Origin of the sequence: Aquabacterium parvum (genome assembly GCF_001447195.1) — a bacterium.
Taxonomy (GTDB): domain Bacteria; phylum Pseudomonadota; class Gammaproteobacteria; order Burkholderiales; family Burkholderiaceae_C; genus Aquabacterium; species Aquabacterium parvum.
Genome location: NZ_LFRI01000144.1, coordinates 57,672 through 110,730, shown reverse-complemented (window position 1 = coordinate 110,730; position 53,059 = coordinate 57,672). Strand labels below are relative to the sequence as shown.

General features: G+C 66.4%; 62 protein-coding genes and 3 tRNA genes (2 of these 65 only partly in view). 30 read left to right on the top strand and 35 right to left on the bottom strand.

Annotation, left to right across the window (positions count from 1 at the left end):
* Nucleotides 1-2,076, top strand: partial view of a molybdopterin-dependent oxidoreductase gene (locus tag ABG80_RS05120; RefSeq protein WP_058086677.1) — the 3' portion only. It extends 156 nt beyond the left edge of the window; only the last 2,076 of its 2,232 coding nucleotides appear in the window; the start codon falls outside the window, past its left edge; its stop codon occupies nt 2,074-2,076.
* 60 nt (nt 2,077-2,136) lie between these two features.
* Here the strand turns inward: ABG80_RS05120 and ABG80_RS05115 are convergent, their stop codons facing one another.
* A complete protein-coding gene (locus ABG80_RS05115) occupies nt 2,137-2,838 on the bottom strand; it encodes a hypothetical protein (RefSeq protein ID WP_152987468.1) in 702 nt (233 codons plus the stop codon).
* Nucleotides 2,839-2,907: 69 nt separating this feature from the next.
* Nucleotides 2,908-4,602 carry a pectin acetylesterase-family hydrolase gene (locus tag ABG80_RS05110; protein WP_083505827.1) on the bottom strand — a complete coding sequence of 565 codons (1,695 nt, stop codon included), beginning with the start codon at nt 4,600-4,602 and terminating at the stop codon, nt 2,908-2,910.
* A gap of 232 nt (nt 4,603-4,834) precedes the next feature.
* On the opposite strand from ABG80_RS05110, the gene ABG80_RS05105 reads away from it, so the two are divergent.
* The 9 genes from ABG80_RS05105 to ABG80_RS05065 all read left to right on the top strand — a co-directional run bounded on the left by ABG80_RS05105 (nt 4,835) and on the right by ABG80_RS05065 (nt 13,250).
* Nucleotides 4,835-5,422, top strand: coding sequence for a hypothetical protein (locus tag ABG80_RS05105; protein WP_058086674.1), 588 nt, complete (start codon nt 4,835-4,837; stop codon nt 5,420-5,422).
* A 14-nt stretch (nt 5,423-5,436) separates the two neighbouring features.
* On the top strand, nt 5,437-6,102 hold the full coding sequence (locus tag ABG80_RS05100; protein WP_083505826.1) for a TlpA family protein disulfide reductase: 666 nt from the start codon (nt 5,437-5,439) through the stop codon (nt 6,100-6,102).
* 143 nt (nt 6,103-6,245) lie between these two features.
* Nucleotides 6,246-6,713: a type II 3-dehydroquinate dehydratase gene (gene aroQ / locus ABG80_RS05095; RefSeq protein WP_058086673.1), complete on the top strand. Its 468-nt coding sequence runs from the start codon at nt 6,246-6,248 to the stop codon at nt 6,711-6,713.
* Between the two features lie 76 nt (nt 6,714-6,789).
* On the top strand, nt 6,790-7,248 hold the full coding sequence (accB, locus tag ABG80_RS05090; RefSeq protein WP_058086672.1) for an acetyl-CoA carboxylase biotin carboxyl carrier protein: 459 nt from the start codon (nt 6,790-6,792) through the stop codon (nt 7,246-7,248).
* Between the two features lie 15 nt (nt 7,249-7,263).
* Nucleotides 7,264-8,613: an acetyl-CoA carboxylase biotin carboxylase subunit gene (accC, locus tag ABG80_RS05085; protein ID WP_058086671.1), complete on the top strand. Its 1,350-nt coding sequence runs from the start codon at nt 7,264-7,266 to the stop codon at nt 8,611-8,613.
* A gap of 21 nt (nt 8,614-8,634) precedes the next feature.
* Nucleotides 8,635-9,576 carry a 50S ribosomal protein L11 methyltransferase gene (gene prmA / locus ABG80_RS05080; protein ID WP_058086670.1) on the top strand — a complete coding sequence of 314 codons (942 nt, stop codon included), beginning with the start codon at nt 8,635-8,637 and terminating at the stop codon, nt 9,574-9,576.
* Between the two features lie 50 nt (nt 9,577-9,626).
* The gene (locus ABG80_RS05075) at nt 9,627-11,180 is read left to right on the top strand and encodes a zinc-ribbon and DUF3426 domain-containing protein (RefSeq protein WP_058086669.1); all 1,554 of its coding nucleotides are present in this window, start codon (nt 9,627-9,629) and stop codon (nt 11,178-11,180) included.
* A 24-nt stretch (nt 11,181-11,204) separates the two neighbouring features.
* Nucleotides 11,205-12,113 carry a carbohydrate kinase family protein gene (locus tag ABG80_RS05070; RefSeq protein ID WP_058086668.1) on the top strand — a complete coding sequence of 303 codons (909 nt, stop codon included), beginning with the start codon at nt 11,205-11,207 and terminating at the stop codon, nt 12,111-12,113.
* A gap of 60 nt (nt 12,114-12,173) precedes the next feature.
* Nucleotides 12,174-13,250, top strand: a complete 1,077-nt coding sequence (locus ABG80_RS05065; protein WP_058086667.1) for an endonuclease/exonuclease/phosphatase family protein — start codon at nt 12,174-12,176, stop codon at nt 13,248-13,250.
* Between the two features lie 57 nt (nt 13,251-13,307).
* Here the strand turns inward: ABG80_RS05065 and gpmA are convergent, their stop codons facing one another.
* On the bottom strand, nt 13,308-14,051 hold the full coding sequence (gene gpmA / locus ABG80_RS05060; RefSeq protein WP_058086666.1) for a 2,3-diphosphoglycerate-dependent phosphoglycerate mutase: 744 nt from the start codon (nt 14,049-14,051) through the stop codon (nt 13,308-13,310).
* Nucleotides 14,052-14,199: 148 nt separating this feature from the next.
* Here gpmA and ABG80_RS05055 point away from each other — a divergent pair, with 148 nt between their 5' ends.
* Together ABG80_RS05055 and grxC are read left to right on the top strand one after the other, a co-directional pair.
* Complete coding sequence (locus ABG80_RS05055; protein ID WP_058086665.1) at nt 14,200-14,622, top strand: rhodanese-like domain-containing protein; 423 nt, start codon at nt 14,200-14,202, stop codon at nt 14,620-14,622.
* Nucleotides 14,623-14,803: 181 nt separating this feature from the next.
* Nucleotides 14,804-15,067 carry a glutaredoxin 3 gene (gene grxC, locus ABG80_RS05050; RefSeq protein ID WP_058086731.1) on the top strand — a complete coding sequence of 88 codons (264 nt, stop codon included), beginning with the start codon at nt 14,804-14,806 and terminating at the stop codon, nt 15,065-15,067.
* An 83-nt stretch (nt 15,068-15,150) separates the two neighbouring features.
* On the opposite strand, the gene ABG80_RS05045 is transcribed toward grxC, so the two are convergent.
* Nucleotides 15,151-15,759, bottom strand: coding sequence for a TetR/AcrR family transcriptional regulator (locus ABG80_RS05045; protein ID WP_058086664.1), 609 nt, complete (start codon nt 15,757-15,759; stop codon nt 15,151-15,153).
* An 89-nt stretch (nt 15,760-15,848) separates the two neighbouring features.
* On the opposite strand from ABG80_RS05045, the gene ABG80_RS05040 reads away from it, so the two are divergent.
* From ABG80_RS05040 to ABG80_RS05025, 4 genes are all read left to right on the top strand, one after another.
* Nucleotides 15,849-16,220 carry a DUF1304 domain-containing protein gene (locus tag ABG80_RS05040; RefSeq protein WP_058086663.1) on the top strand — a complete coding sequence of 124 codons (372 nt, stop codon included), beginning with the start codon at nt 15,849-15,851 and terminating at the stop codon, nt 16,218-16,220.
* Between the two features lie 120 nt (nt 16,221-16,340).
* Nucleotides 16,341-18,440, top strand: coding sequence for an EAL domain-containing protein (locus ABG80_RS05035; RefSeq protein ID WP_058086662.1), 2,100 nt, complete (start codon nt 16,341-16,343; stop codon nt 18,438-18,440).
* A gap of 105 nt (nt 18,441-18,545) precedes the next feature.
* Complete coding sequence (gene secB, locus ABG80_RS05030) at nt 18,546-18,995, top strand: protein-export chaperone SecB (protein ID WP_058086661.1); 450 nt, start codon at nt 18,546-18,548, stop codon at nt 18,993-18,995.
* Between the two features lie 4 nt (nt 18,996-18,999).
* Nucleotides 19,000-19,995 carry an NAD(P)H-dependent glycerol-3-phosphate dehydrogenase gene (locus ABG80_RS05025; RefSeq protein WP_058086660.1) on the top strand — a complete coding sequence of 332 codons (996 nt, stop codon included), beginning with the start codon at nt 19,000-19,002 and terminating at the stop codon, nt 19,993-19,995.
* Between the two features lie 50 nt (nt 19,996-20,045).
* Here the strand turns inward: ABG80_RS05025 and trmL are convergent, their stop codons facing one another.
* Both trmL and ABG80_RS05015 read right to left on the bottom strand, forming a co-directional pair.
* Nucleotides 20,046-20,516, bottom strand: coding sequence for a tRNA (uridine(34)/cytosine(34)/5-carboxymethylaminomethyluridine(34)-2'-O)-methyltransferase TrmL (trmL, locus tag ABG80_RS05020; RefSeq protein WP_058086659.1), 471 nt, complete (start codon nt 20,514-20,516; stop codon nt 20,046-20,048).
* Between the two features lie 18 nt (nt 20,517-20,534).
* Nucleotides 20,535-22,151: an HDOD domain-containing protein gene (locus tag ABG80_RS05015; RefSeq protein WP_058086658.1), complete on the bottom strand. Its 1,617-nt coding sequence runs from the start codon at nt 22,149-22,151 to the stop codon at nt 20,535-20,537.
* Between the two features lie 235 nt (nt 22,152-22,386).
* On the opposite strand from ABG80_RS05015, the gene ABG80_RS05010 reads away from it, so the two are divergent.
* From ABG80_RS05010 to ABG80_RS04980, 7 genes are all read left to right on the top strand, one after another.
* On the top strand, nt 22,387-22,611 hold the full coding sequence (locus ABG80_RS05010; protein WP_058086657.1) for a hypothetical protein: 225 nt from the start codon (nt 22,387-22,389) through the stop codon (nt 22,609-22,611).
* A gap of 38 nt (nt 22,612-22,649) precedes the next feature.
* Nucleotides 22,650-23,435, top strand: a complete 786-nt coding sequence (locus tag ABG80_RS05005; RefSeq protein ID WP_083505825.1) for a DUF692 domain-containing protein — start codon at nt 22,650-22,652, stop codon at nt 23,433-23,435.
* On the top strand, nt 23,405-23,683 hold the full coding sequence (locus ABG80_RS05000) for an HvfC/BufC family peptide modification chaperone (RefSeq protein ID WP_058086656.1): 279 nt from the start codon (nt 23,405-23,407) through the stop codon (nt 23,681-23,683). Before ABG80_RS05005 ends, ABG80_RS05000 begins: the two co-directional genes overlap by 31 nt.
* Nucleotides 23,643-24,161, top strand: coding sequence for a DoxX family protein (locus ABG80_RS04995; protein ID WP_058086655.1), 519 nt, complete (start codon nt 23,643-23,645; stop codon nt 24,159-24,161). The genes ABG80_RS05000 and ABG80_RS04995 overlap by 41 nt, the downstream gene beginning before the upstream one ends.
* A gap of 97 nt (nt 24,162-24,258) precedes the next feature.
* Nucleotides 24,259-25,248, top strand: a complete 990-nt coding sequence (locus ABG80_RS04990) for an ABC transporter substrate-binding protein (protein ID WP_083505824.1) — start codon at nt 24,259-24,261, stop codon at nt 25,246-25,248.
* Nucleotides 25,249-25,276: 28 nt separating this feature from the next.
* Complete coding sequence (locus ABG80_RS04985; RefSeq protein WP_235513748.1) at nt 25,277-27,334, top strand: ATP-binding protein; 2,058 nt, start codon at nt 25,277-25,279, stop codon at nt 27,332-27,334.
* Entirely contained in the window at nt 27,331-29,502 is a 2,172-nt protein-coding gene (locus ABG80_RS04980) for a TonB-dependent receptor plug domain-containing protein (RefSeq protein ID WP_083505822.1), read from the top strand. The genes ABG80_RS04985 and ABG80_RS04980 overlap by 4 nt, the downstream gene beginning before the upstream one ends.
* Here the strand turns inward: ABG80_RS04980 and ABG80_RS04975 are convergent.
* Nucleotides 29,503-29,578: transfer RNA gene (locus ABG80_RS04975), tRNA-Arg, on the bottom strand.
* A 72-nt stretch (nt 29,579-29,650) separates the two neighbouring features.
* On the opposite strand from ABG80_RS04975, the gene ABG80_RS04970 reads away from it, so the two are divergent.
* Nucleotides 29,651-30,199, top strand: coding sequence for a c-type cytochrome (locus ABG80_RS04970; protein ID WP_058086651.1), 549 nt, complete (start codon nt 29,651-29,653; stop codon nt 30,197-30,199).
* 149 nt (nt 30,200-30,348) lie between these two features.
* Here the strand turns inward: ABG80_RS04970 and ABG80_RS04965 are convergent, their stop codons facing one another.
* Genes ABG80_RS04965 through purU form a run of 4 tightly spaced genes read right to left on the bottom strand, consistent with a single transcriptional unit; the run spans nt 30,349 to nt 33,341 of the window.
* The gene (locus tag ABG80_RS04965) at nt 30,349-30,930 is read right to left on the bottom strand and encodes a DUF2946 family protein (RefSeq protein ID WP_058086650.1); all 582 of its coding nucleotides are present in this window, start codon (nt 30,928-30,930) and stop codon (nt 30,349-30,351) included.
* Nucleotides 30,931-30,940: 10 nt separating this feature from the next.
* Nucleotides 30,941-31,960 carry a YheT family hydrolase gene (locus ABG80_RS04960; RefSeq protein ID WP_058086649.1) on the bottom strand — a complete coding sequence of 340 codons (1,020 nt, stop codon included), beginning with the start codon at nt 31,958-31,960 and terminating at the stop codon, nt 30,941-30,943.
* Between the two features lie 11 nt (nt 31,961-31,971).
* On the bottom strand, nt 31,972-32,427 hold the full coding sequence (locus ABG80_RS04955; RefSeq protein WP_058086648.1) for a YybH family protein: 456 nt from the start codon (nt 32,425-32,427) through the stop codon (nt 31,972-31,974).
* A 29-nt stretch (nt 32,428-32,456) separates the two neighbouring features.
* Complete coding sequence (gene purU, locus ABG80_RS04950; RefSeq protein ID WP_058086729.1) at nt 32,457-33,341, bottom strand: formyltetrahydrofolate deformylase; 885 nt, start codon at nt 33,339-33,341, stop codon at nt 32,457-32,459.
* Nucleotides 33,342-33,422: 81 nt separating this feature from the next.
* Here purU and ABG80_RS04945 point away from each other — a divergent pair, with 81 nt between their 5' ends.
* From ABG80_RS04945 to ABG80_RS04935, 3 genes are all read left to right on the top strand, one after another.
* Nucleotides 33,423-34,040, top strand: a complete 618-nt coding sequence (locus ABG80_RS04945) for a sigma-70 family RNA polymerase sigma factor (RefSeq protein WP_058086647.1) — start codon at nt 33,423-33,425, stop codon at nt 34,038-34,040.
* A 1-nt stretch (nt 34,041) separates the two neighbouring features.
* Nucleotides 34,042-34,770, top strand: coding sequence for an anti-sigma factor (locus ABG80_RS04940; protein WP_058086646.1), 729 nt, complete (start codon nt 34,042-34,044; stop codon nt 34,768-34,770).
* 82 nt (nt 34,771-34,852) lie between these two features.
* The gene (locus ABG80_RS04935; protein WP_058086645.1) at nt 34,853-35,407 is read left to right on the top strand and encodes a DUF3455 domain-containing protein; all 555 of its coding nucleotides are present in this window, start codon (nt 34,853-34,855) and stop codon (nt 35,405-35,407) included.
* 128 nt (nt 35,408-35,535) lie between these two features.
* On the opposite strand, the gene ABG80_RS04930 is transcribed toward ABG80_RS04935, so the two are convergent.
* From ABG80_RS04930 to ABG80_RS04915, 4 genes are all read right to left on the bottom strand, one after another.
* Nucleotides 35,536-35,754, bottom strand: coding sequence for a zinc-finger domain-containing protein (locus ABG80_RS04930; protein WP_058086644.1), 219 nt, complete (start codon nt 35,752-35,754; stop codon nt 35,536-35,538).
* Between the two features lie 45 nt (nt 35,755-35,799).
* Entirely contained in the window at nt 35,800-36,726 is a 927-nt protein-coding gene (locus ABG80_RS04925) for a branched-chain amino acid transaminase (RefSeq protein WP_058086643.1), read from the bottom strand.
* A 124-nt stretch (nt 36,727-36,850) separates the two neighbouring features.
* Nucleotides 36,851-38,050 carry an acetate/propionate family kinase gene (locus ABG80_RS04920; RefSeq protein WP_058086642.1) on the bottom strand — a complete coding sequence of 400 codons (1,200 nt, stop codon included), beginning with the start codon at nt 38,048-38,050 and terminating at the stop codon, nt 36,851-36,853.
* On the bottom strand, nt 38,047-39,462 hold the full coding sequence (locus tag ABG80_RS04915) for a bifunctional enoyl-CoA hydratase/phosphate acetyltransferase (RefSeq protein WP_058086641.1): 1,416 nt from the start codon (nt 39,460-39,462) through the stop codon (nt 38,047-38,049). Before ABG80_RS04915 ends, ABG80_RS04920 begins: the two co-directional genes overlap by 4 nt.
* Nucleotides 39,463-39,691: 229 nt before the next feature.
* Between ABG80_RS04915 and ABG80_RS04910 the strand changes: the two genes are divergently transcribed.
* The 3 genes from ABG80_RS04910 (at nt 39,692) to ABG80_RS04900 (ending at nt 42,344) form a co-directional block, all read left to right on the top strand.
* A complete protein-coding gene (locus ABG80_RS04910) occupies nt 39,692-40,333 on the top strand; it encodes a TetR/AcrR family transcriptional regulator (RefSeq protein ID WP_058086640.1) in 642 nt (213 codons plus the stop codon).
* A 76-nt stretch (nt 40,334-40,409) separates the two neighbouring features.
* Nucleotides 40,410-41,504, top strand: a complete 1,095-nt coding sequence (locus ABG80_RS04905) for an alkene reductase (protein WP_058086639.1) — start codon at nt 40,410-40,412, stop codon at nt 41,502-41,504.
* Nucleotides 41,505-41,603: 99 nt separating this feature from the next.
* Nucleotides 41,604-42,344, top strand: a complete 741-nt coding sequence (locus tag ABG80_RS04900) for a PEP-CTERM sorting domain-containing protein (RefSeq protein WP_058086638.1) — start codon at nt 41,604-41,606, stop codon at nt 42,342-42,344.
* A gap of 87 nt (nt 42,345-42,431) precedes the next feature.
* Here the strand turns inward: ABG80_RS04900 and ABG80_RS04895 are convergent.
* From ABG80_RS04895 to tldD, 20 genes are all read right to left on the bottom strand, one after another.
* A tRNA-Met gene (locus ABG80_RS04895) sits at nt 42,432-42,508 on the bottom strand.
* A 103-nt stretch (nt 42,509-42,611) separates the two neighbouring features.
* A tRNA-Met gene (locus tag ABG80_RS04890) sits at nt 42,612-42,688 on the bottom strand.
* A 164-nt stretch (nt 42,689-42,852) separates the two neighbouring features.
* Nucleotides 42,853-43,242, bottom strand: a complete 390-nt coding sequence (gene rplQ, locus ABG80_RS04885; protein WP_058086637.1) for a 50S ribosomal protein L17 — start codon at nt 43,240-43,242, stop codon at nt 42,853-42,855.
* A 97-nt stretch (nt 43,243-43,339) separates the two neighbouring features.
* Complete coding sequence (locus ABG80_RS04880; protein ID WP_058086636.1) at nt 43,340-44,326, bottom strand: DNA-directed RNA polymerase subunit alpha; 987 nt, start codon at nt 44,324-44,326, stop codon at nt 43,340-43,342.
* A 166-nt stretch (nt 44,327-44,492) separates the two neighbouring features.
* Nucleotides 44,493-45,116 carry a 30S ribosomal protein S4 gene (gene rpsD / locus ABG80_RS04875; RefSeq protein WP_058086635.1) on the bottom strand — a complete coding sequence of 208 codons (624 nt, stop codon included), beginning with the start codon at nt 45,114-45,116 and terminating at the stop codon, nt 44,493-44,495.
* Nucleotides 45,117-45,382: 266 nt separating this feature from the next.
* Nucleotides 45,383-45,787, bottom strand: a complete 405-nt coding sequence (gene rpsK / locus ABG80_RS04870) for a 30S ribosomal protein S11 (RefSeq protein WP_035036296.1) — start codon at nt 45,785-45,787, stop codon at nt 45,383-45,385.
* Between the two features lie 36 nt (nt 45,788-45,823).
* Nucleotides 45,824-46,186 (bottom strand): 30S ribosomal protein S13, encoded by a 363-nt coding sequence (rpsM, locus tag ABG80_RS04865; protein WP_058086634.1) that lies wholly within the window; start codon nt 46,184-46,186, stop codon nt 45,824-45,826.
* A gap of 44 nt (nt 46,187-46,230) precedes the next feature.
* Nucleotides 46,231-46,344 carry a 50S ribosomal protein L36 gene (rpmJ, locus tag ABG80_RS04860; RefSeq protein ID WP_058086633.1) on the bottom strand — a complete coding sequence of 38 codons (114 nt, stop codon included), beginning with the start codon at nt 46,342-46,344 and terminating at the stop codon, nt 46,231-46,233.
* Nucleotides 46,345-46,515: 171 nt separating this feature from the next.
* Nucleotides 46,516-47,826, bottom strand: a complete 1,311-nt coding sequence (gene secY / locus ABG80_RS04855; protein ID WP_058086632.1) for a preprotein translocase subunit SecY — start codon at nt 47,824-47,826, stop codon at nt 46,516-46,518.
* Between the two features lie 49 nt (nt 47,827-47,875).
* On the bottom strand, nt 47,876-48,310 hold the full coding sequence (gene rplO / locus ABG80_RS04850; RefSeq protein ID WP_058086631.1) for a 50S ribosomal protein L15: 435 nt from the start codon (nt 48,308-48,310) through the stop codon (nt 47,876-47,878).
* 25 nt (nt 48,311-48,335) lie between these two features.
* Nucleotides 48,336-48,518, bottom strand: coding sequence for a 50S ribosomal protein L30 (gene rpmD / locus ABG80_RS04845; protein ID WP_058086630.1), 183 nt, complete (start codon nt 48,516-48,518; stop codon nt 48,336-48,338).
* Nucleotides 48,519-48,534: 16 nt separating this feature from the next.
* Nucleotides 48,535-49,053 (bottom strand): 30S ribosomal protein S5, encoded by a 519-nt coding sequence (gene rpsE / locus ABG80_RS04840; protein WP_058086629.1) that lies wholly within the window; start codon nt 49,051-49,053, stop codon nt 48,535-48,537.
* Between the two features lie 29 nt (nt 49,054-49,082).
* Entirely contained in the window at nt 49,083-49,442 is a 360-nt protein-coding gene (gene rplR, locus ABG80_RS04835) for a 50S ribosomal protein L18 (protein ID WP_058086628.1), read from the bottom strand.
* A 14-nt stretch (nt 49,443-49,456) separates the two neighbouring features.
* On the bottom strand, nt 49,457-49,990 hold the full coding sequence (gene rplF / locus ABG80_RS04830; RefSeq protein ID WP_058086627.1) for a 50S ribosomal protein L6: 534 nt from the start codon (nt 49,988-49,990) through the stop codon (nt 49,457-49,459).
* 16 nt (nt 49,991-50,006) lie between these two features.
* Entirely contained in the window at nt 50,007-50,402 is a 396-nt protein-coding gene (rpsH, locus tag ABG80_RS04825) for a 30S ribosomal protein S8 (RefSeq protein ID WP_058086626.1), read from the bottom strand.
* A gap of 29 nt (nt 50,403-50,431) precedes the next feature.
* The gene (gene rpsN / locus ABG80_RS04820; protein WP_058086625.1) at nt 50,432-50,737 is read right to left on the bottom strand and encodes a 30S ribosomal protein S14; all 306 of its coding nucleotides are present in this window, start codon (nt 50,735-50,737) and stop codon (nt 50,432-50,434) included.
* Nucleotides 50,738-50,745: 8 nt separating this feature from the next.
* Nucleotides 50,746-51,297 carry a 50S ribosomal protein L5 gene (gene rplE, locus ABG80_RS04815; RefSeq protein WP_058086624.1) on the bottom strand — a complete coding sequence of 184 codons (552 nt, stop codon included), beginning with the start codon at nt 51,295-51,297 and terminating at the stop codon, nt 50,746-50,748.
* A gap of 8 nt (nt 51,298-51,305) precedes the next feature.
* Complete coding sequence (gene rplX, locus ABG80_RS04810) at nt 51,306-51,623, bottom strand: 50S ribosomal protein L24 (protein WP_058086623.1); 318 nt, start codon at nt 51,621-51,623, stop codon at nt 51,306-51,308.
* Between the two features lie 38 nt (nt 51,624-51,661).
* Nucleotides 51,662-52,030, bottom strand: a complete 369-nt coding sequence (gene rplN / locus ABG80_RS04805; RefSeq protein WP_058086622.1) for a 50S ribosomal protein L14 — start codon at nt 52,028-52,030, stop codon at nt 51,662-51,664.
* 315 nt (nt 52,031-52,345) lie between these two features.
* A protein-coding gene (tldD, locus tag ABG80_RS04800; protein ID WP_058086621.1) for a metalloprotease TldD crosses the window boundary here: on the bottom strand, nt 52,346-53,059 show its final stretch. Its footprint extends 747 nt past the window's final position; only the last 714 of its 1,461 coding nucleotides appear in the window; its start codon lies beyond the right edge, outside the window — the gene reads right to left on this strand; its stop codon occupies nt 52,346-52,348.

The following is a 53,059-nucleotide window of genomic DNA, read 5'->3' as shown; positions in this document are numbered from 1 at the left end:
CCACTCTCGCGCGGTCACATCTGCCCCAAAGCGGTTGCGCTCAAGGACCTGCACGAAGACCCCGACCGCCTGCGCCAGCCCGTGCGCCGCGTGGTCGAAGGTGGCGTCACCCGCTGGGAGCCCATCGGCTGGGAACAGGCCTTCGACATGGTCGTCGAGGGCCTGGCCACGGTGCGCGAGCAACACGGCGCCAACGCCGTGGCGGTCTACCAGGGCAACCCCAACGTGCACAACTGGGGCAACGTCACCCACGGCCACCTGTTCCTGAGCCAGCTGAAAACGCGCTCACGCTTTTCGGCCACTTCCGCCGACCAGTTGCCACACCACGTGGTGGCGCACTGGCTGTATGGCCACCAGCTCGCGATCCCCATCCCCGACATCGACCGCACCCTGTACATGCTGGTGCTGGGCGGCAACCCGCTGGCCTCCAACGGCAGCCTGATGACCGTGCCCGATGTGCGCGCGCGCTTCAAGGCCCTCAAGGCACGCGGCGGCAAGCTGGTGGTGGTCGACCCACGCCGCACCGAAACCGCGGCGATCGCCGACGAGCACCTGGCCATCGATCCGGGCAGCGACGCCGCCTTCCTGCTCAGCCTGATCCACACCCTGTTCGGCGAAGAGCTCACGCAGCCCGGCGCGCTCGAGCCCCTGCTCGACCAGGTCAAGGCCGTGCGGGATGCCGTCGCGCCCTTCAGCCCGGAAGCCACCGCCGCCCACACCGGCATCGACGCGGCCACCACCCGCCGCATCGCACGCGAGCTGGCTGCCGCCTCAAGCCAAGGCGGCGGCGTGGCCTACGGCCGCATGGGCGTGTCCACCCAGGCGCACGGCGTGGTCTGCCAATGGGCCATCCAGGTCATCAACCTGCTGACCGGCAACATCGACCGCGAAGGCGGTGCGCTGCTGACCAGCCCGGCCCTCAACCTCATCCAGATGAAGTTGATGGGCCCCGGTCACCTTGACGCCTGGCGCAGCCGCGTGCGTGGCGCACCCGAGTTCAGCGGCGAGCTGCCTGTCTCCGTCATGGCCGAAGAGATGCTCACACCCGGCAAGGGTCAGATCAAGGCCTTGGTCACGGCCGCGGGCAACCCGGTGCTGTCCACGCCCAACGGCCGCCAGCTCGACGAAGCGCTCGAGCAACTCGACTTCATGGTCTCCATCGACTTCTACGTCAACGAGACCACGCGCCACGCCGACATCATCCTGCCGCCGACCTGCTTCGTCGAGCACGACCACTACGACCTCGTCTTCCTGCACCTGGCCGTGCGCAACGTGGCCCGCTACAGCGAGGCCATCGTCGATCGCGCACCCGGCGCCCTGCACGACTGGGAGATCTACAGCGAGCTGGCTCAACGCTACGCGCGCCGCGCCTGGTCGCTCGAGTGCGGTGGTGTGCGCGCACGGCTGACCGGCCTTTTCTCGCGTGCACTGATGAAACGCCTGTCGCCCCAGCGCCTGCTGGCCATTGGCCTGAATCGATCGGGCGCGGCCAATCGCGGCGTGACGATGGACAAGCTGCGAGCCCACCCCGAAGGCATCGACCTGGGCCCGCTCCAGCCTTCGCTGGGCAAGGCCCTGCAGGCGCGCGGCAAGTGCATCGACCTGATGCCTGCGGCCATCCGCCGCGAGCTGCCGCAACTGATCGCGCCCTTCACCAACCCGCTGCCAGAGAACGACACCGGCCGCCCGACCCTCAAGCTCATCGGCCGGCGCGAGGTGCGCAGCAACAACTCCTGGATGCACAACAGCGAACGCCTGGTGTCGGGCAAGGCCCGCTGCACGCTGTGGATCCACCCCGAAGATGCCCAGCGCCACGCGATCAGCGAAGGCCAGACCGTGACGGTGGCCTCGCGCACCGGCCGCATCCAGGTGCCAGTGCACGTCACGCCCGACATCCGCTCGGGCGTGGTCAGCCTGCCCCACGGCTGGGGCCACGATCGCCAAGGCGTGCGGCTGCAGGTGGCGAGCGCCCACGCCGGCGCCAGCATCAACGACCTGACGGACGACCGCCAGACCGATCGCATCTCGGCCAACGCGGCGTTCAGCGCCGTGCCGGTCTGGATCGAAGCGGCCTGACGGGGGCCCGGCACGCCCAAGCTGCCACGCTGACAAGCTGCCCAGTGGCATCGAGCCGGTTCAGTCCGGGTAGTGGCGCGCGCGGATCCTCTCGCTCTCGCGGATGATGTACTGGTCACGTGTGAGGCCGTCCGGGAAGGCGGCCATGCGCCGCGCCTGCGCGATCATCGCGGACTCCTCGGCCTTGAAGGCCACGAAGGTCGGATCCTTGCTCGGGTCCGACTTCGCCACCAGCGCCGCGTGCTCGCGCTCGAACTGCTGCTGCATGGCAGCCAGCTTGCCATCGAGCTCTCCGCCCTGCCAGGCCATGCGCGCGATGGCCATCTTCAGCTGCAGCGCATGGGCCAGCGAGTAGTAGTCCTCGCGCTGAAAGGCATCGACCTCATCCATGACCTGCAGGGCTTCGGACTGGCTCAGCACACGGGCGCCGCCGCTGCCCAGCAGGGCCTGCATGCGGCCCATGAAACCTTCGTAGGCACGCGCCTGGTCCACCGCAGCCCGGTCTTCGGGCGACAGGCGCTCGTAAGCCTGCCTCAGGCGAGCGAACTCGGCCGCGTCCGGCGCGCCCGATGCGGGCAACTCCGTCCCCGGCAGACCAGCGGCCGGACCCGATGCGCCCCACCACGGCGACGGCGCCGCCACGGCATTGGCGCGCTCTGCCACCGCCGCACCACCAGCACCCTGGCGCCCCATCCACCACATCGCCCCAACCAGGAGGGCTGCCAGCAGACACAGCCCCCCGACCACAGCTCGTTTGTTCATGTCAGCAGGAAAAAAGCCCCGCACCCTCGGGGAGGACGCGGAGCAAGCACAACACAGGAGAGAAAGCGCTCAGTTCGACTGGCTGACCGGCGTGAACATGTCAGGCATCAGCAGCGACAGCAAAGAGCGGTTGACCGGGCCCAGCGGCTGGTACAGCCCCCAGTACGGGTCCGAAGCACGCTCGCGCAACACCGGCGGCGAACTCAGGTCCACCAGGTTGCGCAACGCCGAAACCACGTCGCGACCGGTGTCCGGGTTGGTCGTGTTCTCGTAGTTGATGACCGTCAGGCAGTGCGAGGCGTTGAGCGTGCGACCGCTCGGCGAGAAGTAGCCCGTGTTCGGCCCCATGCCATCGATCTGGGCCAGCATGCGACCGAGGTCGCGCAGGTGCAGGTCGGTGGTGAAGCGCCCTTGCTGCGACAGGAAGGCGCGGGCAGAGCCGGCCTTGCCGCCGTTCTCGGCAGCGGAGACCTCGAACATGCCCGGGTTGTCCTGGTACATGAAGCCGCTGAAGTTCAGGTCGGTGATGCTCTGCACATACAGGGTGCGGTCCTGCGGCCACTTGTTGGCATAAGCCGTGCGCACGCTCGAGAAATCACGCCAGTTGAACTCGGGCAGCGCCTGCTTGACCAGCAGCAGCGGCGTGCGCGCATCGGGCTTGCTCGCGTCGAAGTTGAACAGCTCCGAAGCCACCCGCTTGTACATGACCGAGCTGGGCATTTCCTGCGGCGATGCGCTCGTCCAGTCACCCGGGTACATCGAGCCCGAATCGTGCATGTTGAATTGACGGAAGCTGGGGTTGAGCACCGTGCGCACCGCCACCTTCTGCGCGTCCGAGCCCACCGAGCCCGCGCTCTGGCCATGCAGGAAGACCTGCGCCGGCCGTGGCAGGTTGGTGCGCGCCCAGCCCAGCGTGGCCATCACGTTCTGCACACCCGAGTAGTGCTGCACGCGCGTGGCCTGCCCATCGGCGCTGGTGTAGACCTTGGTGTTGTCGCCCAGGTGCACGTCGCCCGAGCAATAAGGCATGTAGATGGTCGTCCAGTCCTGCATCTTCAGGCGCTGGTTCGTGGTCAGCGGGATGCGCTGGTAGATCGGCGACTCCAGCGCCCCCGTGGTCGACACGTTGAGCTTGCCGTTCGTGTACGACAACAGGCTGGTGTAGTTGTCGGGCACGCCCTCGGGGTTGAAGGCACCCCAGGCCGTCTTGCCCGCGCACTGCTCGTAGTTGAAGCACACACCACCCGGCTCCATGAAGATCTGGATGTTGCGGGTGTTGGGGCTGAGGTTGACGAAGATCTTGTAGGGCGAGCCATTGCCGCAGCGGGCACCGGTGGAAGCCGGCAGGTTCACCTGCTGCCACTTGTAGAAGGCCCGCGGGTTGTAGCCGGACTTGGTGCCACCGCCCTGGGTGGCAATCAGGGGATAGGCGAAGCGCTGGTCGGTGGTCTGGTTGACCGGCACATCGGCCTTGGGGGGCGACACCAGGTTCCAGGTGCGCTGCCAGGCGTTGTAGTCACCCGGCTCGGGCGCCACGCCGGATTTGGCGAAACTCGCCGCCGCCTGCGCCGTGTTCGAAGCGATGTTGGCCAAGGCCCAGGCGGCACCTTCGATGCCCTGGCCGATCTGGGTCACGGTGACCTGTGGCGTGGCGCTGGCCTCGGCGGCCTGCGCGATCGGCGATGCGGCCAGGACGCAGGTCCCGAGCATCGCGCTGACAAACACCGCGCGGCGTGCACGGGATGGGGGCAGGGTCTTGTTCATGGGCTTCCTCGGTCGGCGACAGCGGGTGTAACAATTCTCACGATTCACCCCCGATCGACCTCGCTTTGGTTTTCCCTAGGAAGTCATCGAACCCCTGTGTTTCAATGCGCTCCAATCGTCAGCTGCCTGACACTTCGCGAAACCCTTCACACGTGGAAACCCGCCCTCGAGGGTCCTTTGGACACATCGCGACGCCAGCCAAGTCGCCCCACCGGACCCGACAGGCCCAACCATGAACCCGCTCACCCAGGAAATCGCCGCCACCGCAGCGCGCCTCGTTGTCGAAGAGGGCCTGGAGTACGGCCCGGCCAAGCGCCGCGCCATCAAGCAACTCGGCCTGGGCGCCCGCGCCGAGCTGCCTGGCAACGACGCCCTCGAAGAGGCGGTGTTCGAGTACCTCAGCGTCTTTTGCGCCGACACCCAACCCACCGAGTTGCGCGCGCTGCGCGAGCTCGCTGCCCTCTGGATGCAGCGCCTGGCCGACTTTCGCCCCCACCTGAGCGGCGCCGTCTGGCGCGGCACCGCCACCCGCCTCAATGACATCCACCTGCAGCTCTACTGTGACGACAGCAAGTCCGCCGAGATCCAGCTGCTCAGCAAGGGCGTGGACTACGATGTCTCCAGCGCACCCGGTCCGCGCGGCGGCACGGTGGATCGGCTGAGCCTGACCGTGGACAGCGAAGCCCTGGGCGAGCCCATCGGCCTGCACCTGACCATCCTCGACGCCGACGACTTGCGCGGCGCCCTCAAGCCCGACGCCCGCGGCCGCACCGAGCGCGGCGACCTCGCCGCCCTGCGCCGTTTGCTGGCCGACACCTGAAACGCCCCCAGAACATGCCACAACGTTTGACCCAACACCCCCTGTTTGCCGAACATGAGCGTCCGCTTGCCTCCCAGCGGGGCGTGAGCCGACGCGTGGCCCTCTTCGGCACCGCGGGCCTCGCCGCAGCAGGAGCGGGCGCCTGGTGGGGCTGGCAGCGCCACGCCAGCACCGAGGCTGGGGCCGGGGCTTCGCCCGCCCAGCCCCAAGGCGCCTCGCCGGCCCAAGACCCCAACGTCGCCACGGGCGAGCCGCTGCCCGCCGGCTTTTGGGACGTGCACTTCGACACCCCGCAAGGCACCCCTTTCAACTGGGTCGGCCTGCAAGGCAAGCCTCTGCTGCTGAACTTCTGGGCGACCTGGTGCCCGCCCTGCGTCAAGGAGATGCCCGAGCTCGACCGCTTTCACCGCGAGTTCTCACCTGCGGGCTGGCAGGTCGTGGGCCTGGCGATCGACGGCCCGACTCCGGTCAAGGAATTCCTGACCAAAGTACAGGTAGGATTCGGGGTCGCGCTGGCCGGCTTCGGCGGCACCGAGCTGGCCCAGACCCTGGGCAACACGGCAGGCGGTTTGCCCTTCACCGTGTTGATCGACGCCCAGGGCCGCATCCGCCACCGCAAGATGGGCGCCACCCACTTCGACGAGCTGGCCACCTGGGCCCGCGCCATGGCCCCCGCCTGAGGCGTCCGGATCAACCCGAAACATTTCCGGCAAAAAACCGAGAATTTCGGGCTATTGCAAGTAAAATCCAGCTACGTTCATTTTCTCGGGTGATCTTGCGTGCCTCGTTGTCAGGTGAGGCGCCCTGGCCCACCCGGTGACGCATGCACATCCTCGTCCTCCATGGCCCGAACCTGAACCTGCTGGGCACCCGTGAACCGCAGGTCTATGGGTCCACCACGCTGGAGCAGATCAATTCGGATCTGAGCGCCCACGCCGCCCGCCGCGGCGCGGCCCTGACGGCATTCCAGAGCAACCACGAAGGCGCCCTGATTGACCGGGTCCAGGCCGCCCGCACGGACGGCACCTCCTTCGTGATCATCAACCCGGGCGGGTTCACGCACACCAGCGTGGCCCTGCGCGACGCCTTTGCCGGCGTGGCGCTGCCCTTCATCGAGGTGCACCTCTCGAACATCCACCGGCGCGAAGCCTTCCGCCACCACTCCTATTTCTCGGACCTCGCCGAAGGCGTGATCCTGGGCTTGGGTGCGGCGGGCTACCGACTCGCGCTGGAAGCCGCCCTCGATCGCCTCGGCGCACCGCCGCCGACGGCCCCTGCATCCGGCAGCTGAGCTTTCCCACCCGGAACGCCCCACCTGCCGCTCACCCCGAGCGCCACCCGCTCGCCGACCTCGCTGGAGAACATCCATGGACCTGCGCAAACTCAAGACCCTGATCGACCTCGTTTCCGAGTCGAACGTGTCTGAACTCGAAATCACCGAAGCCGACGGCAAAGTCCGCATCGTCAAGGCCGGTGCCGCGCCCGTCGTCATGCAGACCGTGGCCGCCGCGCCCGCCATGGTCGCGCCCGCAGCCGCCGCCGCCCCCGCAGCGGCCGCCGCACCTGCCGCAGCCGAAGCCCCGGCCGAGACAGGTCACGTGGTCAAGTCGCCCATGGTCGGCACCTTCTACCGCGCCTCCAGCCCTGGCGCCAAGGCATTTGCCGAAGTCGGCGACCAAGTCAAGGCCGGCCAGGCCGTCTGCATCATCGAAGCCATGAAGATCATGAACGAGATCGAAGCAGACCAGGACGGCACCATCACCAAGATCCTGGTCGACAACGGCCAGCCCGTCGAGTACGGCCAGCCCCTGTTCGTCATCGAATAAGGCGAGGGCTTCGCCATGTTCAAGAAAATCCTCATCGCCAACCGAGGCGAGATCGCCCTGCGCATCCAGCGCGCTTGCCGCGAGATGGGCATCCAGTCGGTGGTCGTCTACTCCGAGGCCGACCGCGACGCCAAGTACGTCAAGCTCGCCGACGAGGCCGTGTGCATCGGCCCAGCCCCCTCGGCGCAGAGCTACCTGCACATGCCGGCCATCATCTCGGCAGCCGAAGTCACCGACGCCGAGGCCATCCACCCCGGCTACGGTTTCCTCTCCGAGAACGCCGACTTCGCTGAGCGCGTCGAGCAATCGGGCTTCACCTTCATTGGTCCCACGCCCGAGTCCATCCGCATCATGGGCGACAAGGTCTCGGCCAAGCAGGCCATGATCCGCTCCGGCGTGCCCTGCGTGCCCGGCTCCGAAGGCGCCCTGCCCGACGACCCGAAAGAAATCATCAAGATCGCCCGCAGCGTTGGTTACCCGGTCATCATCAAGGCCGCGGGCGGTGGCGGTGGTCGCGGCATGCGCGTCGTGCACACCGAGGCCGCGCTGATCCACGCCGTGCAGACAACCAAGAGCGAAGCAGGCGCCGCCTTCGGCAACCCGCAGGTCTACATGGAAAAATTCCTGGAGCACCCGCGCCACATCGAGATCCAGGTGCTGGCCGACCAGCACAAGAACGCGGTCTGGCTGGGCGAGCGCGACTGCTCCATGCAGCGCCGCCACCAGAAAATCATCGAAGAAGCGCCGGCACCCGGCATCCCCCGCCGCCTGATCGAGAAGGTGGGTGAGCGCTGCTCGGCCGCCTGCAAGAAGATCGGCTACCGCGGCGCAGGCACCTTCGAGTTCCTCTATGAAAACGGCGAGTTCTACTTCATCGAGATGAACACGCGCGTGCAGGTCGAACACCCGGTCACCGAGCTGGTCAGCGGCATCGACATCGTGCAGATGCAGATCCGCGTGGCCGCTGGCGAAAAGCTGCCCTTCACGCAACGCCAGATCGAGATGCGCGGCCATTCCATCGAGTGCCGCATCAACGCCGAAGACCCGGTCAAGTTCATCCCCTCGCCGGGCCGCATCACGACCTGGCACGCCCCCGGTGGACCTGGCGTGCGCGTGGACTCGCACATCTACACCAACTACTTCGTGCCGCCCAACTACGACTCCATGATCGGCAAGATCATCGTGCACGGCGACACGCGCGAGCAGGCCCTGGCCCGCATGCGCACCGCCCTGTCCGAGACCGTCGTCGAAGGCATCCAGACCAACATCCCGCTGCACCGCGAGCTGATGGTGGACGCCAAGTTCGTCGAAGGCGGCACCGACATCCACTACCTCGAGAGCTGGATGGCGGCGCGCAAGCGCTGAAGCCCCAAGGCGACACCTGACATGCCCCTTTACGAACTCACCCTGCTGGCCCAAGAAGCCGAAGTCGAGAACCTGAGCGACGCGCTCATGGAGATCGAGGCCCTGTCCGTGTCCGTCGAAGACGCCGATGCCGACACGGAGCACGAAGAAGCCCTGTGGGGTGAGCCGGGCATGCCGGTGCCGCGCGAAGCCTGGCAGCGCTCGACCATCAAGAGCCTGTTCGCCACCGAGTCGGAGGCGCTCGAAGCCGCCACGCTGATCCTGGCGCAGGACTGGGCCGAGGACATCCACGTTCAGGGCATCCAGCCCGTGGACGAACAAGACTGGGTGCGGCTGACGCAGTCGCAGTTCCAGCCTGTGCCCATCACCGACAGCTTCTTCATCGTGCCGACCTGGCACGAGGTGCCCGCCGCAGCCAAAACCGTCATGCGCCTGGACCCGGGCCTGGCCTTTGGCACCGGCACGCACCCGACCACGCGCATGTGCCTGAAGTGGATCGCGCAGAACGCCCCCGCCTTCGCCGGCCAGCGCGTGCTGGACTACGGCTGCGGCTCGGGCATCCTGGCCATTGGCGCAGCGCTGTTCGGCTCGGGCCTGATCGACGCGGTCGACATTGACCCTGCCGCCGTGGAGGCCACCGTGCTCAACGCCGAAGCCAACCTGACCCACCTCAAAGCGGCCGACGGCAGCCTGCCCGTGCGCGCCGGCCTGCCTGACCTGGTGGGCGAGGCCCGAGGCAACTACCCGCTGGTGCTGGCCAACATCCTGGCCACGCCCTTGCGGATGCTCTCGCCGCTGCTGTCGAGCCACGTCGCAGCAGGTGGCCACCTCGTGCTCGCGGGCATCCTGGCTCGCCAGGAGCAAGAGCTCAAAGACGCCTACGCCGAAGTGGGCCTGCAGTTGCAGGTCGCCAACGAGGAAGAGGGCTGGATCCTGATGACCGCCCAAAAGCGGGTGGGATGAACACGCACCCAGGCCGGTTTTCCCTTGAAAAAATGGCATAAAGGCGGGCTATGAGCCTGGCCACCCGTTGCACCCACTGCGGCACGATCTTCAAGGTCGTGCAAGACCAATTGAAGGTCTCCGAAGGCTGGGTGCGTTGTGGCCGCTGCCACGAGGTCTTCAACGCCCTGCCGGCGCTGTTCGACCTCGACACCGAAGCGCCACCGCCAAGGCAAGTGCCGCCACCGGGGCACCAGGCCACGCAGCCCGCTGCCCCACCCGCGCAGCCGCCGGCGACCACACCGCCACCCGTGCGGCCATCGACGCCGCCGCCTGCCGCACCCATGGCCCCATCGGGCTGGAGCCGCACGCAACCCGCCGGACTGGACCGCCCGCCGGCGCCGCTGCGCGCACCATCGCCGCCAGCCCCCACGCCCATCAGTGCCCACACGTCGCTGACCTCGGCCGACCTGTCCTTCGGCGCTGCGGCGGCCCCAGCACCGGCTGCGCTCCCGGCAGCCACCGATTTCGACCTCGACACCTCGGTCGACCTGTCTGACCAGCCTTCGCCCGCCGGCAACGACCGCCTGCGCATCGCTGACGAGCCCCGCCCCTGGCTGGAGGATCCGCCCGAGGACGTGCCGAGCACCGACGAGGCCGACGCCCTCGAATCGCGCTACCTGCTGCCCTCGGACACCCGGCAAGTGCGCCGCCGCGAACGTGGCCCCGAGTTCGCCGATGCCCAGTTCCCCAGCGACCTGGATGCCGAGGACGAGTGGGCGCGCTACCAGGACAGCGTGCCGGCCCCCCTGACCGAGCCACCGCCGATGTCCTCCTTGCCGGCGGCAGCCCTGGCGCGACCAGAGCCGCTGCAGCAGCCCCAGCCTCAAGGTGCGGCCGATGCGTCCGCCGACGCCCCCAAGGCCGGCCTGGCGTCCGCCACCACAGCCGAGCTGGGCGCAGAGGCCTCCCTGCTGCGTCAGTCCGACCCGGGTTACGTGCCCGAGCAGCCCGTGCAGCCCCCAAGCCAGCGCAAAGGCCGCTCTGGCACGCGCGGGCGCGACCCCGCTTCGCAGGCCCCCGAATTCGTGCGCAAAGCCCAGCGCCAGGCGTTCTGGCGCTTGCCCTGGGTGCAGGCCACGATGGGCCTGATCGCGCTGTTGCTGGTGCTCGGCCTGACCGTTCAGCTGGGCCACCATTTCCGAGACTGGGTGGCCGCACACCACCCATCGAGCCGCCCTTTGCTCAACGCCTGGTGCGCGCAGGTCGGCTGCCAGATCCGGCCACCCATGCGGCTGGACGCCCTGCAGGTGGACAACGCCACGCTGGTGCGCACCGCCTCCGAAGGCCCTGACCGCTACCGCCTGACCGTGGCCGTGAACAACCGCGCCACCGTGGAGCTGGCCTGGCCCCACATCGACCTGACCCTCACCGACGACCGTGGCGCCGTGATCGCCCGCCGGGCCTTTGCACCCACCGACGCCCAGATCGCCAAGGGAGAAGGCATGCCGCTGTTGTCCGTGCCCGAGGCCGTTCCGGCTGGCGAGAGCACCGTCCTGCAATGGTCGCTGCGCCTCAATGACCTGGCCCCAGCCGGCTACACCGCCGAACTTTTCTACCCCTGAGCGTCCATCGCTGAAAGCAACAACATGTCCGTGCTCATCTGCGGCTCCCTGGCCTTTGACACCATCACCACCTTCCCAGGCCGCTTTGCCCAGCAGATCCTGCCCGAGCAGGTGCACATCCTGAACGTGTCCTTCCTGGTGCCCTCGATGCGCAAGGAATTCGGCGGCTGCGCCGGCAACATCGCCTACAGCCTCAAGCAACTCGGTGGCGAACCCCTGATCATGGCCACGCTGGGCAAAGACGGCGCCCTCTACCGCAACCACCTCGAGCAGCAGGGCCTGAACCTCAAGCACGTGATGACGGTGGAAGACGACTACACCGCCCAGGCCATCATCATCACGGACCAGGACAACAACCAGATCACGGCCTTCCACCCCGGCGCCATGGGCCAGGCTCACCGCCTGCAGATCCAGGCCGATCCTGCCATCAAGCTGGCCATCGTTGCCCCGGACGGCCGCGACGCCATGATCCAGCACGCCGCCCAGCTGCAAGCCGCCAAGATCCCCTTCATCTTCGATCCGGGCCAGGGCCTGCCCATGTTCGACGGCGAAGACCTCAAGCGCTTTGTGTCGCAAGCCACCTGGGTGGCGGTCAACGACTACGAAGCCAAGCTGCTGGCCGACCGCACCGGTCAGAGCCTGGCCGAGATCTCGAAGGCCCCGCACCTCAAGGGCCTGATCGAGACCCTGGGCGCAGACGGCTGCAACGTCTACATCCAAGGCGAAAAAACCCACGTGCCCGGCGTGAAGGCCGCTGCGGTGGTCGACCCCACCGGCTGTGGCGACGCATTCCGTGGCGGTCTGCTGCACGGCCTGTCGCAAGGCTGGGACCTGGTCAAGTCGGTGGCCCTGGCGAACCGCATCGGCGCCATCAAGATCGCCGTGGCCGGCCCGCAGAACTACACGCTCGACCGCGTCGCGCTCGGCGCCTGAGGACGCGTGCGCCGCCTGCTGGCTGCTGTACGGGCCCTCTCTCCCCCCCTCCCAGCACCTGTGTCGCCACGGCCGCACAGGTCCCGCACCGACCGGCGGCATGCGCACGCGCGCGCTCACCCGCTCAAGCAGGCCTGCGCGGCCCTGGCGCTGCTGGCTGCCTCCACGGCCCACGCCGGATGGCTGCAGAAGCTGGGCTTGGGCACGACGTCGGCCGGTGTTGGCAGCGGCGTCACCCTCGCCACCTGGAACATGGAATGGCTGATGGTGCCCGCCGAGCACGAGCGGCTGGCCGCGCGCTGCACCAGCCAGCAACCGCGCAGCCAGGACCGCGCCCTGCCCTGCACACCCGGTCGCACGCCGCCGCCCTCGCGCACCCAGGCCGACCTGGACGCGCTGGCCCGCAGCGCCCAGTCGCTGCATGACACGCACCGAGTCGATGTCGTGGCGCTGCAGGAAGTCGATGGCCCCGAAGCCGCCAGACAGGTCTTTCGGCAAGGCTGGCAGCTGGGTTGCTTCACCCAACGGGCTCACCCGCAGAAGGTGGGCTTTGCCATCCGAGAGGGCGTGCCCTTTCGCTGCAACGGTGACCTGACCGCGCTCGACATCGATGGCGGCACGCGTGCCGGTGCCGACGTGACCCTGTGGCCCGGCACTTCGCGCGAGGTCCGACTGCTGGCCGTTCACCTCAAAAGCGGTTGCTTCACCGGCAAGCTCGACCGCAGCTTCGAGCCCTGCGCACGGCTGCGTCAGCAGGTGCCCGTGGTCGAAGCATGGGTCGATCAACGTGTGCGCGAGGGCACGGCATTCGCCCTGCTCGGCGACTTCAACCGCCACCTCGACAAAGACGCCCGCTACCCCGCCGGCCCCGACGAAGGCGCGCCCTTCAACCTGGTGCAAGCCTGGAGCGACGACGTGCCCCGAGGCGCGACCTTGCTGAGGGCCACCGAGGGCCAGCGCTACACGGGCTGCACCGCCGACGACAAGCACCGGCAGTACATCGACGACATCTTCATCGACCAGAAACTGGCGGCCCAAAACGGCAACAGGCGCTTTGCGCGCCTGTCGTTCGATGCCTCTGACCAAGGCCGTCAATTGTCAGATCACTGCCCGGTGATCTGGGCCCTCAAGCCCTGATCGCCAACCGCGACAGCGGGGCGGCCGCCGCGAGGTGGGCGAAGCACCCGGCCAGGGTCAGGCCTTGCCTTGCTTGGCCACGGCGGCAGCCGCTGCGGCAGCCGCTTCGGCGTCACCCAGGTAGTAGTGCTTGATGGGCTTGAGGTCGGCGTCGAGCTCGTACACCAGCGGGATGCCATTGGGGATGTTGAGGCTGACGATGTCGTTGTCGCTGATGTTGTCGAGGTACTTGATGAGGGCGCGGATCGAGTTGCCGTGCGCGGCGATGACGATGCGCTGGCCGCTCTTGATGGCCGGGGCCAGCACGTCGGTCCAGTAAGGCACCACGCGAGCGACGGTGTCCTTGAGGCACTCGGTCAGGGGCACTTGCTCGGGGTTGAGCTTGGCGTAGCGCAGGTCCTGGCGCTGGCCGCGCGGGTCGGTGGGCTCCAAGGCCGGCGGCGGGGTGTCGTAGCTGCGGCGCCAGATCAGCACTTGCTCGTCGCCGTACTGCTTGGCCATGTCGCCCTTGTTCAGGCCCTGCAGGCCGCCGTAGTGGCGCTCGTTGAGGCGCCAGTCCTTGACGACGGGCAGCCAGCTGCGATCCATCTCGTCGAGGGCGTAGTTCAGGGTGTGGATGGCGCGCTTGAGCACCGAGGTGTAGGCGACGTCGAACTCGTAGCCTTCGGCCTTGAGCAGCTTGCCGGCCGACATGGCCTGCGACACACCAGTGGGCGTGAGCTCCACGTCGGTCCAGCCGGTGAAGCGGTTTTCCAGGTTCCAGGTCGATTCGCCGTGGCGGATCAGCACGAGCTTGTACATGGTCGGGTCTCGGTGGTTTCTGATGAGGCTAGCCCTCGATTATAAAATCGCGGCCGATTCCTGGTGAACCTGTGCCCCCCGTGCATCGGGTCCCTGGCCGACGCCCTTCCCGGGCCCCTGACGTCTCTTCTCGCGAAAGCACCCCTGCATGACCTCCTCGAGCTTCCTTGCCGACAACTGGATCTGGATCCTGGCCGCAGCCTCTTCGGGCGGCATCCTGCTTTGGCAGCAGCTCCAGCAAGCCGGCAACGGCGGCATCACGCCAGCCCTGGCCGTGCAGCTGATGAACAAGGAGAAAGCCGTCGTCATCGACGTGTGCAGCGCCGAAGAGTTCGCTGCTGGCCACGTGGCGGGCGCCAAGCACATCCCGCTGGCCGACCTGGGCACCGCCAAGGGCCTGCCCGGCAACAAAAAGCTGCCCATCGTGGTGGTGTGCGCCAGCGGTCAGCGCTCTGCCAAGGCCGTGGTCGAGTTGAAAAAGATGGGGCACGAGAACGTGCAGTCGCTCGCAGGTGGCCTCAAGGCCTGGCGAGAAGCCAACCTGCCGATCGAGAAGGCCAGCAAGGCCTGATTCAGCGGCGCAGGCGTGCATCACGCCGCCAACGACGCCAACGGCGCCAGCCAGCGAGCTTTCGTGGCAGGCGCACGCTAGTCCCCACGCGCCAGGCGGGCATCGCTCTGGCGGGACAATGGCGTTGCCGCGCCTGCCTGGCGCTGCCCCCTCCACCGCACCACCCTGCACCTGCCGCACCATGCAAGCCGTCAAGATGTACACCACCCAGGTCTGCCCCTACTGCCAGCGGGCCAAGATGCTGCTCAAGCAGCGCGGGGTCGAGGCCATCGAAGAAGTCCGCATCGACCTGGACCCCAGCCAGCGCGACCACATGATGGCCATCACGGGCCGGCGCACCGTGCCCCAAATCTTCATCGGCGAGACCCATGTGGGCGGCTGCGATGACCTCATCGCGCTGGACCAACGTGGTGGCTTGCTGCCCATGCTGGCTGGTCAGGCCTGACACCAGGTCTCCAGGCCTTCAAGCCTTCAGGGACTGAGCGGGCAACAGGCCCCTCAGCCGTTCAGACGCTGGCCGGCATCACGTCACACAGGCCGCGCCAGGGCCAGCAACAGCGCCAGCTCCGCCTGAGCCCAGCGCAACAGTTCGGGCTCGGGCAAACCAGCGCGCGCCCTCAACGACAGCGAATGCATCAGCGCCGCGAACAGGCCCGCCAGCGCTGACGCCGGCAGCGCATCGCTCAACTCGCCTTCGCGTGCGGCACGCTCGAAGCGCGCCGCCAGCAAGGCCGACTGCCCCGCCAGCGCCTGCTGCATCAGCGCCCGCACGGCTTCGTCCTGCCAGGCCACCATCGGCGCGGTCGACACCATGAAACACCCCCGGGCACCTCGGTAAATGGCCACCGTCTGCGCCAGCAGCCGCTCGAGCGCCTGAGCCAAGGTCAGGCCTGGCGCGTCAAGCGCGGCAGCCATGCCGTCTCCCACCTGCTTGACATAGCTCTGCAGGGCCAGGCGGTAGAGCTGCGCCTTGTCACCCAGGCCCGCGTAGAGACTGGCCTTGTTGACGCCAGCGGCTTCGCACAGGTCGTCCAGCGAGGTGTCGGCATAGCCTTTGCCCCAGAAGGCCTGCTGGACCTGCTGGAGCACCGTTTGAGGATCGTAGGCACGGGGGCGGCCCCGAGGCTTGGCATTCATTCTTACCAGTCAGTCAAAAATTCATTGACGCATTGATTTTTGTACTCTACAGTAAAAAACTCAACTGCACGCCGACACAGCGCCACCGCATGGACACCCTCGCCTTCACCTCCACCCTGGCCCTGTGGCTGACCGCCTTCGTGGCTTTGCAACACCTGGGCTTCCTGGTTCTGGAGATGTTCCTGTGGACCCGGCCCGCTGGGCGCAAGGCTTTCGGCCTGACCCGAGAGTTCGCCGAATCCACCCGGGTGCTGGCGGCCAACCAGGGCCTGTACAACGGCTTTTTGGCGGCCGGCCTGGCCTGGGGCTGCTGGCTGGGCGCTGCGGGCGCCGACATCCGCACATTCTTCCTGGGCTGCGTGGTGATCGCCGGGGTGTTCGGCGGTGCCTCGGCGAGCTGGCGCATCCTGCCGATCCAGGCCCTGCCCGCCGGCATCGCGCTGGCGCTGATGCTGCTTTGAGCGGCCTGCCCTGACGCGTGGCGCGCGGTGCACACGTGCCGCGGCATGCGGGCTGCCCCGCCTTGTGTGCCAAGGCTCGCTCCACGATGATGGCCGCACACTGACCAGCGTGGAGACACCTTGGCCTGGCGTGACAAGCTGTCCCTGTGGGCGGAAGGCATCCGCAACGCGCTGATCCTGCTGCTGCCGCTGGCTTTGATCGGGGCGCTGGCCAACGCGGCCCTGTACCTTCCGCTGCCCATTTACCGGGAAGCGATGGCCAGTGTGTTCGGCGCAGACTGGACCGCCGCAGCGGCCACCCTGGTGCAGGCCACGAACGGCATCACGGGCATGACCAGCGCCATGATCGTGGCCTCGCGGATCTCGCTCTTGCTCGACGAAAAGGAGCGCCGCCACTTTCCTTCCATGGCCGGGACCTCGCTGGTCGCCGCCGCGACCTTCGTGCTGGGTGTCGCCCCCGAAGGCCAGGTGGTGCTCGAAGACCTGGGCTACGCCAGCCTGTTCAAGGGCCTGGTGCTGGGCGTTTTCACCGCCGAGGTGCTTCACCTGCTGGAGCGCACTTTCCCTGCGCCCCGGCACGCCATCGACTACCAGATCGGCGACACCCTTCAGTTCGGCATCCGCATGGCCTCGTTCGGCGCCGTGGTGATGGCTTGTGCGTGGGCCACCTCTTCTCTGGCTCATGCTGGCCTGCACACCCTGAACACCTCACTGGCGCCGATGCACGTGGCGCTCGGTCAGGTTCAGAGCCTGGGGACCTGGTTGCTCAACGCGGTGCTGGTCCTGGTCAACCAGCTGTTGTGGCTGGTGGGCGTGAACGGCGGTCAGATCATCCTGCACTGGAGCGAGCAGGATTCGGCCTGGATCGCCCCGCCTGGTGCCGACCTGTCTCACCCCCTGGGCAACCCGATGGTGGTCAACGCCTTTGCGCACCTGGGCGACGCTGGCGCCACCTGGGGCCTGATCCTGGCCATCTTGCTGCGCGGGCGCGACCCGGTCATGCGTCGCCTGGCCTGGGCCTCTGTGCTGCCAGCCATCATCAACGTCAACGAGCTGCTGCTCTTTGGCATCCCCCTGGTGTTCGGGCTGCGCTGGCTGGGGGCCTTCGTGGCCGCGCCGCTGCTCAACAGCCTGTTGGCCAGCGCGGTGCTGAGCTGGCTGCCCCCGTCGGGGCCGACCGAGGCGGTCAGCTGGTCCACGCCCATCCTGCTGTCCGGGCACCTGCTGACCGGCTCGTGGGTGGGCGTTGCCATCCAGCTGGGCGGGCTGCTGCTGTCGACCCTGATCTACCTGCCCTTCGTGCAAAGGCTCGAGCGCGACCGCAAGCAGGATTTCGGGGCCATGCTCAAGGACACGCTCAATTTCCTTTGCGCCCCTGTGCGCGGCAGCGAGGGCATGCTCGAGCGGACCGATCGCTACGGGCGCATCGCTCGGGCGCTGGTCAAGGAGTTCGAGAAGGACCTGGGCAGCGAGCGCGTGTACCTGGTCTACCAGCCCGTGCACGACATGCAGGGGCGCGTGGTCAGCGTCGAGGCTTTGATCCGTTGGGAGCATGCCGAGTACGGCCTCATCCCGGCACCGGCCATCATCAACCCGGCCGAAGAGTGCTTGCTGATCCACCGCATCGGCGCCTTCGCGATCGACCGCGCCTGCCGCGACCTGGCGACCTGGCAGAGGTCCGGGCATGAGGTGAAAGTGGCCGTCAACGTCTCGCCGGTTCAGCTTGAGAGCAGCTCGCTGCCGACCACCGTCGCTCAGGCGTTGAGACAGCACCAGGTCGCGCCTGGCCAGCTCAAGCTCGAAGTCACCGAGGGCCGGGCACTCAACATCACCGAGGCCTCAGACCGCACCCTGCACGCCCTGCAGGACCTGGGCGTGGCCCTGAGCATGGACGACTTCGGCATGGGCTACACCTCGCTGCTGTACCTGCAGCGCATCAAGTTGTCCGCCATCAAACTCGATGGTTGCATCACGCGGGGCATCGAGCACAACCTGGTCAACCAGGACATCGTGCGCACGGTGACTCGCCTGGGCTCTTCGCAAGGGGTGAACGTCATCGCCGAATACGTCGAGACACCCAGCCAGCAAGCTTTGTTGCAGGAGCTGGGCTGCGACCAGTTCCAGGGCTGGCTCTACAGCCCCGGGCTCAAGCTGCCCGACCTGCTGCGCTACCTGGGCGAGCGGGCAAACCCTGAGGCAACACCCCCCTCAGCCCTGTGACAGGCCTGTCACGGCGCTGCGCCATAATCCCCCGCACCGGAGACAGACCCGTCAGAGCGCGCAACCTGCGACGCCCGGGCCCACCGAACAAACCAAGGAACCGTCATGAGCGAACAAGCCCAGCCCAGCTTTGCCATCCAGCGCATCTACCTCAAGGACCTGTCCCTGGAGCTGCCCAACGCCCCGCAGATCCTGCTGGAGCAGGGCCAACCCCAGATCGACGTGCAACTGAACCTGCACGCCGAACCGGTGGTTGAAGGCATCTATGAAGTGGCCGTGACCGCCACCGTGACCGCCAAGGTCAACGACAAGGTGCTGTTCCTGATCGAAGCCAAGCAAGCCGGCCTGTTCGAGATCCGCAACATCCCGCAAGAGCAACTGCAGCCGATCATCGCCATCGCCTGCCCGCAGATCGTCTACCCCTACCTGCGCGCCACCGTGGCCGACACGCTCAACCGCACCGGCTTCCCCGCCGTGCACCTGACCGAAGTCAACTTCCAGGCCATGTACGAGTCGCAGCTGCAGCAAGCCGCTGCCCAGCAGGCCAACGCCTGAGCGGATGACCCCACCGATCACGGTCCTGGGGGCCGGCGCCTGGGGCACCGCGCTGGCCATCAGCGCGGCGCGACAAGGCGTGCCGGTGCACCTGTGGGCGCGCGACGCCGCCCAGGCGGCCGAGATGCAGCGAGCGCGCCGCAACGCGCGCTACCTGCCCGACGCCCCCTTCCCTGAGGCGCTGCAAGTCTCGGCCGACTTCGCTCAGGCCGTGGCGCACGCGCACGCACGACAAGGCCTGATCATCATCGGCACGCCCATGGCGGCGTTGGCCGAGGTGCTGCAACGCCTGCCGGCTGACGCCGCTGCGCTGTGGCTGTGCAAGGGCTTCGAAAAAGGCACCGGTCGGCTGGGGCATGAAATCGCGCGGGCCGTGAGCCCGCAGGCGCGCACCGGGGTGCTCTCCGGTCCGAGCTTCGCGCACGAAGTGGCCATCGGCCGACCGACCGCACTGGTCGCCGCCAGCCCCGACGCTTCGCTCGGCGAGCTGGCCGTGCGCACCTTCCACTCCGATTCGCTGCGCGTCTACACCTCGCCCGACCCGGTTGGTGTCGAAGTGGGCGGCGCGGTCAAGAACGTGCTGGCGATCGCCACCGGCATCGCCGACGGCCTGGAGCTGGGCCTGAACGCCCGCGCCGCCCTCATCACGCGCGGCCTGGCCGAGATGACCCGCCTGGGCGTGGCCCTGGGCGCACGCCCCGACACCTTCATGGGCCTGTCGGGCCTGGGCGACCTGGTGCTGACCGCCACCGGCAGCCTCTCGCGCAACCGCAACGTCGGGCTGCAACTGGCCACGGGCAAGCCGCTGCCGCAGATCCTGCACGAGCTGGGTCACGTGGCCGAAGGCGTTTACACCGCGCCCACCGTGTGGCAACGCGCGCAGGCCCTGGGCGTGAGCATGCCCATCACCGAAGCCGTGGTGGCCGTGCTGGAGGGTCGCATGGGCCCGGCACAAGCCGTGGGTGCGCTGATGCGCCGCGAGGCCAAGGCCGAAGGCTGACGCCAGGCCGATGAAAGCCCGAGACCACGCCCGGCGCCTGGTCGGGCAGATCAGCCCCCACCCGCGTAGCCGTTCTGGCGCCAGGCCTCGAACACCGCCACCGCCACCGCGTTGCTCAGGTTGAGGCTGCGCTGGTCGGCCCGCATGGGCAAGCGCACGCGCTGGGGCAGTGGGAAGGTCTCGCGCAACTCGGGCGGCAGGCCAGCCGTTTCGCACCCGAACACCAACCAGTCACCGCTGTGCCAGCTCACCTCGCCGAAGGGCCGGCTGCCGCGCGTGGTGAACGCAAACATCCGCGAGGCGTCAGGCTGCATCGCATCCACGAAGGCTTGCCAGCTGGCGTGGCGCCTCACCGGTGCGTACTCGTGGTAATCGAGCCCGGCCCGGCGCAGCAGCTTGTCGTCCATCGAAAAACCCAGCGGCTCGATGAGGTGCAGCTCGCAGCCGGTGTTGGCCGCCAGCCGGATGACGTTGCCGGTGTTGGGCGGGATCTCGGGGTGGACCAGGACGATGCGGAACATGGGGCGCGATGATAGCCCTCAGCCCGCCGTCTGCTTGAAGGCCATGATGACCTGGTTGCGCAGCGTGCGCAGCAAGGACAAGGTGCGCTCGTCCAGCACCAGGCCACCGGCCTCGGCCTGGTCGACGTAGATCATGCCCAGCACCACATCAGGCTGGTTGGGCCGCTTCATCCACAGCGGCAGCACCAAAAAGGTCGGCGCTTGCACGTGGGCCTGAAACCAGCCTGGCAGCAGGCGCACCACGGCGGCCACGCTGGCATCGGCGATCAGGGTGTCGACGTTGCGGTGGCACACGGCGGCGAACAGGTCGGGCTGCTGGCCGGGCTGCACGTTCAGGCCGATCTGAAATGCCGCCTTGAGCACGTCGGCGCCCTCACCCAGGCCCAGGCGACCCACCAGGGTGTTGGTCTTGGCGTCGCGCAGGCAGAAGACGACGCGGCGGGCACCCAGGCCGCGCCAGATCGTCTCGAGCACCATGTGCAGCACCGTCTGCAGCTTGAACGACTCGACCAGGGTGTTGGTGATGTCCTGGATGCCGTGGGTGAGGATGGCCTCGCGGTCCAGGACCTGGTCAACGGGCTCCTGGCTCAGGGCGCTGAGCTCCACCTCGTCGGCCAGCTCACCAGGGGTGGCGTCCGCGCCCTGCCCCTCGTTGGGCGCGTCGACGTAGTACAGGTCCAGCAGGCGCTCGGCGGGTGAGGACGCTGGCACCGACAGGTTCAGCGCGCGGGTGAGGTCGGTCAGGCGTTGGCGCGAGCGACCAGCGGCTTCCTGCAGCACGTCCCCTTCCAACCCCAGCGACGCCTGGTAGCGGCGCTGCAGCTTTCGCAAGGCGTCGCCCAGTTGCGCTGGCTCGGTGTGCAACATGGCGTCCGAGGCCGACTGCGCCAGGCTGGCCAGCCAGTGCACGCGGCTGGGGTGACCTGCGAGCGAATGCGTGGGCACCGCCTCACCTGGGGAACGCATGCTGGCCAGCAGGTCGGCGGGCAGGCCCCATTCGCGCCCCACGTGATCGGCCAGTGCCTCCAGGCCCACGCCCAGCACCTGCTGGACGATGCGCGCGCTGTCGGCGGTCGAGGCCAGGCCAGGCTCGCCACCACGCTGGCGGATCTGATCGGCATCGTCGGGCAGGTAGAAGGCCACCAGCAACCATCCCAGTCGCCTGAACAGCGCCCCGACGAACACCTCTTCGGCCTCGCGCGGGTTGACGGCGAGTTCGCTGGCCAAGGTACCCGCCATCACCGTGTGCAGGAAGGCTTGTTTGAGTTGGTGGGCGTGCCCCTGGTCCTGCATGTGGTCCAGCAGCATCAGCGACAGCGCCAGGTTGCGCACGCCGCCCACGCCGATGAGGCTGACCGCGCGCGAGATGGTGCTGATGGGGTCGCTGCCTGCACGGCGGTAGTGGGCCGTGTTGACCACGCGCAGCAGCTTTTGCGTCAGGGCCACGTCCTTGAGGATCTCGTCGCACAGGGACTGCAGGCTGTCGGTTTCCGATTCGGACAGCACCTGCACGCGAGCCACGGACGCGGACAGGGCCGGAAAATCGCTCTTGCTGCGCATGCGGCGCAGGAGGTAGGCCAGGGTGACGTCGGCCTCGGCGGTTATGCCGTCCTGCTCAGCTGGGATGGTGCTCATGCGCAGAGGGTTTCAGGGGTGGGATTTCATTGTCCGCTTTCCCTGGTCCTGGCAGCAAGCGAGCGAAAGCCGCATCAACGCCGATCAATGGTGTCAATTCACCTTGCAGCATCCCCGCTGCCCAAGCAAGTTCGTGTTGTTACACATTCTTGTGTCAGGTTTGCCATTTCGGTGCGACACATGCATCGTGCACACCCGTGCCACACCTCCACGTCAATCAACCAAGGACCTGACCATGAACATCAAGACCATCGCCGCCATCGCCGCTTCCGTCATCGCCACCACCGCCTGGGCCGGTGAGAAGGACGCCAAGTGCGGCGCCGGCTCCTGCGGCAAAAAGGAAACCAGCGGCAAGGAACACAGCTGCGGCAAGAAGGACGAAGCTGGCAAGAAGGAAGCCTCCTGCTCCAAGAAAGACGGCGGCTGCGCCAAGAAGGACGCCTCCTGCTCCAAGAAGTGAACACGGCCCGTCACTGAGCACTGAAAGGACACGCCACCATGGTGGGACTGGGTTACCGACGCGAGATGTCCGACTGGGACATGTCGGCCATCGAGGCCGACTTCTTCGAGGTCGTCTCCGAGAACTGGATCCGGCGCGACCGTGCGCCGCTGAAGGCGCTCATCGCGTCGGGCCGCCCGGTGCACCTGCACGGCGTGTCCATGAACCTGGGCGGCCCCGCGCCCATCGACCGTGGCTTCCTGCTGAGCCTGCGCGAGCTGGCCGATGACCTCGGCGCCTTGCACGTGTCCGACCACCTGGCGGCCAGTGGCGACGCCCACCAGCTCTACGACCTCTTTCCCATCCCGTTCACGGTGGCCGAGGTGGCCCGTGTGTCCGACCGCATCCGCCACGTTCAGGACGTGCTCGGGCGGCGCATCGCCATCGAGAACAGCACCTGGTACACCAACCGCTGCGACATGCCCGAGGCGGACTTCCTGGCCGCCGTCGCCGAGCGGGCCGACTGCCAGATCCTGCTCGACCTCAACAACATCACCGTCAACCACAAGAACCATGGCGGCCTGGACCTGGCCGCCTTCGTCTCGCGGGTGGACACCCGGCGCGTGAGCTACCTGCACGTCGCCGGCCACGAGTTCGACGCTCGCTTCGGCCTGCACATCGACACCCACAGCGAACCGGTCGAGCCCGACACCGCCGCCCTGGCCCGCCAACTGCAAGCCTCGCACGGCCTGGCCATCCTGCTCGAATGGGACAACGACGTGCCCGCCCCCGACCGCATCAACCAGGAACTGCGATGCCTGAAGCCGACTTCTACGACTACGTGAGGGGCCGCAGCGAGGTGGTGCCCGAGGGCCACACCGAGGCCGGCATGCGCGTCTACCGCCACCTCGTTCAACTCGGTGCCAGCCAGATGATCGAGGCCCACCACCCCGAATTGCGCACGGCCCTGGGCGACGAAGCGTGGCAAGCCCTGATCGCCGACTTCGTGCGCCAGTCTGCCTGGACCTCACATTTCTACGGAGACCTCCACGATGAATTCCTCACTTACCTCGATCGCGTCCAGCGCACGTGAACGCGTCGATGGGCTGGGCCTGCTCGCGCTGCGGCTGTTCGTCGCCCAGGAGTTTTTCCAGGCCGGACTCATGAAGGTCTCGGCCGGCTTGACCGCGCCCGAGTGGTTCGCCGGCCTCGACTTCCCGCCCATGCTGGCCTGGCTGGGCCCTGACCTGAACTGGGTCGCCGCCGGCCTGGGCGAGGTCGTCCTGGGTGCTGCCATCGGTCTGGGCCTGTTGAGCCGCCTGGCCGCGCTGGGCCTGATGTTCATCACCTGGGTGGCCGTGTACACGGTGCACTTCGACCTGGGCTGGGCGGGCTGGAACCAGATCGAGACCGAAGGCGGGCTGGGCTTCAAAGTGCCCTTGATGCTGGGGCTGATGTGCCTGGCCATCCTCACGCAGGGGGCGGGCCGCTTCTCGTTGGATGCCTGGCTGTGTGGACGCCAGGTGAGGCGTCATCACGACACACCGGGTGCCATCCAGACACACCCTTGACCCGGACCTGAACAGCATCCGTTAACATCCCCGCCAGCTCCCGGGTGTGCATGGGAGCTGAACGGGCAAGCCTGGGCCCGCCACATGGGGGTGAGACTTGTCTGGTACATGTCCGATTCGCTCCAGGCTGACACGTCGGGAGCTGATCCAGCTGGTGCGCAGCGGCGTGCTGGGGGTGGCAGCCGCCCCCTTGTCGAGCTGGGCTGCTGACGACGACGGCCGCAGCACCATCGCGGTCGTCTACCCTCAGATCGGCGAGCCTTTTCGCAGCGCTTTTGCCGCCATCGTGCGCGGCATCGACGAGCGCACAGCGGGGCGCATCCTGCGCCTGCCCCTGGCGGGTGAGTCCGCACCGGAGTCCCTCGCGCAAGAGCTGCGCAGCCGCCATGTGCGCGCCCTGATCGCGCTGGGGCGCAGCGGCCTCAAAGCCGCCACCACGCTCGACCTCAAGCTGCCTTTCATCGCTGCAGGCGTGTTGTCCGTGCCAGAGGCCGATGGCCAGTCGGGCACCGTGGTCAGCCTGGCGCCCGACCCCCACCTGCTGTTCACCCGCCTCAAGGCCTTCGTGCCACAAGCGCGTCGCGTGATCGTCGTGCACAACCCACGTCAGAACGACTGGCTGATCCGCCTGGCGCGCGAGGCCGCAAGGCAAAACGGCCTGGAGCTGCTCGCCTTCGAAAGCGAGGACCTCAAGGGCTCGCTCAAGCGCTACCAGGAACTCATCGGGCAACTCAACGTGCGCCGAGACGCGCTGTGGCTGCCCCAGGACACCAGCGCCGTCGACGACTCGGTGGTGCTGCCCTGGCTGCTGCGCACCGCCTGGGACGAGGGCCTGCCCGTGTTCTCCAGCAACGTGGCGCACGTGCGCCGCGGTGCGCTGTTCGCGCTGTACCCCGACAACCTCGAGCTCGGCCGACACCTGGGCAGCACCGCGATGGCAGCCCTGTCCGGCGGCTCGCTGCCCCCGCGAGGCATGCAGGCCCTGCGGCAGGTGCTCACCGCCGTCAACGTGCGCACCGCTCGCCACCTGGGTCTCGACCTCGATGAGTCGGCCCAACCCATTCACCTTGTTTTACCGGAGCAATGAGATGACGACTGCTCGCATCCCCTTGCTCATGAGACCCATCACGCGATGGGCCGAGCGCCTGACTTTCCAGCAGCAGCTGTCCGCGGTGGTTGCCGTCGGCGTGCTCAGCATGACGCTGCTTTCTTCGCTGGCCAGCGCCTGGCAGGCCAGCCGCCAGGTCCGCAGCCAGCAGCTTGACCAGAGCCTGCAGGTCGCCAGCAGCCTGGCCGCACAAAGCCGACTGGCCTTGCTGTCGGGCTCACCCGACAACGTGCGCGAAGCCATGACGGCCACGCTGGCCTTCCCCGACGTGCTGCGCATCGAGGTGCGCACCGCCGACCACCAGCTGCTGGCCTCGCAAGGCAGCACCCATTTCCAGCGCACGGACGTGCCACCGGCTCCTCTGGATGCCGACCGATCCCCCCTGCTCGCAGCCGAAGACGAGCACGCCTGGTACGTGGTGGCACCGGTCTGGTCAGAGCCCAACAGCACCCCATTTGACGTCGACCCCCCGGTGGCCGAGCGCCTGGGGCAGGTCACCGTGGTGCTCAGCAAGGCCACGCTGGCGCACACGGTCGCCAACATCTTCCTGGTCAACGTCGGCACCTCGCTGGTCATCTCGGTGCTCTTCCTGGGCATGCTGCGTTGGTTGAGCCAGCGGCTGAGCCGCCCGCTGCAATCGCTGTCGCAAGCCATGTCGCGCGCCGAACAAGGCGAATCACGGGTGCGCACGGTGGTGCAGGGCCCGCAGGACGTGCAGCGCATGGCCACCGCCTTCAACCGCATGATCTCGGCCCTGCAGGAGCGGGGCGATGAGCTGCAGCGCCACCAGCTCAACCTCTCGGCCCTGGTGCGCGAGCGCACCCTCGAGCTGCAAGAGGCCAAGGAGCGCGCCGAAGTGGCCAGCCAGGCCAAGACCGACTTCCTGGCCCGCATGAGCCACGAGCTGCGCACGCCGCTCAACGCCATCCTGGGCTATGCGCAGATCCTGCAAATGGACCGCACGCTCACCGAACGCCAGCGCCACATCGTGCAAACGGTGCACGACAGCGGTGGGCTGCTGCTGCGCCTGATCATCGACATCCTTGACCTCTCGCGCATCGAGTCCGGTCACACGGCGCTGGCCCCGGTGCCCGTGCAGCCGCGCCAGCTGGCTCAGCAGCTGCACAACGTGCTGGGCATCAAGGCCCAACAAAAGGGCCTGACGCTGCGCATGCACTGCGCCGACACGGTGCCCCAAGGCGTGCTGGTCGATGACCAACGCCTGCGCCAGGTCCTCATCAACCTGCTGGGCAACGCGCTGAAGTTCACGCAAGCCGGCGAGGTCAGTCTCGACATCGAACCGGTGCCGGGAACCCTGGCTGGCGAACAGGTCACGTTGCGCTTCTCGGTTCGCGACAGCGGCCCGGGCGTGCGCGACGCCGACCGCGAGCGCATCTTCGAGCCTTTCGAACAAGCCGGTGACTCGCACAGCCGCGCACAGGGCACCGGCCTGGGCCTGGCCATCAGCCGCCAGCTGGTGCGCCTGATGGGTGGCGACATCCACCTCGACAGCCGCGAAGGCGCGGGCAGCTGCTTCTGGTTCGACCTGGCCTTGCCCGTGGTCCACGCCGAGGCGATCACGGCCGCTCAGGCCCGCCACATCATCGGCTACGACGGCCCGCGCAAGCTGGTGCTGGTGGTCGATGACGTCACCACCAACCGCCAGCTGCTGCTGGAAATGCTGCGTCCACTGGGCTTTGACACCCTCGAAGCCGCCGATGGCCAGGAGGCCGTTCAGCTGGCCCAACGCTGCCCACCCGACCTCGTCCTCATGGACCTGGCGATGCCCGTGCTGGACGGCCTGTCTGCCACCCGGATGCTGCGCGCCACGCAGGGCACGCAGGACATCGCCGTCATCGCCCTGACTGCCAACGCCTCGGACCAACACCGCCAGGACGCCCAGCAATCCGGTGCCAACGCCTTCCTGGCCAAACCCTTTGACCGTCAGGAGCTGCTTGACCTGATCGGTCAGACGCTGGGCTTGAGCTGGCAGCGCGAGGTCGAAGCCCACTCGGACACTTCGCCAGACGCCAGCGCCAGGCCGCCCAACGAAGGGCCCACATGAACCACCGCCCCCAACGCTCACTCGAGCCCTTGAAGCTGCGGCCGCTCGCATCCTGCGCGCAAGCCGTCGCGCGACTCGGCGTCCCCCTGACCTGCCTGCTGCTCAGCGCACACGCCGGGGCACAGGTCAGCCGTGACGAAGAGGAGCTGGCCGCAGCGTTCGGTGACCGCGTCGTCATGCAAAGCCCCGAGGTCAGCATCGCCACCGGGCGTTCGCAGTCGCTTCGCAGGGCGCCCGCCGTGGCCAGCGTCGTCTCCGCCGAAGACATCTCGCGCATCGGCGCCACCGACCTCGACGAGGTGATGGAGACCGTGCCTGGCGTGCACGTCAGCCGCAACATTCAGGGCTACAACCCGCTCTACCTGATCCGCGGCATCCATGGCCAGTTCAACCCGCAAACGCTGGTCCTGCTCGATGGCATGCCGCTGACCATGCAATTCATCGGCAACCGAGGCAACGGCTGGGCCGGCATGCCGCTGGAGAACATCGCCCGCGTCGAGGTGATCCGGGGGCCTGGCTCGGCCATGTTCGGCGCCGACGCCTACGCCGGGGTCATCAACCTGGTCACCAAGGGCACAGCCGACATCCCCGGCACCGAATTCGGCGCTCGGGTGGGCAGCTTCGAGTCGCACAGCGCCTGGGCCCTGCACGCAGGCCAATGGGGCCCGTGGGAAGTGGCCGCCTACCTGCAACACGCCCAGACCGACGGCGACAAGCCGCTCATCCGCTCTGACGCCCAGACCCAGATCGACCAGCTCTACGGCAGCCAGGCCAGCCTGGCGCCCGGGCCGGCCCAGTTGGGCCACCGCATGCTCGATGGCCAACTCAGCCTGAAGTGGGGCCACGCCCAGGTTCGCATCGGCCACATGGGGCGCGACCAGATCGGCCTGGGCGGGGGCGCCGCCAGCTCGCTCGACCCATCCAGCAAAGGCCGCGCCAACCGCAGCTACCTCAGCCTGGCCCTCGACGACGTGCCGCTGAGCACCGACTGGCGCCTGCAGGCCCACCTCAGCGGCATGCACCTCAACGCCCAGTACGACCCGCTGCTGCTCTACCCGGCCGGGGCCTGGGGCGGCAACTTTCCCAACGGCATGCGCGGCTCACCCAACACCTGGGAGCGCCAGTGGCGAGCCACCGTCATGGCCCATTACAGCGGCTGGTTCGACCACCGGCTGAGCTTCGGCATGGGCCATGAAGACCTGCACCTCTACCGCGCGCGCGAGCACAAAAATTTCGTGCTATCTGAGGGTCAACCGCCCGTGCTGCTGGGCGACGGCTCGGTCGTCGAGGTCCCCGTCGAAGACGCCTTCATCAAGCCGCACCGCCGCAAGGTCGACCACCTCATCCTGCAGGACGAGTGGAACCTCGCCCGCGACTGGACGCTGACCACCGGCGTGCGCCACGACCGCTACTCCGACGTCGGCTCGACCACCAACCCGCGCGTGGCCCTGGTCTGGGACACCAGCCTGGACCTGACCACCAAACTCCTGCACGGCCGCGCCTTCCGGGCCCCGGCCTTCATGGAGCTCTACAGCATCAACAACCCGGTGCTGCGCGGCAACCCCGACCTCAAGCCCGAAACCATCCAGACGACGGAGCTCGCGTTCTCGTGGCAGGCCCGCTCCGACACCCTGCTGCAACTGAGCCTGTTTCGACATGGCATGCGCGACATCATCTCGCCCACCGGCAGCCCGCAGGTGTTCCAGAACACCGGCAAACAGACCGGCCAAGGCTTCGAGTTGGAAGCGCGCCACGAACTGAGCCACGCGGTGAGCCTGTCGGGCAACTACGCCTGGCAGCGCTCCACCGACGAGACCAGTGGCCAGGACGCCGGCTACGCCCCTCGCCACCACCTGTACGGCCGTGCCGACTGGCGCTGGGACAGCGGCTGGCAGTGGAGCAGCCAGGTCAACCACGTGGCCGGGCGCAGCCGCCCGCCTGGCGACGCGCGCAAGCCAGTGCACGACCAGGCCACGATGGACCTGACCTTGCGCTCGCCGCGCTCTGCTTCGGGGTGGGAGTTCCGCGCCTCGGTGCGCAACCTGTTCGACGCCAAACTGGAGGAGCCCAGCCTGTATTCGCCGGGGGACGCGATCCCGGTGCTGGTGCCGGGTGACCTGCCGCTGGCAGGGCGATCGCTGTTCGTGCAGTTGAGCCTGCGGATGTGATGGCGCGCCCGGCTGGGATCGAACCAGCAACCCCTGCCTTCGGAGGGCAGTACTCTATCCATTGAGCTACGGGCGCTGCGCGTGCCGCATTCTAGCAGTGTGACCCCATATAATTCGGGGTCCATTCCACCCAAGCCCACAACACCCCATGAGCCAAGCGCCTCAATCCCAAGAGTCTGGCCACCAAGGCCCGATCAGCACCCCTCAGCAACTGATCGCGGCCGTCCTCGCCGCCTTCGTGGTGCCGGTGGTCGTCATCGCCCTGCTGGTCAACTACGTCTCTTCGGCCAACAAGGGGGCCGCTGGCAGCGACGCCCTGAGCCCGCAAGCCGTGTCGCAGCGCATCATGCCCGTGGGCTCGGTCGAGATCAAACTGGCCTCGGCCAACACCGGCCCGCGCTCGGGTGAAGAGGTCTACAAGGGCTCGTGCGTGAACTGCCACGGCGCCGGCATGCTGGGTGCGCCCAAGTTCGGCGACGCAGGCGCTTGGTCCGGTCGCATCGGCCAGGGCGACGCCAAGCTGCTCGAGCATGCGCTCAAGGGCCTCAACGCCATGCCCCCGCAAGGTGGTGGCGACTTCTCCGACCTCGAAGTCCACCGCGCCATGGTCTACATGGTCAACAACTCGGGTGGCAAGCTGGCCGAGCCGGCAGCCCCTGCAGTGTCGGCCTCGGCTGACGCCGCGTCGGCTCCCTGATCAGGCCTTCGCCTGAAACGACAAACCGGCCTGCAGGGCCGGTTTTTCTTTGCGTGCTCAATTCCTTGCCTGCTCGACACAGGCAGTGCCTGGCAGCGCCGGCCACGGCTGGGCGTGCGCCATGGGCTCGGGGCGATGCGCGCGGTGCCTCAGCCCGGCGGCTGCGGCCTCAGCACAAAACCAAAACGCCTCGGCAACTCGTCCGCCGCGATCTCTTCAGGCTCCCAGCCAGCGGCCTCGATGGCATCGGCCGCTGCGTCCATGTCGAGCGAGCGCACCACGCCCAGGCCGTGTTCGGTGTCCAGGTAGAGGTGGCCGTGTTCATCGAGCCAGCTGCTGCGCACCTGCTGCACGAGCTGCCCGGTGTGGGTTTCGACCACGAAACCCGCGCCTCCCGCTGACGCGACCGCAATGCCCGCCCCCGCCGCACCTTCGTGGGCATGACGCCGCACACCGATCACCATGGGCGCCAACTCCAGCGCCACGTACACGCGCTGCGGCCCGTTCTGAAAGAACCACGCCCCCTGTGCATCGGGCTCGTAGTTGCGCTGGATGAACTCGCGCAGCTTGTCGTGCGTGACGCGGCTGCCCTTCGAGAGAGGAAACGGCCCAACGGCCTGCGTGGCCGCATCGCGCAGGTACCAGTCACCTCGCGCGTCCAGGCCCAGCCAGTCAAAGCAGTTGGGCACGTTGGGCCATTTCTGGATGGCCGCCTTGACGATGTCGTCCATGAACAGGTCCTCAGAGGTGTTGCTGCAACCAGGCGCCCACGGCCTGCGGCAAGTCGGCAACGTGCCCAGGGAAACGCCCTGCCGGAAAGCCCACGTGCCCGCCTTCGTGCGGCTGCCACAGGGTCACCGCAGGGCCGACCTCGCCGCGCGTGGGCAGGCACCAGGCCGGTATGAACGGATCGTTGCGGGCGTTGAGCACCAGGGCCGGCACGTCGCGCATGTGCCGCAGGTGCGGCTTGGCGGCGCAGCGGGCCCAGTAGTCGTGCGCATCGGCAAAGCCGTGGATGCGGGCCGTGAACGCATTGTCGTAGGCCAGGAAATCCTCGGATCGGCGAATGGCCTCTGCATCGGCCAGACCGGGGAACTGCTGCAACTTGGCCAGCGCCTTGGGCTTGAGCGACTTCAGGAACATGCGGGTGTAGACCTGCTTGTTGAAGCCGCGGTTGATGTTCTCGCTGACCGCGGTCAGGTCCACCGGCGAGGACACCGCCACCACCGCTCGCACCACGCGCGAGGCTTCGCCGCCCGCCTCCTGGGCCCAGCGCAGCAGCATGTTGCCGCCCAGCGAGACGCCGACAGCCAGCATGGGCCCGGGTTTGCGCAGCGCCAGCCGGCGCAGGATCCAGTCAATCTCGGCGTGGTCTCCCGAGAAATAGGTGCGGGGCGCGCGGTTCAACTCGCCCGAGCAGCCCCGGAAATGCGGCACGACGAAATCCCAACCCCTGGCGTGGGCCCACAGCGCAAACGCCCGCGAGTAATGGCTCTGAGACGATCCTTCCAGACCATGGAACAGCACCAGCGAGGGCGCCGGCACCGGCCGGTGAGCGCCTTTGGCCACCGCGTCGGCCGGGAAAAAATCCAGGTCGATGAAGTCGCCATCGGGCGTGTCCCAGCGCTCGCGCAGGTAGGCCACCGGGCCCACGCGGCGGTCAGGGTGCACGCGGCTGCAAAGCGCCGGCCAGATCGTCTGCGCATTGCCTGCCACCAGACCGGAGCCAGCCAGCCATCGGGGGGCGCGATATGCCTGCATGCCGCCTGGCCTCAGTGCAACACGCCGCGCGGCTCGGTGATGTCGGGCAGGTCTTCGGTCATGCCGGGGCTGGCGTGGTGCGCCACCATGCGCCAGCCCTGCGGCGTGCGCAAAAACACGTTGGTGGCCATCACGAAGGCCGTGCGCGGGCCGTCCGGACCGGTGGCGGTGACGCGTTCGGTGACATGGTGCACCGCGCACACGGCCGACTCCATGCGCCGCACGTGCTCGATCGACACGTGCACCGGGCCGCTGGCGAACACGGCCTCGAATCCAGCGCGAACGGCCACGGTGCCCACCATGCGCGGGCCGCCCGGGTGCACGCAGGCGATGTCTTCTTCGTCGGCCCACACCAGCATCATGCGGTCGACGTCGCCCGCCTGCATGGCTTCGTAGAACGAGACCTCGGTTTCATCGGCCGTGGTCATGAGCACGGCGGCGGTCTGCTTGGCGCGGGGGTCGGACATGGTTCAACTCCGATCGAAGCTCGCGGGGTTCAGCGAAAGACCACGGTCTTGTGGCCGTTCATGAGCACGCGGTGCTCGGTGTGCCACTTCACGGCGCGGGCAAGCACGATGCATTCCACGTCGCGCCCCACGGCGGTGAAGTCTTCCGGGCTCAGGGTGTGGTCCACGCGTTCGACGTCCTGCTCGATGATCGGGCCTTCGTCCAGGTCGGCGGTGACGTAGTGCGCCGTGGCGCCGATCAGCTTCACACCCCGGTCGTGCGCCTGGTAGTAGGGCTTGGCGCCCTTGAAGCTGGGCAAGAAGCTGTGGTGGATGTTGATGGCGCGGCCCTGCAGGAACTGACAGAACTCGGGGCTGAGGATCTGCATGTAGCGCGCCAGCACGACCAAGTCGATGCCCTGCTCGGCAACCAGCGCCTCGACCTGCTGCTCCTGCGCGCGCTTGACCTCGGCGGGCGAGCCCGTGGGCAGCGGCAGGTGGTGAAAGGGGATGCCGTAGCTGGCGGCCAACTCGGCGTAGTCTGGGTGGTTCGAGACGATGGCCGGGATGTCCACGTTGAGCCATCCCGAGCGCCAGCGGAACAACAGGTCGTTGAAGCAGTGACCGTGCTTGCTGACCATCAGCAGCAGGCGGGGCTTGCGCGCCATGGCGTGGATCTGGGCGGTCATGCCGAACTGCTCGCGCACGTGGCCGAACAGCTTGCCCAGTGTGCCGGCATCCGCCAGGTGAGGCGGCGCAGCAAAGTGCACGCGCATGAAGAACAGCCCTGTGCTGTCTTCGCTCTGCACGTCACCGAACTGCTGTGAGTCGATGATGTTGCAGCCCGCCTGGTACAGCAGGCCCGAGACAGCATGGACGATGCCGGTGGTGTCCCGGCACGAGAGGGTCAGGACGAATTCGTTCGCGGTCTTCATGATGCAAGCCATTGTAGGTGGCCCCGCAGGGGCTCTCATCGTCCCTAGAATGCGCTGAAACTCCACGCCGCCACACGCGACATGCCCTCGTCAAATTCACCAACGCCTCGCCAGCAAGCCCTGGCCGAATTGCTTTCGCGCGTTGCGCTGGGCGATCGGGCCGCATTCGAGCGGCTGTACCGTGACACAAGTCCGCATCTGTTGGGCGTCGTGCTGCGTATACAGACAGACAGGGCCCTCGCAGAAGACGTGCTGCAGGAGGTCTACGTCAACGTCTGGCGCTCGGCGCAGGGCTTCAACCCGGCCATGAGCCAGCCAACGACGTGGCTGGGCAGCATCGCGCGCAACCGGGCCATCGACAGCCTGCGCCGAGGCCAAGCCGCACCACAGACGGTCAGCAGCCGTTCGGGGGGCCCTGAAGAAGAGGACACCGACATGCTGGACGACATCGCATCCGAGGCCCCAGGGCCGCTTGACCTCCTGGCCCAGGCCAGCACGGCCAAGGCCTTGTCGACCTGCATGGACACGCTCAGCGGCGACCAGCGGCACAGCCTGGCCCTGGCCTACTACCAGGGGCTGAGCCACTCCGAGGTCGCCGATCACCTCGGACAGCCACTGGGCACCGTCAAGAGCTGGGTGCGGCGCGGGCTGCAAGGTCTGAAAAATTGCCTGGAGCGGGCCTCGCTGGCCTTGAGCTGAGATGGATTACAGCCGCCCTGATCTGGCCGATCGACTGGCCGCCGAATACGCGCTGGGCACCCTGCGTGGGGGCGCCCGCCGTCGCTTTGAATCCCTGCTGCCCGCCCACCCCACCCTGCGGCAAGCCTCGCTGGACTGGGAGCGCCGCCTGGCGCAACTGGCGGTTTCAACCGAGCCCGTCACCCCACCGGCCAAGGTGTGGGATGGCATCCAGAAGCGCTTGTTCCCCACTGCACAAGCCGTCCAAGCTGTCCACGAGCACGCCAGCATCGTCGTGCGCTGGTGGCAAAAGCTGGTGCTGTGGCAGTCGCTCACGGCGGGCGCCACGGTGGCAGCCATCGCACTGGGCGTGGCCTTGACCCAGCCCGCGCCTTCGCAGCCGCCCATCGTCGTGGTGATGCAGGCGGCGCCCGATCTACCCGAGGGCAACGCGGTGCGCCCGCTGTCCTTCGTGGCCAGCGTCAGTGGCGACGGACGCAGCCTGGTCGTCAAACCTCTGAGCGAGGGGCAGACGATCGCCGTCAACCGAGCGCTGGAGCTGTGGGCGGTGCCACCCCAGGGAGCGCCCCGCTCGCTGGGCCTGCTCTCGCCTGACAAGCCCACCACCGTGCTGCGCACCGAGTTGCTGCGCGACACGGCGGCCTTCGCCGTCACCCTCGAGCCACCGGGTGGCGCGCCGGGTGGCAAGGCCACCGGCCCGATCGTCTCGGTGGGCAAGCTGCAGATCTGACTGCATCCAAACGGGCTGCGCGAACCGTAGTGCGAGGTGTGGGGCCTGAGCGCCCCCCCGCCTCAACCAACCGGAGCCCGCCATGTCCCAGTTTTCCTTCGCCGCCGCCAGCCTGTCCGCCATCGCCCTGAGCGCCCTCACCGGCTGTGCCGGCATGGCGCCCACCGAGCCCCGCGTGGACAACGCTGCCCTGCCCGACGCCGTGCGCGTGCCCGCAGGCCAGGCCCAGTCCCTCTACACGACGGGCACCGGCGAGATCACCTACGAATGCCGCGAGAAGAAGGCCGGCGGCGGCCACGAATGGGCCTTCGTGGCCCCGGTGGCCACGCTGACGAACGCCAAGGGCCAGGTCGTGGGCAAGTATTACGCAGGCCCCACCTGGGAGGCCAACGACGGCTCCAAGGTCACGGGCAAGCAGCTGGCCGTGAGCCCCGCACCGGCCGGCAACATCCCGCTGCAGTTGGTGCAGGCCAACCCGGCCACGGGCGAAGGCGCGATGAAGGGCGTGAGCTTCATCCAGCGCCTCAAGACGGTCGGCGGTGTGGCCCCTGCCCTGCCTTGCGGCGCCGAGCAGCTCGGCCAGAAGCAGGTCGTGCCCTACCGCGCCGACTACGCCTTCTACAAGCCCGCCATGTGATGCCCCCGCCCGCTGTGACAGGCGGCGGGCGGACATGAAAAAAGCCCGGCCAAGAGCCGGGCTTCCTTGTTTTGATCCGGCCCCATCGGGCGCCGATGGGCCGGGTGCGAACCTGGGCCGTGCTGCCTTCAGTGGCCGTGGTGCACGTGCTCGCCGTCCTTGAGCTTGTAGACCGTGCCGCAATACGGGCAGCGGCCTTCGCCTTCGGAGACCACGTCGATGAAGACCTTGGGGTGGTGGCTCCAAACCGGCATCTTCGGGTTCGGGCAGAAGACGACGCCTGGGCCTTGCAGGTCAGCGGCGCCGACTTCGATCACACTCTTGGGCGCTTGGGTGCTGGTGCTCATGATGTTGCTTTCGTGGGGGTCAGCAGATCAGGTCGTTTGAGCGCTTCAGCGCACCGGCGTCAGCCACTCGGCGTACTTGGCGTTGCGGCCGTTGACGATGTCGAAGAAGGCGGTCTGGATTTTCTCGGTGATCGGGCCACGCGAGCCGATGCCGATCTCGATGCGGTCGAGCTCGCGGATCGGGGTCACTTCGGCAGCGGTGCCGGTGAAGAAGGCCTCGTCGGCGATGTAGATCTCGTCGCGGGTGATGCGCTTTTGCACGATCTCCAGGCCCAGGTCCTTGGCGATCGCGAAAATGGTGTTGCGGGTGATGCCGTTGAGCGCACCGGCCGACAGGTCGGGTGTGTAGATCACGCCGGACTTGATCACGAAGATGTTCTCGCCCGCGCCTTCGGACACGAAACCGGCGCTGTCGAGCAGCAGGGCTTCGTCGTAGCCGTCGTCCGTGGCTTCCATGTTGGCCAGGATCGAGTTGGTGTAGTTGCTCACCGCCTTGGCCTGCGTCATCGTGATGTTGACGTGGTGACGGGTGTAGCTCGAGGTCTTGACGCGGATGCCGCGCTTCATGCCCTCTTCACCCAGGTAAGCGCCCCAGGTCCAGGCGGCGACCATGGCGTGCACCTTGGCGCCCTTGGGGCTCACGCCCAGCTTCTCGGAACCCAGCCAGATCAGCGGGCGGATGTAGCCGCTTTCCAGGTTGTTGGCCTTGACCACGTCGATCTGGGCCTGCTCCAGCTGCTCCAGCGTGTAAGGCATGGGCATGCGCAGGATCTTGGCGCTGTTGAACAGGCGCTCCGTGTGCTCGCGCAGGCGGAAGATGGCCGGGCCGTTGACGGTGTTGTAGGCGCGAACGCCCTCGAAGGCGCCGCAGCCATAGTGCAGCGTGTGGGTCAGCACGTGGACCTTGGCGTCGCGCCATTCCACCAGCTTGCCGTCCATCCAGATCTTGCCGTCGCGGTCGTCCATCGACATGGGGAGTCCTTTCCGGTGCCGCCCTCAAATGGCAGCACGTTGAAACCTGTGTAGAACCCGAGATTGTAGACCTCTGGCGAGCCCGGCGACCGCACCCGCCGCCCAGGCGCCCCTCGGTGGCCGCCTAGCAGCCCAGCACGAGCCGCCGCGTGTGCCGCGCAATCATCCGCTCCTCGTCGGTCGGCACGAGCCAGGCCGACACGGCACTGCCTGCGGTGCTGATGCACCAGTGCTGCCCGTCCTGCAAAAAGGGCGCGTCGCGGTTGGCAGGCTCATCCAGCATCAGGCCCAGCCAGGCCGCCTGCCGGCACACCGCCTCGCGGATCGGGGCGGCGCGCTCGCCAATGCCTGCCGTGAACACCACCGCGTCCAGCCCACCCAGCACGGCGGCCATGGCGCCGAGCTCGCGGGTGATGCGGTGCACGTAAAGATCGACGGCCTCGCGTGCCTCGGCGCGTTCGCTGGCCAGCAGCGTGCGCATGTCCGACGACTCGCCCGACACCCCCAACAAACCCGACTCGCTGTAGAGCAAGCGCTCGATGGCGCGCGCGTCCATGCCGCGCTCGTCCATCAGCCACAGCAACACGCCGGCGTCCAGGCTGCCGCAGCGCGTGCCCATCATCAAACCATCGAGCGCGGTGAAGCCCATGCTGCTGGCCACGCTGCGCCCTCCTTGCATGGCGCACATGCTCGCGCCATTGCCCAGGTGCAAGACCACGGTGCGCCCCTTCGCCGCGCGTGCGTCCACCTCGGGCAAGCGGCCGGCGATGTACTCGTACGACAAGCCATGGAAGCCGTAGCGCCGCACGCCCGCCTCGTGCAGCTCGCGCGGCAAGGCAAAGCGCTGGTGCAAAGGCGGACAGCTGGCATGGAACGCGGTGTCAAAGCATCCCACCTGCGGCAGGCCCGGCGCCACACGCTGCAGCGCCCGCACAGGCGACAGGTTGTGCGGCTGGTGCAGTGGGGCCAAAGGCACCAGGGCATCCAGCTCGGCCAACACCGAGTCGTCGAGCTTGACCGGCTCGCTGAACCGGCTGCCCCCGTGAACAATGCGGTGCCCCACGGCGCACAGCGTGTGCCCCTTGAGGAAGGGCTGCAGTGCCTGCAGCAAAAAAGCCAGGGCCTCGTCGTGCGTCAGCGCCTGCCCTGGCGGCCACGCATGCTGCAGCACCTCCTCACCGTCGGGTGCATGCGCCTTCAGCCGAGGCTTGCTCTGCAGGCCATCGATCTGCCCATGCAACCAGGGCTCGCTCAGGTCCACCGGGAACAGCGAGAACTTCAGGCTCGACGAGCCTGCGTTGAACACCACGATGGCCTGGCTCATGGCTGACCTGCCTGAGCCGCCAGTTCAGCCTGCCGCCGCTCGGCCTGCTCCTGCTGCGCGCGAGCCAGCAGTTTGAGCACCGCCGCAGACGCCAGCCGGGTGCGCACGCTGTCGGCCCGGCTGGTCAGGATGATGGGCACACGCGCCCCCAGCACGATGCCCGCGCTGTCCGCACCCGCCAGGTACTGCAGCTGTTTGGCGACCATGTTGCCCGCCTCGAGGTTGGGCACCATGAGGATGTCGGCCCGTCCTGCCACATCGGAGACGATGTGCTTGGTCTTCGCAGCTTCCACGCTCACGGCGTTGTCGAAGGCCAGTGGCCCATCCACCAAACCACCGGTGATCTGCCCCCGATCCGCCATCTTGCACAACATGGCCGCATCGATGGTGGCCACCATCTCGGGGTTGACGGTCTCGACCGCCGCGAGGATGGCCACCCTGGGTTCGGCCACACCCAGCACGTGCGCCAGGTCGATGGCGTTTTGCACGATGTCGACTTTGTCCCGGATGCTGGGCGCGATGTTGATGGCCGCATCGGTCACGAGCAGCATGCGCGGGTAAGCCGGCACGTCCATCACGAACACGTGGCTGACACGCCGACCGGTTCGCAAGCCAGTGCCCGAGGCCACCACCGCCGCCATGAGCTCGTCGGTGTGCAAGCTGCCCTTCATCAGCGCCTGCACCTCACCCGCTTTGGCCAAGGCCACTGCGGCTTCGGCCGCCGCGTGGCTGTGCTCGGTCGGCACCACGCGGTGAGCAGACAGGTCCCAGCCTCCGGCTTTGGCCACCGCATGGATCTTGGCCTGGGGCCCCACCAGCACCGGCTCGATCAGGCCATGCCGGGCGGCCTCCAGCGCACCACTCAGCGAGGCCGCATCGCAGGGGTGAACCACCGCGCACTTCACCGCTGGCTGGCCTTCGCACTCACGGAACAGGCGCCCGAACACATCATGGCGACGCAGCACCACGTCGGGCGCCTCGCGCCCATCGACCACCTGGCTGGTCAACGGCGCCCTCACCGTGACGGTGCCAGCCAGCAACACATCGTCTCCGCGACGCACCTGGCAATCGAACAGCACCCGGTCGGGAGCCTGCTTTTCCAGCACGGTGACCGAAGCCACCAGCTCGTCGCCCGCACAGGCTCGGCCCGTGTAGCTGAGCTGGTGCGCCATGATGACCGTGCCGGGCCCGGGCAGCTGGCGCTTGAGCATGCCGTGCACCAGCGCTTCGGCGCTGACGCCCTCGCAAGCCGGCCCACAGCGTGCTGCCTCGTCGCCATCGGCAGCGAACGGGTCGGCCTCGCCAGAGACCAGTGCCATCAGCTCAACTTCCTGGCTGGTGACCGTGTGGTGCACAACCAGGCCAGCGCCTGGCTCGATCTGATCGAAGGTGTGGTTGCGGTAGGCGGTCATGGCGCTCCATGTTTTGCTTGCCCCGGAGCGGACGCCGCCCGGGTTTGGCTCAAGCATAGGGCCAGAGTGTGAAAGCGGCGCTCGCAGGCGCACGTGAGCACGCGCAAGCACACGCGCCGTTGATCCAGGTTCAAGCCGCGCAACACCCTGGCGCGACAAAAACCACCTGCTTTGCACGGGCATTCAGGGACCCTCGACATTTCAAGACGACTGGTCATATTCTTTGCCCATGCCCCGCACCGCCGACCCCACCGACATCCCCCGGCGCCTGACCGACGCCGGATACCTGCTGTTCAACCGGCACGGCTACAACGCCACCGGCATCCAGCAGATCACCGACCAGGCGGGCGTGCCCAAGGGCTCCTTCTACAACCACTTCGGCAGCAAGGAAGCCTTTGCCGCTCAGATCATCCGGCACTACGCCGACTGGGTGGACCAAGCCTGGGCGCAATGCCTGAGCGACGCACCTTCGGACGCACTGGGCACCATCCGCCACACCTTCGCGCGCTTCGTCGAGCACCACGCCCGCACCGAATGCCAAGGCTGTCTGGTGGGCAATTTCGCGGCCGAAGTCGCCGAATCCAGCGCCCCCTGCCGCGAAGTGCTGCAAACCAGCCTCGACGCATGGCGGGTCCGCCTGGCCGACCTGATCGAGCGCGCCCAAGCCGAAGGCAGCATGCGCCGAGACCTGCCCGCCCGCACCCTGTCGCTGCTGTTCTGGGACGCCTGGGAAGGGGCCCTGCTGCGCATGAAGATCGAGCGCCACACCGGGCCGCTGAGCGACACCGTCGCGCTGCTGCTCGACCACCTGCTGGCGCCCCCTGCATCACCTTCAGTCCACCCTCCCCGTGGACCGAAGCCATCAGGCTGAAGCGACATCGTCCCGCCCCTTCAACCCATGTGCGTCCACCCGACGCATCCTTCGCCCCTGTTCACCGGAGCCCCTCATGACCGAAACCGTTCGCGACCTGTTCCAACCCTTCCAGCTGGGCGACATCCAGCTGGCCAACCGCATGGTGATGGCCCCCCTGACCCGCAACCGCGCCGAAGCCGGCAACGTGCCGGGCCCCATGACCATCGAGTACTACGCTCAGCGCGCCAGCCTGGGCCTGATCATCGCGGAGGCCACCCAGGTCTCGGCCCAGGCCCAGGGCTACGTGTCCACACCCGGCGTGCACACCCCCGAGCAGATCGCTGGCTGGCGCCAAGTCACCGACGAAGTGCACGCCCGGGGCGGCAAGATCTTCGTGCAGCTGTGGCACACCGGCCGCATGTCGCACACCGCCTTCCAGCCCGGCGAAAACGCCCCTGTGGCCCCCTCTTCGATCCGCGCCAACGCCAAGACCTACATCCCTGGCGCCGGCTACGTCGACACCTCGCTGCCCCGCGCACTCGAGACCGCCGAAATCGCCGGCATCGTCGATGACTTCCGCACCGCTGCACGCCACGCCATCGAGGCCGGCTTCGACGGTGTCGAAATCCACGGCGCCCACGGCTACCTGATCGACGCCTTCCTGCGCGACGGCTCCAACCACCGCACCGACCAGTACGGCGGCTCCATCGAAAACCGCGCCCGCTTCCTGGTCGAGGTCATGACCGCCGTCATCGGCGAAATCGGTGCCGGCAAAGTCGGCATCCGCATCTCGCCTGTCTCGCCGGTCAACGACTCGAATGAGTCCAACCCTCAGCCGCTGTTCGAGCACGTGGTGCGCGAGCTCGAAAAGCTGCACCCGGTCTACATCCACGTGGTGGAAGGCGCCACCGGTGGCCCGCGCGACAACGCGCCTTTCGATTACGAAGCGCTGCGCAAGCTCTACAGCGGCTTTTGGATGCTCAACAACGGCTACACCAAGGAAATGGCTCAGGAAGCCGTGGCCACGGGTCGCGCCGACCTGATCTCCTTCGGTCGCCTGACGATCAGCAACCCCGACCTGGTGCGCCGCTTCAAGGAAAACGCGCCGCTCAACGAGCTGTTCAAAGACGCGCCGCTCTACGGTGGTCAAGGCCCGCACGGCTACACAGACTACCCGGCTCTGTCGTGACCTCAGGCCTGCGCCGACCGGCCACGTGCCTCCTGCGGCGTTGACACCCAGAGGGTGGTGCTGGATGATCACTCGAAAATCATTCACACCGGAGGGCCCATGAAAGGCAAGCTGCGACGCTTCGTGGTTACGAGCTTGTGGTTGTTGATGTCGTCGGCGCACGCCTCGACCGAAACCACCTGGGAACGCTCCACGGTCATTGTGCAAGCCGATGGGCAACGCGAGGTGCGCCAGTTCACCGGCAACGAGCCGACCGAGCTGACGATCGGCCCCAGGACCTTGGCATCGGCCAGGGTTCTGGACGATGCGCCCAGCGGGCTCAATGTTGACGCTCAGTCGCAATCCGGCCGAAGCTTCGTGGACCTCTCGACACAGCAGCAGTTCCGCTTCAGCGAAGAGCACATCGGGCAACTGGCAACACTGGTGTTTTCAGCGTCTGGCGGCGTGCTGGTCAACGCCCTGACCGGACGTGCGCAGCTCGGTTTTGGCGTGATCCTGCGCGATCCCGAAGGCAAAGAGTTGCTCAACCAACTGGTGACGCAGGAACAGGTTGGCACCGGCAACAAGAGTTTCGCGCTGGATATCGGCCCGACAAGCTTTCTCATCGAGCGAGGCACATACGACCTTGATCTGTCAGGACTTGCGCTCGCCAATGTAGACACCGGTTCCACGGCACCGCTCTACGCCCGCGGCTTCCTGTTCGTGTCCAGGGGACTGAGCATCTCGCCCGTCCCCGAGCCTTCTGCATGGCTGATGGCAGGCCTGGGCAGCGGCTTACTCGTCGTCGCTCGACTGCGCAAGCGCGCTCTGCGTCGCCCACCGATCGCCCCGCTGGACTGACCCAGCACTCGCCCCCCGGCGGAGCACACCGCGGGCGGCGCGCGTATGAAAAAAGGCCACCTGTTGCCAGGGGGCCTTTTTGTTTTTTGGTTGCGGGGGCCGGATTTGAACCAACGACCTTCGGGTTATGAGCCCGACGAGCTACCAGACTGCTCCACCCCGCGCCAGATGAGGTGATGGCATTCGCAAAAAACGCAAGCTCTGAAACTTGCTTTGCGAACACCGGGCTCAAGCACTGGTGTGCGTGGCTTGAGCCCATGTGTTCTTTGGTTGCGGGGGCCGGATTTGAACCAACGACCTTCGGGTTATGAGCCCGACGAGCTACCAGACTGCTCCACCCCGCGACTGAGACTTAGATTATGGCACGTTTTTGACGCCATGACCATACACGGGCGCCAAATCAGCCAAGAAACACAAGAAAAAAGCCCGCTGCTTGCGCAACGGGCTTTTGAGCTCTGAGCCTCACCACCGGCCGACCAAGTCGACCAGCGGGGGCGTCAAGCCGAGATCACTCGCCAGCTTCGACGGCTTCGTCGGCGTGGCTGCGCTCAACCAGTTCCATGAAGGCCATGGGAGCGTTGTCGCCCACGCGATAGCCCATCTTCAGGATGCGGGTGTAGCCGCCAGGACGCTTGGCAAACAGGGGGCCCAGCACGTCGAACAGCTTGACCACGTTGTCGCGGTTGCGCAGGCGGTCAAAAGCCAGACGGCGGTTGGCAACGGTCGGGACCTTGGCCAGGGTGATCAGCGGCTCGACGATGCGACGCAGTTCCTTGGCCTTGGGCACGGTGGTCTTGATGGCTTCGTGCTCGATCAGCGAGTTGGCCATGTTGCGGAACATGGCGGCGCGGTGAGCCGAAGTGCGGTTGAGTTTACGGAGGCCGTTACCGTGACGCATGGTGCTTTCCTTTCATTATCAAAACCGGCGGCCGGTTCAAGGTACCGCCGGGTGCACCGGATGCCCCAGTGCCCTGGGTGCATCCACTTTCAAAATATCAACGCTTGTCCAGACCTTGGGGCGGCCAGGCTTCCAGGCGCGAGCCCAGGGCCAGACCACGGGAAGCCAGCACTTCCTTGATTTCGTTGAGCGACTTGCGACCCAGGTTCGGGGTCTTGAGCAGCTCGGTTTCGGTGCGCTGGATGAGGTCGCCGATGTAGTAGATGTTCTCTGCCTTGAGGCAGTTGGCCGAACGCACGGTGAGCTCGAGCTCGTCGACCGGACGCAGCAGGATCGGGTCGAAGTGCTGAGCCGACTTGGCGGGCGCGTCGAAAGCGGCGATCTCGCTGCCTTCCAGTTGCGCGAACACAGCCAGCTGTTCCACCAGGATCTTGGCCGAAGCACGGATCGCTTCCTCGGGCGAGATGGCGCCGTTGGTTTCGATTTCCATGACCAGCTTGTCCAGGTCGGTGCGCTGCTCGACGCGGGCGCTTTCGACCGTATAGCTCACGCGCTTGACCGGCGAGAACGAAGCGTCCAGCACGATGCGGCCGATGGCCTTGCTCGACTCTTCGCCGTAGCGACGCACGTTGCCAGGCACGTAGCCACGGCCCTTTTCAACCTTGATCTGCATGTCCAGCTTGCCGCCTTGCGACAGGTGGCCGATGACGTGACCAGGGTTGACGATCTCGATGTCGTGCGGGGTCTGGATGTCGGCGGCGGTGACAGGACCTTCGCCGTCCTTGCGCAGGACCAGGGTCACTTCGTCGCGGTTGTGCAGACGGAACACCACGCCCTTGAGGTTCAGCATGATGTTGACCACGTCTTCTTGCACGCCGTCGATCGACGAGTACTCGTGCAGCACACCAGCGATGGTGACTTCCGTGGGTGCGAAACCGACCATCGACGACAGCAGCACGCGACGCAGCGCGTTGCCGAGGGTGTGGCCATAACCGCGCTCGAACGGCTCGAGCGTGACCTTGGCGCGGTGACCGCCGAGCGGTTCCACCTGGATGGCTTTGGGTTTCAGCAAATTCGTTTGCATGAGGTCTTCCTGTCAATACCCTCGGCTCGTTACACCGATAAGGCTGCTGGACCAACCGGAGCACCATGCTCCGGCCCTGAAAAACACACGCCGCCGAGCCCGAAAGCCCAACGGCGAGGGGCCGCGGCGCGCACCAGCAAGGCGCACAACGCGGCCAACGTTCGCATCAACGCGAATACAGTTCGACGATCAGCGATTCGTTGATGTCGGAGCCGAACTCGTCGCGATCCGGGGTCTTCTTGAACACGCCTTCCAGCTTGGCGCCGTCCACTTGCACCCAGCCCGGCAGACCGATGGACTCGGCCAGCTTGTAGGCTTCTTGCACGCGCAATTGCTTCTTGGCTTTCTCGCGAACAGCGACGACGTCACCGGTCTTGACCAGGTAGGACGGGATGTTCACGACTTCGCCGTTGACGACGATGCCCTTGTGGCCAACCAGTTGGCGCGCTTCAGCGCGGGTGGAGGCGTAGCCCATGCGGTAGACGACGTTGTCCAGACGCGACTCGAGCAGGCCCAGCAGGTTGGCACCGGTGTTGCCCTTGCGGCGCTCGGCTTCGGCGAAGTAGCGGCGGAATTGCTTTTCCAGCACGCCGTACATGCGCTTGACCTTCTGCTTTTCACGCAGTTGCAGGCCGAAGTCGGAGGTGCGCGAACCAGAGGTGCGGCCGTGTTGACCAGGCTTGGTGTCGAACTTGGCCTTGTCGCTGATGGGGCGGCGGGCGCTCTTGAGGAAAAGGTCGGTGCCTTCGCGGCGGGCCAGTTTGGCCTTGGGTCCGAGGTAACGTGCCACTTTGGGTGTCCTTGTTTGATCTGACGCCAGCCCCTGAAGGGCGCCGGCGCGAGTCTGCGGGCCTGGGCGCACAGACGGTGGGCTTCATTGAACCAGGCAGCAACAAGCCGCCCAGCGTCGGGGAACCTGCGATTGTAGCAAGCAGGCAAACCGATCCAGAAATAACCCGACGATCAAGTCGGGATCATGGAACGGCAACACCTCGCCGAGAGAACCCGTGCGAGGTGCTTGTTCGGCGCCCTTTTACAGGCACCGACCGGCTGACATCAGATGCGGCGACGCTTCTGAGGACGGCAACCGTTGTGGGGAACCGGGGTCACGTCCGAGATGGAGTTGATCCGGATGCCCAGCGAAGCCAGGGCGCGAACCGACGACTCGCGACCAGGGCCAGGGCCCTTGATCTCGACGTCGAGGTTCTTGATGCCTTGCTCTTGAGCAGCGCGGCCGGCCACTTCAGCAGCCACCTGGGCAGCGAAGGGGGTCGACTTGCGCGAGCCCTTGAAGCCCTGACCACCCGACGAAGCCCACGACAAAGCATTGCCTTGGCGGTCGGTGATGGTGATGATGGTGTTGTTGAACGAAGCGTGCACGTGGGCGATGCCGTCAGCAATGTTCTTGCGGACCTTCTTGCTCACACGACGGGCAGCGCTGTTCGCAGGTGCTTTTGCCATGATGTTTCTCTTTCGAACTCAGTCAACCAGCGCGGATCACTTCTTGCCAGCGATGGCCTTGCGCGGACCCTTGCGGGTGCGGGCATTCGTGCGGGTGCGTTGACCACGCATCGGCAGGCCACGGCGGTGACGGAAGCCGCGATAGCAGCCCAGGTCCATCAAGCGCTTGATGTTCATCGAGAGTTCGCGACGCAGGTCACCTTCAATGGTGAGCTTGCCCACTTCTTCCCGAATCTTTTCCAGGTCGCCGTCGGTCAATTCCTTGATCTTCTTGTTGAAGGGAATGCCTGCAGCCGAGCAGATCTTCTGCGCGGTGGTGCGACCAATGCCGTAGATCGAAGTCAGACCGATTTCGGTGTGCTTGTGCGGCGGAATGTTGATGCCAGCAATACGTGCCATAACTGTCCTCTGAACGCGTGTGTCGTCGCCTGGTCAGGCGGCGATCAGCCTTGACGCTGCTTGTGGCGGGGGTCCGTGCAGATCACGCGGACCACGCCCTTGCGGCGGATGATTTTGCAATTGCGGCACATGACCTTGACGGATGCCGAGACTTTCATGGTCTTCTCCTGAACCGCCAGTTACCCAGCGGAAATTCGCCCACGTTTCCGGGGTCAAAAACTCCAGCTCACTTCGCCCGGAACACGATGCGAGCACCGACTCAAACCTGATTCAAGCTTCACACTTCAGGCGTTGCCGCACTGGGTGTTGGCAGTGGTAGGCCACTGCATTCAGCTTGCCTTGAAATTTGCCTTTTTCAGCAGAGAGTCATACTGCTGAGACATGACGTAGGACTGAACCTGGGCCCAGAAGTCCATCGTGACAACCACGATGATGAGCAGGGAAGTCCCACCGAAGTAGAAGGGAACGTTGTACTTGAGCACGAGGAACTCGGGCAGCAGGCACACCGCAGTGATGTAGACGGCGCCAACAAGCGTGAGGCGGGCCAGAATTTTATCAATGTATCGAGCGGTTTGGTCGCCAGGACGGATCCCGGGGATGAAAGCACCACTCTTTTTCAGGTTGTCTGCGGTCTCGCGGCTGTTGAACACCAGGGCCGTGTAGAAGAAGCAGAAGAAAACGATGGCCACCGAATACAGGATCACGTAGATCGGCTGACCTGGCGAGAGCATGGCGGCGATGTCTTTCAGCCAGCGCATGCTGTCACCCGTGGCGAACCAGCCCACAGCGGTGGTTGGCAGCAGGATGATCGACGACGCGAAGATCGGGGGGATCACGCCGGCCATGTTGATCTTGAGCGGCAGGTGCGAAGACTGGCCACCGTACACACGGTTGCCCACCTGACGCTTGGCGTAGTTCACCAGGATCTTGCGTTGGCCACGCTCGACGAACACCACGGCGTAGGTCACCAGGCCCACCAGGGCGACGATGAAGATGGCCGCGGGGATGCTCATGGCGCCAGTGCGGATCAGCTCGAACAAACCGGCCAGTGCACCAGGCAGGCCTGCGGCGATGCCACCGAAAATCAGGATCGAGATGCCGTTGCCCAGACCGCGCTCGGTGATCTGCTCACCCAACCACATCAGGAACATCGTGCCAGCGGTCAAACTGATGACCGTGGTCATGCGGAAGCCAAAGCCGGGGCTGATGACCAGGCCAGCAGTGCCTTCCAGTGCCACAGCGATGCCGAAGGACTGGAACAGGGCCAGACCCAGCGTGCCGTAACGGGTGTATTGCGTGATCTTGCGCCGACCGGCTTCGCCCTCTTTCTTGAGCTGCTCCAGTTGCGGGATCACGTAGCCCATCATCTGCATGATGATGGACGCAGAGATGTAGGGCATGATGCCCAGCGCGAACACGGTGAAGCGCGACAGCGCACCGCCCGAGAACATGTTGAACAGACTCAGGATGCCGCCTTGCTGGCCCTTGAACAACTGTTGCAGCTGCGCCGGGTCGATACCGGGCACGGGGATGTGTGCCCCGATGCGGTAGACGACCAGCGCGAGCAGCAGGAAGACCAGGCGACGCTGGAGGTCGCCGTACTTGCCGCTTTGTGCCAGTTGAGTGGGAGAAGTTGCCACGCTGAGTCCTGTTCAGGCTTGACGTTTCGTGTTCGCGTTGTCCGCTGAGTTACTCAGCGATGGAGCCACCGGCTGCTTCGATCGCGGCCTTGGCGCCGGCGGTGACGCCGATGCCCTTGAGGACGACCTTGGCAGACAGTTCACCCGACTTGATCACCTTGACGACCTTGGCCAGCTGGGGCACGAGGCCGGCTTGCTTCAGGGTCAGGACGTCGACTTCAGCGGCGCCCAGAGCTTGCAGCTCGCCCAGGGTGATTTCGGCGTTGTACTTCAGGCTTTGCGACTTGAAGCCACGCTTGGGCAGGCGGCGTTGCAAAGGCATTTGACCGCCTTCGAAACCGACCTTGTGGTAGCCGCCCGAACGCGACTTCTGACCCTTGTGACCGCGACCGGCGGTCTTGCCCAGGCCGGAGCCGATGCCACGGCCGACGCGGCGCTTGGCATGCTTGGCACCCGATGCGGGCTTGATGCTGTTGAGTTCCATGATGTTCCTCTGACTGCCGAGTGCCTTACAGCACCTGGACCAGGTAACGGACCTTGGTGATCATGCCGCGCACGGCGGGCGTGTCTTCCAGAACAGCGGTGCTGTTCATGCGACGCAGGCCCAGGCCCTTCACGGTGGCGCGGTGGTCGGCTTTGCAGCCAATCACGCTGCGGATCAGCTTGACGGTGACGGTTTTCTTTTCGCTCATGTCTGCTCTCCAGCGATCAGTTGAACAGCTGTTCAACGTTCAGACCGCGCTTGGCAGCGACTTCGGCCGGCGTCGTGGCCTTGGCCAGGGCGTCGAACGTGGCGCGAACCATGTTGTACGGGTTCGAAGAACCCAGGCTCTTGGCGACGATGTCGGTGATGCCCATCACTTCGAAGACAGCGCGCATCGGGCCACCAGCGATGATGCCGGTACCGGCGGGTGCCGGAGCCAGCAGCACCTTGGCTGCACCGTGTTCGCCGGTCACGTTGTGGTGAACGGTGCCGTTCTTCAGCGAGACCTTCAGCATGTTGCGACGTGCCTGGTCCATGGCCTTTTGAACGGCCAGGGGCACTTCACGAGCCTTGCCTTTGCCCATGCCGATGCGGCCATCGCCATCACCGACCACGGTCAGGGCTGCGAAACCCATGATCCGACCGCCCTTGACCACTTTGGTCACGCGGTTCACCTGGATCATCTTCTCGCGCAGACCGTCGTCGCGACCTTCGTCTGCCACCTTGGGTTGAAACTTAGCCATTTGAGATTCCTTCCGGTTGCCGACGAGGCTTAGAACTGCAGGCCGGCTTCACGCGCGGCTTCAGCCAGGGCCTTGATGCGACCGTGGTATTGGTAGCCAGCGCGATCGAAGGCGACCTTCTCGACGCCAGCAGCCTTCGCCTTTTCGGCGATGCGCTTGCCGATCAGCGAAGCAGCTTCGGTGTTGGCACCGTTCTTGATTTGCTCGCGCACTTCCTTTTCGGCGGTCGACGCGGTGGCGATGACCTTGCTGCCGTCGCCAGAAATCACGCTGGCGTAGATGTGCAGGTTGCTGCGGGTGACCGTCAAACGCACGGCGCCTTGCAGGGCGATCCGGGCGCGGGTCTGGCGCGCACGACGCAGGCGCTGTTCCTTCTTGCTCATTGCCATGATGAATCAGCTCCTTACTTCTTCTTGGTCTCTTTGAGGACCACGCGCTCGTCCGCATAGCGGATGCCCTTGCCCTTGTAAGGCTCAGGCGGACGGAACGCACGCACTTCAGCAGCGATCTGGCCGACGACCTGACGGTCGGCGCCCTTGATCACGATTTCGGTCTGAGACGGGGTCTCGACCTTGATGCCGGCGGGCATGTCCTTCACCACGGGGTGAGAGAAACCAATCGACAGGTTCAGCTTCTGACCAGCAGCCTGGGCCTTGAAACCCACGCCAACCAGGGTCAGCTTCTTCTCGAAGCCCTTGGACACACCATTGATGGTGTTGGCCAGCAGGGCGCGGAAGGTGCCGGACATGGCATTGGCGGCGGCGGTTTCGTTGACCGGGGCGACCTTCAGCGTGGCGCCGTCTTGCGTGACGGTGACCAGGCCGTTGGCCGGCAGGCTCAGCGTGCCGTTGCCACCCTTGACGGTGATGGCTTCGGCCGAGATCTTGACGTCCACACCTTGAGGGACGGCGATCGGCATTTTTCCAACGCGGGACATTGCGATTGCTCCTCTATCAGGCGACGTACGCGATGACTTCGCCACCGATGCCGGCAGCGCGAGCCTTGCGGTCGGTCATGACGCCTTGGGGGGTGGTCACGATCGCAACGCCCAGGCCATTCATGACCTGAGGGATGCTGTGACGGCCCTTGTAGATGCGCAGACCGGGACGGGAAACACGCTCGATGCGCTCGATGACCGGACGGCCAGCGTAGTACTTCAGCGAAATTTCCAGCGTGGGTTTGGCGGCTTCACCGGTGACGGCAAAACCGTCGATGTAACCCTCGTCCTTCAGGACTTGGGCGATCGCGACTTTCAACTTGGAAGACGGCAGAGCAACGTTGGTCTTGTTGACCATTTGGGCGTTGCGGATGCGCGTCAGCATGTCGGCGATGGGATCACTCATGCTCATGGGATAACTCCTGTTCGTGCCCGGCCGGATTACCAGCTTGCCTTGGTGACACCGGGGATGTCGCCGGCGAAAGCCAATTCACGGATCTTGGAACGGCCGAGGCCGAACTGACGGAAGGTGCCACGGGGGCGACCAGTCAGGTTGCAGCGTGCGCGCAGACGGGTCGGGTTGGCGTTGCGGGGCAGCTTTTGCAGCTCAAGGCGAGCGGCATAGCGCTCTTCTTCCGACTTCTTGGCGTCATCGATGATGGCCTTGAGTTCGGCGTACTTCTTGGCGTACTTGGCAACCAGCTTTTCGCGCTTTTCTTCGCGTTGCTTCAGAGAGACTTTTGCCATGGCGGGCCTCAGTTCTTGAACGGGAACTTGAAAGCCGTCAGCAGTGCCTTGGCTTCTTCGTCGGTCTTGGCGGTCGTCGTGATGCTGATGTTCAGACCACGGACAGCGTCGATCTTCTCGTATTCGATTTCCGGGAAGATGATCTGTTCCTTGACGCCCACGTTGTAGTTGCCGCGACCGTCGAACGAACGACCCGAGATGCCGCGGAAGTCACGGACGCGGGGCAGCGACACGGTGACGAAACGGTCGAGGAATTCGAACATGGTGACGCCACGCAGGGTGACCATGCAGCCGATGGGCATGTTTTCGCGGATCTTGAAACCGGCGATGGCCTTCTTCGACATGGTGACCACGGGCTTTTGGCCGGCGATCTTGGTCAGGTCGCCAACGGCGTGTTCCATGACCTTCTTGTCGGAGACGGCTTCCGAGACACCCATGTTCAGGGTGATCTTGGTCAGACGCGGCACTTCCATGATCGACTTGTAGCCGAACTGCTTCATCAGTTCGGGGACGATCTTTTCGCGGTAGATCTGCTGCAGGCGAGCTTGTTGTTGAGCCATTTGTGACCTCAAGCCTTGATTTCTTCGCCGCTGGACTTGAAGACGCGCACTTTCTTGCCGTCAGCCAGGAGCTTGATACCGACGCGGTCAGCCTTGCCAGAGGCAGGGTTGAAGATCGCCACGTTGGACTGGTGGATGGGCATGGTCTTGTCGACGATGCCACCGGTGGTGCCCTTCAGGGGGTTCGGCTTGACGTGCTTTTTGGACACGTTCACGCCATCGACCAACAGGTGGTCGGCGTCGACGCGAGCGGACACAGTGCCGCGCTTGCCTTTGTCACGGCCGGTCAGGACGATGACCTGGTCGCCGGTTTTGAGCTTGTTCATGGAGCTGTCCTTTACTGAACTGTCGATGACCGCAAGGATCAAAGGACCTCGGGGGCCAGCGACACGATCTTCATGAAGCGCTCGGAACGCAGTTCGCGCGTCACGGGGCCGAAGATGCGGGTGCCGATGGGCTCGAGCTTGGCATTCAGCAGCACGGCGGCGTTGCCATCGAACTTGATCAGCGAGCCATCTTGGCGACGCACGCCCTTGGCGGTGCGAACGACCACAGCGCTGTAAACCTCGCCCTTCTTGACGCGGCCACGCGGTGCAGCTTCTTTGATGCTGACCTTGATGATGTCGCCGATACCGGCGTAACGACGCTTAGAGCCACCGAGCACCTTGATGCACATGACGCTCTTGGCACCCGTGTTGTCTGCGACGTCAAGTCGCGATTGCATTTGGATCATGGTGTATCCCAACTTGACCGTTCGGCTGCACAAACCACTGCGCAACAACGAACCATCAGTCTTGGGCCCGTAGAACGGGCGGATCTGAAAGAAGCCCTGACTTCGAAGAATCCCGCCAAAGGGTGGCGGGCCGAAATCAGAAGCGCTCTAACAGCGAAGCCTTGCATTATGCACGAGTTTCGCCCGGTGCGTCAAGCGCCCTTTTGAGCAAAGGAGAGCGCCCGGGCAAATCCACACATCGCAGGGCCAAAAAGACGACGGCCGCGCGAAGCGGCCGATCAACAAACCATGGGCATGTGACGCCCGTTGGCTCACTCAGGCCGTGCCGCCCACCGTCAGGCCCTCGATGCGCAGGGTGGGCTGGCCGACGCCAACCGGCACGCTCTGGCCGTCTTTGCCGCAGGTGCCCACGCCGCTGTCGAGCTTGAGGTCGTTGCCGACCATGCTGACGCGGGTCATGGCGTCGGGGCCGTTGCCGATCAGGGTGGCGCCCTTGATCGGGTAGAGAATCTTGCCGTTTTCAACCCAGTAGGCCTCGGAAGCCGAGAAAACGAACTTGCCCGAGGTGATGTCGACCTGGCCGCCACCGAAGTTGGCGGCGTAGACGCCACGCTTGATGGACTCGACGATTTCGTCGGGGTGCTTGTCGCCGGCCAGCATGTAGGTGTTGGTCATGCGCGGCATCGGCAGGTGGGCATAGCTTTCGCGGCGGCCGTTGCCCGTGGGCGCGGTCTTCATGAGGCGGGCGTTGGTCGCGTCCTGCATGTAGCCGCGCAAGATGCCGTCTTCGATCAGCACGTTGCGCTGGCTGACGTGGCCTTCGTCGTCGATGTTGAGCGAGCCGCGGCGGTCGGGCAACGTGCCGTCGTCGAGCACGGTGACGCCCTTGGCGGCCACTCGCTGGCCGATGCGGCCGGAGAACACGCTGGAGCCCTTGCGGTTGAAGTCGCCTTCCAGGCCGTGGCCCACCGCCTCGTGCAGCAGGATGCCGGGCCAGCCGGATCCGAGCACGACGGTCATCTCGCCGGC

What these genes read in the sequence shown, in the direction of transcription:
- ABG80_RS05115 (WP_152987468.1), bottom strand. Translation starts at nt 2,838, where the DNA reads ATGAACAAACGAGCTGTGGTCGGGGGGCTGTGTCTGCTGGCAGCCCTC.
- ABG80_RS05110 (WP_083505827.1), bottom strand. Translation starts at nt 4,602, where the DNA reads ATGAACAAGACCCTGCCCCCATCCCGTGCACGCCGCGCGGTGTTTGTC.
- ABG80_RS05105 (WP_058086674.1), top strand. Translation starts at nt 4,835, where the DNA reads ATGAACCCGCTCACCCAGGAAATCGCCGCCACCGCAGCGCGCCTCGTT.
- ABG80_RS05100 (WP_083505826.1), top strand. Translation starts at nt 5,437, where the DNA reads ATGCCACAACGTTTGACCCAACACCCCCTGTTTGCCGAACATGAGCGT.
- aroQ (WP_058086673.1), top strand. Translation starts at nt 6,246, where the DNA reads ATGCACATCCTCGTCCTCCATGGCCCGAACCTGAACCTGCTGGGCACC.
- accB (WP_058086672.1), top strand. Translation starts at nt 6,790, where the DNA reads ATGGACCTGCGCAAACTCAAGACCCTGATCGACCTCGTTTCCGAGTCG.
- accC (WP_058086671.1), top strand. Translation starts at nt 7,264, where the DNA reads ATGTTCAAGAAAATCCTCATCGCCAACCGAGGCGAGATCGCCCTGCGC.
- prmA (WP_058086670.1), top strand. Translation starts at nt 8,635, where the DNA reads ATGCCCCTTTACGAACTCACCCTGCTGGCCCAAGAAGCCGAAGTCGAG.
- ABG80_RS05075 (WP_058086669.1), top strand. Translation starts at nt 9,627, where the DNA reads ATGAGCCTGGCCACCCGTTGCACCCACTGCGGCACGATCTTCAAGGTC.
- ABG80_RS05070 (WP_058086668.1), top strand. Translation starts at nt 11,205, where the DNA reads ATGTCCGTGCTCATCTGCGGCTCCCTGGCCTTTGACACCATCACCACC.
- gpmA (WP_058086666.1), bottom strand. Translation starts at nt 14,051, where the DNA reads ATGTACAAGCTCGTGCTGATCCGCCACGGCGAATCGACCTGGAACCTG.
- ABG80_RS05055 (WP_058086665.1), top strand. Translation starts at nt 14,200, where the DNA reads ATGACCTCCTCGAGCTTCCTTGCCGACAACTGGATCTGGATCCTGGCC.
- grxC (WP_058086731.1), top strand. Translation starts at nt 14,804, where the DNA reads ATGCAAGCCGTCAAGATGTACACCACCCAGGTCTGCCCCTACTGCCAG.
- ABG80_RS05045 (WP_058086664.1), bottom strand. Translation starts at nt 15,759, where the DNA reads ATGAATGCCAAGCCTCGGGGCCGCCCCCGTGCCTACGATCCTCAAACG.
- ABG80_RS05040 (WP_058086663.1), top strand. Translation starts at nt 15,849, where the DNA reads ATGGACACCCTCGCCTTCACCTCCACCCTGGCCCTGTGGCTGACCGCC.
- secB (WP_058086661.1), top strand. Translation starts at nt 18,546, where the DNA reads ATGAGCGAACAAGCCCAGCCCAGCTTTGCCATCCAGCGCATCTACCTC.
- ABG80_RS05025 (WP_058086660.1), top strand. Translation starts at nt 19,000, where the DNA reads ATGACCCCACCGATCACGGTCCTGGGGGCCGGCGCCTGGGGCACCGCG.
- trmL (WP_058086659.1), bottom strand. Translation starts at nt 20,516, where the DNA reads ATGTTCCGCATCGTCCTGGTCCACCCCGAGATCCCGCCCAACACCGGC.
- ABG80_RS05015 (WP_058086658.1), bottom strand. Translation starts at nt 22,151, where the DNA reads ATGAGCACCATCCCAGCTGAGCAGGACGGCATAACCGCCGAGGCCGAC.
- ABG80_RS05010 (WP_058086657.1), top strand. Translation starts at nt 22,387, where the DNA reads ATGAACATCAAGACCATCGCCGCCATCGCCGCTTCCGTCATCGCCACC.
- ABG80_RS05005 (WP_083505825.1), top strand. Translation starts at nt 22,650, where the DNA reads ATGGTGGGACTGGGTTACCGACGCGAGATGTCCGACTGGGACATGTCG.
- ABG80_RS05000 (WP_058086656.1), top strand. Translation starts at nt 23,405, where the DNA reads ATGCCTGAAGCCGACTTCTACGACTACGTGAGGGGCCGCAGCGAGGTG.
- ABG80_RS04995 (WP_058086655.1), top strand. Translation starts at nt 23,643, where the DNA reads ATGAATTCCTCACTTACCTCGATCGCGTCCAGCGCACGTGAACGCGTC.
- ABG80_RS04985 (WP_235513748.1), top strand. Translation starts at nt 25,277, where the DNA reads ATGAGACCCATCACGCGATGGGCCGAGCGCCTGACTTTCCAGCAGCAG.
- ABG80_RS04980 (WP_083505822.1), top strand. Translation starts at nt 27,331, where the DNA reads ATGAACCACCGCCCCCAACGCTCACTCGAGCCCTTGAAGCTGCGGCCG.
- ABG80_RS04970 (WP_058086651.1), top strand. Translation starts at nt 29,651, where the DNA reads ATGAGCCAAGCGCCTCAATCCCAAGAGTCTGGCCACCAAGGCCCGATC.
- ABG80_RS04965 (WP_058086650.1), bottom strand. Translation starts at nt 30,930, where the DNA reads ATGGACGACATCGTCAAGGCGGCCATCCAGAAATGGCCCAACGTGCCC.
- ABG80_RS04960 (WP_058086649.1), bottom strand. Translation starts at nt 31,960, where the DNA reads ATGCAGGCATATCGCGCCCCCCGATGGCTGGCTGGCTCCGGTCTGGTG.
- ABG80_RS04955 (WP_058086648.1), bottom strand. Translation starts at nt 32,427, where the DNA reads ATGTCCGACCCCCGCGCCAAGCAGACCGCCGCCGTGCTCATGACCACG.
- purU (WP_058086729.1), bottom strand. Translation starts at nt 33,341, where the DNA reads ATGAAGACCGCGAACGAATTCGTCCTGACCCTCTCGTGCCGGGACACC.
- ABG80_RS04945 (WP_058086647.1), top strand. Translation starts at nt 33,423, where the DNA reads ATGCCCTCGTCAAATTCACCAACGCCTCGCCAGCAAGCCCTGGCCGAA.
- ABG80_RS04940 (WP_058086646.1), top strand. Translation starts at nt 34,042, where the DNA reads ATGGATTACAGCCGCCCTGATCTGGCCGATCGACTGGCCGCCGAATAC.
- ABG80_RS04935 (WP_058086645.1), top strand. Translation starts at nt 34,853, where the DNA reads ATGTCCCAGTTTTCCTTCGCCGCCGCCAGCCTGTCCGCCATCGCCCTG.
- ABG80_RS04930 (WP_058086644.1), bottom strand. Translation starts at nt 35,754, where the DNA reads ATGAGCACCAGCACCCAAGCGCCCAAGAGTGTGATCGAAGTCGGCGCC.
- ABG80_RS04925 (WP_058086643.1), bottom strand. Translation starts at nt 36,726, where the DNA reads ATGTCGATGGACGACCGCGACGGCAAGATCTGGATGGACGGCAAGCTG.
- ABG80_RS04920 (WP_058086642.1), bottom strand. Translation starts at nt 38,050, where the DNA reads ATGAGCCAGGCCATCGTGGTGTTCAACGCAGGCTCGTCGAGCCTGAAG.
- ABG80_RS04915 (WP_058086641.1), bottom strand. Translation starts at nt 39,462, where the DNA reads ATGACCGCCTACCGCAACCACACCTTCGATCAGATCGAGCCAGGCGCT.
- ABG80_RS04910 (WP_058086640.1), top strand. Translation starts at nt 39,692, where the DNA reads ATGCCCCGCACCGCCGACCCCACCGACATCCCCCGGCGCCTGACCGAC.
- ABG80_RS04905 (WP_058086639.1), top strand. Translation starts at nt 40,410, where the DNA reads ATGACCGAAACCGTTCGCGACCTGTTCCAACCCTTCCAGCTGGGCGAC.
- ABG80_RS04900 (WP_058086638.1), top strand. Translation starts at nt 41,604, where the DNA reads ATGAAAGGCAAGCTGCGACGCTTCGTGGTTACGAGCTTGTGGTTGTTG.
- rplQ (WP_058086637.1), bottom strand. Translation starts at nt 43,242, where the DNA reads ATGCGTCACGGTAACGGCCTCCGTAAACTCAACCGCACTTCGGCTCAC.
- ABG80_RS04880 (WP_058086636.1), bottom strand. Translation starts at nt 44,326, where the DNA reads ATGCAAACGAATTTGCTGAAACCCAAAGCCATCCAGGTGGAACCGCTC.
- rpsK (WP_035036296.1), bottom strand. Translation starts at nt 45,787, where the DNA reads ATGGCAAAAGCACCTGCGAACAGCGCTGCCCGTCGTGTGAGCAAGAAG.
- rpsM (WP_058086634.1), bottom strand. Translation starts at nt 46,186, where the DNA reads ATGGCACGTATTGCTGGCATCAACATTCCGCCGCACAAGCACACCGAA.
- rpmJ (WP_058086633.1), bottom strand. Translation starts at nt 46,344, where the DNA reads ATGAAAGTCTCGGCATCCGTCAAGGTCATGTGCCGCAATTGCAAAATC.
- rplO (WP_058086631.1), bottom strand. Translation starts at nt 48,310, where the DNA reads ATGGAACTCAACAGCATCAAGCCCGCATCGGGTGCCAAGCATGCCAAG.
- rpmD (WP_058086630.1), bottom strand. Translation starts at nt 48,518, where the DNA reads ATGAGCGAAAAGAAAACCGTCACCGTCAAGCTGATCCGCAGCGTGATT.
- rpsE (WP_058086629.1), bottom strand. Translation starts at nt 49,053, where the DNA reads ATGGCTAAGTTTCAACCCAAGGTGGCAGACGAAGGTCGCGACGACGGT.
- rplR (WP_058086628.1), bottom strand. Translation starts at nt 49,442, where the DNA reads ATGGCAATGAGCAAGAAGGAACAGCGCCTGCGTCGTGCGCGCCAGACC.
- rplF (WP_058086627.1), bottom strand. Translation starts at nt 49,990, where the DNA reads ATGTCCCGCGTTGGAAAAATGCCGATCGCCGTCCCTCAAGGTGTGGAC.
- rpsH (WP_058086626.1), bottom strand. Translation starts at nt 50,402, where the DNA reads ATGAGCATGAGTGATCCCATCGCCGACATGCTGACGCGCATCCGCAAC.
- rpsN (WP_058086625.1), bottom strand. Translation starts at nt 50,737, where the DNA reads ATGGCAAAAGTCTCTCTGAAGCAACGCGAAGAAAAGCGCGAAAAGCTG.
- rplE (WP_058086624.1), bottom strand. Translation starts at nt 51,297, where the DNA reads ATGGCTCAACAACAAGCTCGCCTGCAGCAGATCTACCGCGAAAAGATC.
- rplX (WP_058086623.1), bottom strand. Translation starts at nt 51,623, where the DNA reads ATGAACAAGCTCAAAACCGGCGACCAGGTCATCGTCCTGACCGGCCGT.
- rplN (WP_058086622.1), bottom strand. Translation starts at nt 52,030, where the DNA reads ATGATCCAAATGCAATCGCGACTTGACGTCGCAGACAACACGGGTGCC.